The sequence below is a fragment of the Glycocaulis albus genome, from assembly GCF_014639075.1.
In the GTDB taxonomy this organism is placed as follows: domain Bacteria; phylum Pseudomonadota; class Alphaproteobacteria; order Caulobacterales; family Maricaulaceae; genus Glycocaulis; species Glycocaulis albus.
In genome coordinates this window covers 1-54693 of the sequence record NZ_BMFS01000012.1, presented here as the reverse complement: position 1 = coordinate 54693, position 54693 = coordinate 1, and the positions used below count along the sequence as shown (strand labels likewise).

Annotated in this window: 57 protein-coding genes and 2 tRNA genes (1 of these 59 only partly in view); 35 read left to right on the top strand and 24 right to left on the bottom strand. The window is 64.3% G+C overall.

The window, feature by feature from the left end:
* On the bottom strand, window positions 1-453 hold the start of the coding sequence (locus tag IEV75_RS12035; RefSeq protein ID WP_188452824.1) for an FkbM family methyltransferase. 477 nt of this gene lie to the left of the window's left edge; 453 of the gene's 930 nt are visible here — the first part of the coding sequence; its start codon is at window positions 451-453; its stop codon lies off the left edge, out of view.
* 146 nt (window positions 454-599) lie between these two features.
* On the opposite strand from IEV75_RS12035, the gene IEV75_RS12030 reads away from it, so the two are divergent.
* Window positions 600-2132 (top strand): acyl-CoA carboxylase subunit beta, encoded by a 1533-nt coding sequence (locus tag IEV75_RS12030; RefSeq protein ID WP_188452823.1) that lies wholly within the window; start codon window positions 600-602, stop codon window positions 2130-2132.
* Between the two features lie 242 nt (window positions 2133-2374).
* Here IEV75_RS12030 and IEV75_RS12025 read toward each other — a convergent pair whose 3' ends face one another.
* The 6 genes from IEV75_RS12025 to IEV75_RS12000 all read right to left on the bottom strand — a co-directional run bounded on the left by IEV75_RS12025 (window position 2375) and on the right by IEV75_RS12000 (window position 5748).
* Window positions 2375-2641, bottom strand: a complete 267-nt coding sequence (locus tag IEV75_RS12025) for a Txe/YoeB family addiction module toxin (protein WP_188452822.1) — start codon at window positions 2639-2641, stop codon at window positions 2375-2377.
* Window positions 2638-2913: a type II toxin-antitoxin system Phd/YefM family antitoxin gene (locus tag IEV75_RS12020; protein ID WP_188452821.1), complete on the bottom strand. Its 276-nt coding sequence runs from the start codon at window positions 2911-2913 to the stop codon at window positions 2638-2640. Before IEV75_RS12020 ends, IEV75_RS12025 begins: the two co-directional genes overlap by 4 nt.
* Window positions 2914-3162: 249 nt before the next feature.
* Entirely contained in the window at window positions 3163-3570 is a 408-nt protein-coding gene (locus IEV75_RS12015) for a TIGR02301 family protein (RefSeq protein WP_188452820.1), read from the bottom strand.
* Between the two features lie 32 nt (window positions 3571-3602).
* Window positions 3603-4010, bottom strand: a complete 408-nt coding sequence (locus IEV75_RS12010; protein WP_188452819.1) for an NUDIX hydrolase — start codon at window positions 4008-4010, stop codon at window positions 3603-3605.
* Complete coding sequence (aroC, locus tag IEV75_RS12005) at window positions 4007-5101, bottom strand: chorismate synthase (RefSeq protein WP_188452818.1); 1095 nt, start codon at window positions 5099-5101, stop codon at window positions 4007-4009. Before aroC ends, IEV75_RS12010 begins: the two co-directional genes overlap by 4 nt.
* A gap of 77 nt (window positions 5102-5178) precedes the next feature.
* On the bottom strand, window positions 5179-5748 hold the full coding sequence (locus IEV75_RS12000) for a J domain-containing protein (protein ID WP_188452817.1): 570 nt from the start codon (window positions 5746-5748) through the stop codon (window positions 5179-5181).
* A 101-nt stretch (window positions 5749-5849) separates the two neighbouring features.
* On the opposite strand from IEV75_RS12000, the gene pdxH reads away from it, so the two are divergent.
* Window positions 5850-6518, top strand: a complete 669-nt coding sequence (pdxH, locus tag IEV75_RS11995) for a pyridoxamine 5'-phosphate oxidase (protein WP_188452816.1) — start codon at window positions 5850-5852, stop codon at window positions 6516-6518.
* A gap of 31 nt (window positions 6519-6549) precedes the next feature.
* Entirely contained in the window at window positions 6550-7362 is an 813-nt protein-coding gene (locus IEV75_RS11990; protein ID WP_188452815.1) for a DUF1499 domain-containing protein, read from the top strand.
* On the opposite strand, the gene IEV75_RS11985 is transcribed toward IEV75_RS11990, so the two are convergent.
* Window positions 7359-8237 (bottom strand): MBL fold metallo-hydrolase, encoded by an 879-nt coding sequence (locus IEV75_RS11985; RefSeq protein WP_188452842.1) that lies wholly within the window; start codon window positions 8235-8237, stop codon window positions 7359-7361. The two genes, IEV75_RS11990 and IEV75_RS11985, sit on opposite strands and share 4 nt — an antisense overlap.
* A gap of 47 nt (window positions 8238-8284) precedes the next feature.
* The gene (locus tag IEV75_RS11980; protein WP_188452814.1) at window positions 8285-9229 is read right to left on the bottom strand and encodes an ATP-grasp domain-containing protein; all 945 of its coding nucleotides are present in this window, start codon (window positions 9227-9229) and stop codon (window positions 8285-8287) included.
* A 421-nt stretch (window positions 9230-9650) separates the two neighbouring features.
* Between IEV75_RS11980 and IEV75_RS11975 the strand changes: the two genes are divergently transcribed.
* Together IEV75_RS11975 and IEV75_RS11970 are read left to right on the top strand one after the other, a co-directional pair.
* On the top strand, window positions 9651-10583 hold the full coding sequence (locus IEV75_RS11975; protein WP_188452813.1) for an ABC transporter permease: 933 nt from the start codon (window positions 9651-9653) through the stop codon (window positions 10581-10583).
* Entirely contained in the window at window positions 10583-11488 is a 906-nt protein-coding gene (locus IEV75_RS11970; protein ID WP_188452812.1) for an ABC transporter permease subunit, read from the top strand. The genes IEV75_RS11975 and IEV75_RS11970 overlap by 1 nt, the downstream gene beginning before the upstream one ends.
* Here IEV75_RS11970 and IEV75_RS11965 read toward each other — a convergent pair.
* On the bottom strand, window positions 11485-12099 hold the full coding sequence (locus IEV75_RS11965; RefSeq protein WP_188452811.1) for a hypothetical protein: 615 nt from the start codon (window positions 12097-12099) through the stop codon (window positions 11485-11487). The genes IEV75_RS11970 and IEV75_RS11965 overlap by 4 nt on opposite strands.
* A 257-nt stretch (window positions 12100-12356) precedes the next feature.
* Here IEV75_RS11965 and IEV75_RS11960 point away from each other — a divergent pair, with 257 nt between their 5' ends.
* Entirely contained in the window at window positions 12357-13988 is a 1632-nt protein-coding gene (locus IEV75_RS11960; RefSeq protein WP_233351852.1) for a peptide ABC transporter substrate-binding protein, read from the top strand.
* 5 nt (window positions 13989-13993) lie between these two features.
* Window positions 13994-15076, top strand: coding sequence for a DUF3667 domain-containing protein (locus IEV75_RS11955; RefSeq protein ID WP_188452810.1), 1083 nt, complete (start codon window positions 13994-13996; stop codon window positions 15074-15076).
* An 81-nt stretch (window positions 15077-15157) separates the two neighbouring features.
* Here the strand turns inward: IEV75_RS11955 and sppA are convergent, their stop codons facing one another.
* Together sppA and IEV75_RS11945 are read right to left on the bottom strand one after the other, a co-directional pair.
* Entirely contained in the window at window positions 15158-16954 is a 1797-nt protein-coding gene (gene sppA / locus IEV75_RS11950; protein ID WP_188452809.1) for a signal peptide peptidase SppA, read from the bottom strand.
* 136 nt (window positions 16955-17090) lie between these two features.
* Window positions 17091-17167: transfer RNA gene (locus tag IEV75_RS11945), tRNA-Pro, on the bottom strand.
* A gap of 157 nt (window positions 17168-17324) precedes the next feature.
* Here IEV75_RS11945 and IEV75_RS11940 point away from each other — a divergent pair.
* The 8 genes from IEV75_RS11940 (at window position 17325) to IEV75_RS11905 (ending at window position 23662) form a co-directional block, all read left to right on the top strand.
* Window positions 17325-17399 (top strand) — tRNA-Gln (locus tag IEV75_RS11940).
* Between the two features lie 470 nt (window positions 17400-17869).
* A complete protein-coding gene (locus IEV75_RS11935) occupies window positions 17870-18640 on the top strand; it encodes a DUF3450 domain-containing protein (protein WP_188452808.1) in 771 nt (256 codons plus the stop codon).
* 26 nt (window positions 18641-18666) lie between these two features.
* Complete coding sequence (locus tag IEV75_RS11930) at window positions 18667-20064, top strand: MotA/TolQ/ExbB proton channel family protein (RefSeq protein WP_188452807.1); 1398 nt, start codon at window positions 18667-18669, stop codon at window positions 20062-20064.
* A gap of 14 nt (window positions 20065-20078) precedes the next feature.
* Window positions 20079-20600, top strand: a complete 522-nt coding sequence (locus IEV75_RS11925) for a MotA/TolQ/ExbB proton channel family protein (RefSeq protein WP_188452806.1) — start codon at window positions 20079-20081, stop codon at window positions 20598-20600.
* A gap of 3 nt (window positions 20601-20603) precedes the next feature.
* Complete coding sequence (locus IEV75_RS11920; protein WP_188452805.1) at window positions 20604-21017, top strand: ExbD/TolR family protein; 414 nt, start codon at window positions 20604-20606, stop codon at window positions 21015-21017.
* A 15-nt stretch (window positions 21018-21032) separates the two neighbouring features.
* Entirely contained in the window at window positions 21033-21437 is a 405-nt protein-coding gene (locus IEV75_RS11915; RefSeq protein WP_188452804.1) for an ExbD/TolR family protein, read from the top strand.
* 20 nt (window positions 21438-21457) lie between these two features.
* Complete coding sequence (locus tag IEV75_RS11910; protein WP_188452803.1) at window positions 21458-22075, top strand: energy transducer TonB; 618 nt, start codon at window positions 21458-21460, stop codon at window positions 22073-22075.
* Window positions 22076-22129: 54 nt separating this feature from the next.
* Window positions 22130-23662: a tetratricopeptide repeat protein gene (locus IEV75_RS11905; RefSeq protein ID WP_188452802.1), complete on the top strand. Its 1533-nt coding sequence runs from the start codon at window positions 22130-22132 to the stop codon at window positions 23660-23662.
* A gap of 154 nt (window positions 23663-23816) precedes the next feature.
* On the opposite strand, the gene IEV75_RS11900 is transcribed toward IEV75_RS11905, so the two are convergent.
* The 3 genes from IEV75_RS11900 to IEV75_RS11890 are packed head-to-tail and all read right to left on the bottom strand — an operon-like array spanning window position 23817 to window position 27881.
* Window positions 23817-26123, bottom strand: a complete 2307-nt coding sequence (locus tag IEV75_RS11900; protein WP_188452801.1) for a S9 family peptidase — start codon at window positions 26121-26123, stop codon at window positions 23817-23819.
* Window positions 26124-26177: 54 nt separating this feature from the next.
* Window positions 26178-26585, bottom strand: coding sequence for a peptide-methionine (R)-S-oxide reductase MsrB (gene msrB, locus IEV75_RS11895; RefSeq protein ID WP_188452800.1), 408 nt, complete (start codon window positions 26583-26585; stop codon window positions 26178-26180).
* 27 nt (window positions 26586-26612) lie between these two features.
* Window positions 26613-27881 (bottom strand): MFS transporter, encoded by a 1269-nt coding sequence (locus IEV75_RS11890; protein WP_188452799.1) that lies wholly within the window; start codon window positions 27879-27881, stop codon window positions 26613-26615.
* A gap of 139 nt (window positions 27882-28020) precedes the next feature.
* Here IEV75_RS11890 and IEV75_RS11885 point away from each other — a divergent pair, with 139 nt between their 5' ends.
* The 3 genes from IEV75_RS11885 (at window position 28021) to IEV75_RS11875 (ending at window position 30534) form a co-directional block, all read left to right on the top strand.
* A complete protein-coding gene (locus IEV75_RS11885) occupies window positions 28021-29094 on the top strand; it encodes a DUF2336 domain-containing protein (RefSeq protein WP_188452798.1) in 1074 nt (357 codons plus the stop codon).
* 247 nt (window positions 29095-29341) lie between these two features.
* A complete protein-coding gene (locus tag IEV75_RS11880) occupies window positions 29342-29761 on the top strand; it encodes a helix-turn-helix domain-containing protein (protein ID WP_188452797.1) in 420 nt (139 codons plus the stop codon).
* Window positions 29758-30534: a DUF6456 domain-containing protein gene (locus IEV75_RS11875; RefSeq protein ID WP_188452796.1), complete on the top strand. Its 777-nt coding sequence runs from the start codon at window positions 29758-29760 to the stop codon at window positions 30532-30534. The genes IEV75_RS11880 and IEV75_RS11875 overlap by 4 nt, the downstream gene beginning before the upstream one ends.
* Here the strand turns inward: IEV75_RS11875 and IEV75_RS11870 are convergent.
* The 3 genes from IEV75_RS11870 to IEV75_RS11860 all read right to left on the bottom strand — a co-directional run bounded on the left by IEV75_RS11870 (window position 30531) and on the right by IEV75_RS11860 (window position 32494).
* The gene (locus IEV75_RS11870; protein ID WP_188452795.1) at window positions 30531-30947 is read right to left on the bottom strand and encodes a SufE family protein; all 417 of its coding nucleotides are present in this window, start codon (window positions 30945-30947) and stop codon (window positions 30531-30533) included. The genes IEV75_RS11875 and IEV75_RS11870 overlap by 4 nt on opposite strands.
* Window positions 30948-30995: 48 nt before the next feature.
* Window positions 30996-31346, bottom strand: coding sequence for a hypothetical protein (locus IEV75_RS11865; protein ID WP_188452794.1), 351 nt, complete (start codon window positions 31344-31346; stop codon window positions 30996-30998).
* 149 nt (window positions 31347-31495) lie between these two features.
* Window positions 31496-32494 carry a hypothetical protein gene (locus IEV75_RS11860; protein ID WP_188452793.1) on the bottom strand — a complete coding sequence of 333 codons (999 nt, stop codon included), beginning with the start codon at window positions 32492-32494 and terminating at the stop codon, window positions 31496-31498.
* Between the two features lie 174 nt (window positions 32495-32668).
* Between IEV75_RS11860 and IEV75_RS11855 the strand changes: the two genes are divergently transcribed.
* Window positions 32669-34378 carry a sensor histidine kinase gene (locus IEV75_RS11855; RefSeq protein ID WP_188452792.1) on the top strand — a complete coding sequence of 570 codons (1710 nt, stop codon included), beginning with the start codon at window positions 32669-32671 and terminating at the stop codon, window positions 34376-34378.
* A gap of 9 nt (window positions 34379-34387) precedes the next feature.
* On the opposite strand, the gene IEV75_RS11850 is transcribed toward IEV75_RS11855, so the two are convergent.
* Entirely contained in the window at window positions 34388-35278 is an 891-nt protein-coding gene (locus IEV75_RS11850) for a hypothetical protein (RefSeq protein ID WP_188452791.1), read from the bottom strand.
* Between the two features lie 11 nt (window positions 35279-35289).
* On the bottom strand, window positions 35290-36927 hold the full coding sequence (locus tag IEV75_RS11845; RefSeq protein WP_188452790.1) for a hypothetical protein: 1638 nt from the start codon (window positions 36925-36927) through the stop codon (window positions 35290-35292).
* A 59-nt stretch (window positions 36928-36986) separates the two neighbouring features.
* Between IEV75_RS11845 and IEV75_RS11840 the strand changes: the two genes are divergently transcribed.
* The 5 genes from IEV75_RS11840 (at window position 36987) to IEV75_RS11820 (ending at window position 40925) form a co-directional block, all read left to right on the top strand.
* Window positions 36987-37322 (top strand): DUF1491 family protein, encoded by a 336-nt coding sequence (locus tag IEV75_RS11840; protein ID WP_188452789.1) that lies wholly within the window; start codon window positions 36987-36989, stop codon window positions 37320-37322.
* Window positions 37323-37503: 181 nt separating this feature from the next.
* Entirely contained in the window at window positions 37504-37911 is a 408-nt protein-coding gene (locus IEV75_RS11835) for a hypothetical protein (RefSeq protein ID WP_188452788.1), read from the top strand.
* Between the two features lie 52 nt (window positions 37912-37963).
* On the top strand, window positions 37964-39568 hold the full coding sequence (locus tag IEV75_RS11830) for a peptide chain release factor 3 (protein WP_188452787.1): 1605 nt from the start codon (window positions 37964-37966) through the stop codon (window positions 39566-39568).
* Entirely contained in the window at window positions 39565-40782 is a 1218-nt protein-coding gene (locus IEV75_RS11825; protein WP_188452786.1) for a mechanosensitive ion channel family protein, read from the top strand. The genes IEV75_RS11830 and IEV75_RS11825 overlap by 4 nt, the downstream gene beginning before the upstream one ends.
* Complete coding sequence (locus IEV75_RS11820; protein ID WP_188452785.1) at window positions 40779-40925, top strand: hypothetical protein; 147 nt, start codon at window positions 40779-40781, stop codon at window positions 40923-40925. The genes IEV75_RS11825 and IEV75_RS11820 overlap by 4 nt, the downstream gene beginning before the upstream one ends.
* Window positions 40926-41074: 149 nt before the next feature.
* On the opposite strand, the gene IEV75_RS11815 is transcribed toward IEV75_RS11820, so the two are convergent.
* Together IEV75_RS11815 and IEV75_RS11810 are read right to left on the bottom strand one after the other, a co-directional pair.
* The gene (locus IEV75_RS11815) at window positions 41075-42160 is read right to left on the bottom strand and encodes a DUF2336 domain-containing protein (RefSeq protein WP_188452784.1); all 1086 of its coding nucleotides are present in this window, start codon (window positions 42158-42160) and stop codon (window positions 41075-41077) included.
* Between the two features lie 113 nt (window positions 42161-42273).
* A complete protein-coding gene (locus IEV75_RS11810; protein WP_188452783.1) occupies window positions 42274-42687 on the bottom strand; it encodes a PAN/Apple domain-containing protein in 414 nt (137 codons plus the stop codon).
* Between IEV75_RS11810 and IEV75_RS11805 the strand changes: the two genes are divergently transcribed.
* The gene (locus tag IEV75_RS11805) at window positions 42686-42904 is read left to right on the top strand and encodes a hypothetical protein (protein WP_188452782.1); all 219 of its coding nucleotides are present in this window, start codon (window positions 42686-42688) and stop codon (window positions 42902-42904) included. The two genes, IEV75_RS11810 and IEV75_RS11805, sit on opposite strands and share 2 nt — an antisense overlap.
* A 79-nt stretch (window positions 42905-42983) precedes the next feature.
* Entirely contained in the window at window positions 42984-43859 is an 876-nt protein-coding gene (locus IEV75_RS11800) for an ion transporter (RefSeq protein WP_188452781.1), read from the top strand.
* A 5-nt stretch (window positions 43860-43864) separates the two neighbouring features.
* On the opposite strand, the gene IEV75_RS11795 is transcribed toward IEV75_RS11800, so the two are convergent.
* On the bottom strand, window positions 43865-44488 hold the full coding sequence (locus IEV75_RS11795; protein WP_188452780.1) for an FMN-dependent NADH-azoreductase: 624 nt from the start codon (window positions 44486-44488) through the stop codon (window positions 43865-43867).
* Window positions 44489-44583: 95 nt separating this feature from the next.
* Here IEV75_RS11795 and IEV75_RS11790 point away from each other — a divergent pair, with 95 nt between their 5' ends.
* Window positions 44584-45504 carry a LysR substrate-binding domain-containing protein gene (locus IEV75_RS11790; RefSeq protein ID WP_188452779.1) on the top strand — a complete coding sequence of 307 codons (921 nt, stop codon included), beginning with the start codon at window positions 44584-44586 and terminating at the stop codon, window positions 45502-45504.
* Here the strand turns inward: IEV75_RS11790 and IEV75_RS11785 are convergent.
* Entirely contained in the window at window positions 45497-47440 is a 1944-nt protein-coding gene (locus tag IEV75_RS11785; RefSeq protein WP_217979019.1) for a transglycosylase domain-containing protein, read from the bottom strand. The genes IEV75_RS11790 and IEV75_RS11785 overlap by 8 nt on opposite strands.
* A gap of 128 nt (window positions 47441-47568) precedes the next feature.
* On the opposite strand from IEV75_RS11785, the gene IEV75_RS11780 reads away from it, so the two are divergent.
* The 8 genes from IEV75_RS11780 to IEV75_RS11745 all read left to right on the top strand — a co-directional run bounded on the left by IEV75_RS11780 (window position 47569) and on the right by IEV75_RS11745 (window position 54629).
* Window positions 47569-48012: a YcgN family cysteine cluster protein gene (locus IEV75_RS11780; protein ID WP_188452778.1), complete on the top strand. Its 444-nt coding sequence runs from the start codon at window positions 47569-47571 to the stop codon at window positions 48010-48012.
* A 390-nt stretch (window positions 48013-48402) separates the two neighbouring features.
* Window positions 48403-48702, top strand: coding sequence for a GIY-YIG nuclease family protein (locus tag IEV75_RS11775; protein ID WP_188452777.1), 300 nt, complete (start codon window positions 48403-48405; stop codon window positions 48700-48702).
* Window positions 48703-49045: 343 nt separating this feature from the next.
* Window positions 49046-49492 carry a hypothetical protein gene (locus IEV75_RS11770; protein WP_188452776.1) on the top strand — a complete coding sequence of 149 codons (447 nt, stop codon included), beginning with the start codon at window positions 49046-49048 and terminating at the stop codon, window positions 49490-49492.
* Window positions 49470-50732 carry a DNA-packaging protein gene (locus IEV75_RS11765; protein WP_188452775.1) on the top strand — a complete coding sequence of 421 codons (1263 nt, stop codon included), beginning with the start codon at window positions 49470-49472 and terminating at the stop codon, window positions 50730-50732. The genes IEV75_RS11770 and IEV75_RS11765 overlap by 23 nt, the downstream gene beginning before the upstream one ends.
* Window positions 50733-51201: 469 nt before the next feature.
* Window positions 51202-52365, top strand: a complete 1164-nt coding sequence (locus IEV75_RS11760) for a phage portal protein (RefSeq protein ID WP_188452774.1) — start codon at window positions 51202-51204, stop codon at window positions 52363-52365.
* Window positions 52358-52603 (top strand): hypothetical protein, encoded by a 246-nt coding sequence (locus IEV75_RS11755; RefSeq protein WP_188452773.1) that lies wholly within the window; start codon window positions 52358-52360, stop codon window positions 52601-52603. Before IEV75_RS11760 ends, IEV75_RS11755 begins: the two co-directional genes overlap by 8 nt.
* A 280-nt stretch (window positions 52604-52883) precedes the next feature.
* On the top strand, window positions 52884-53375 hold the full coding sequence (locus IEV75_RS11750; RefSeq protein WP_188452772.1) for an HK97 family phage prohead protease: 492 nt from the start codon (window positions 52884-52886) through the stop codon (window positions 53373-53375).
* A gap of 45 nt (window positions 53376-53420) precedes the next feature.
* Complete coding sequence (locus IEV75_RS11745; protein WP_188452771.1) at window positions 53421-54629, top strand: phage major capsid protein; 1209 nt, start codon at window positions 53421-53423, stop codon at window positions 54627-54629.
* The last annotated feature ends 64 nt before the right edge of the window (window positions 54630-54693 follow it).

The following is a 54693-nucleotide window of genomic DNA, read 5'->3' as shown; positions in this document are numbered from 1 at the left end:
GATCACACGTGCGGTCCGCCCACCCGCCTTGGCGGCAACCAGGCTGTAAAGCCCGGCATTGGCGCCGATATCGATAAAGGTCTTGCCCGGCCCCATGGCGGCGCGCAGCGCCTCCAGCTCCACCACATCAAAGCATTGCGGGGTCAGGAAGGCGCGCTTTTCCGACAGATTGTCCATCGGGTGGAGGCGCAGTTTCAGGCCCAGCGCCTCAATATCCGCCACGCCGTCTTTTAGTGCGCTCATGGCCAGAGGTCTGGCGATGCCGGCGAGTTTCAGCCCGGTGCGTCCGGGCGGCAGGGCACGGCCTATCGCCATGCCAAGGCGTGAGGCGATACCGGGACGGAAACGGCCATGGGCGGCGCCGGGATCGGTCGGTGCGACCTCCCGCGAGGCGGCAGCCTCATCCATTTCCTCGAACGTTTCGGTGTGTTCTGGCGTGTTGGTCTTGTTCATGAACAGCGTTCTAGCAAGGGTTTGGCCTGCTTGTCGCGGGGCGTTTGCGCCTGCCGGAAGCGCTGCCGGGATTTGCCCTTGGGCGTCTGCGTGCTAACCAGCACGGCGAACAACACAACTCCAGTTCAGGGCGGACGGCCAAACCGATGAAACCCATTCTCGAACAGCTTGATGACAAGCGCGCTGCGGCGCGCCTTGGCGGTGGTGAAAAGCGCATCGCCGCCCAGCATGAAAAAGGCAAGCTGACTGCGCGCGAGCGCCTTGAGGTGCTGCTGGATCCGGGCTCGTTCGAAGAGACCGGCATGTTCGTCGAGCACCAGTGCACCGATTTTGGCATGGGCGAATCGAAAATCCCCGGCGACGGCGTGGTGACGGGCTCTGGCACCGTGAATGGCCGCCTCGTCTATGTGTTCGCCAAGGATTTCACCGTGTTTGGCGGTTCGCTCTCGCTGGCCCATGCGCGCAAGATCACCCGCCTGCAGGAAACCGCGCTGAAAAACGGCGCGCCCATCATCGGCCTTTTCGATGCGGGCGGTGCGCGCATCCAGGAGGGCGTCGACGCGCTGGGCGGCTATGCCGAGATTTTCCAGAACAATGTGCTGGCCAGCGGCGTGATCCCGCAGATCAGCGTGATCATGGGGCCGTGCGCGGGCGGCGATGTCTATTCGCCCGCCATGACCGACTTCATCTTCATGGTGAAGGACACCAGCTACATGTATGTGACGGGGCCGGACGTGGTCAAAACCGTCACCAACGAGATCGTCACCCATGAGGAGCTGGGCGGAGCGAGTGTCCACGCCAAGAAGTCGGGCGTCGCCGACGGCGCCTTCTCAAACGATATCGAGGCGCTGGCGCAGATGCGCCGCCTGATCGATTTCCTGCCCCTGAACAACCGCAACAAGCCGCCCGTGCGCGAGGTCTATGACGACCCGGCCCGTGTGGAGCCGAGCCTTGATACGCTCGTCCCGCCCAACCCCAACAAGCCCTATGATATCCGCGAGCTGATCGTGAAGACGGCCGATGAGGGCGATTTCTTCGAGCTCGCGCCGGACTACGCCAAGAATATCGTGGTCGGCTTTGGCCGGCTTGAAGGCCAGACGGTGGGCTTTGTCGCCAACCAGCCGCTTTCGCTTGCCGGCGTGCTCGATATCGATGCCTCGAAGAAGGCCGCGCGCTTTGTGCGTTTTTGCGATGCGTTTGAAATACCGATCATCACCTTTGTTGATGTGCCAGGCTTCCTGCCCGGCACGCGCCAGGAATATGGCGGCCTCATCAAGCACGGCGCCAAGCTGCTCTTTGCCTATGCGGAAGCCACGGTCCCCAAACTCACCGTCATCACCCGCAAGGCTTATGGCGGGGCGTATGACGTGATGGCGTCGAAACACCTTCGCGGCGATGTGAACTATGCCTGGCCGACGGCGGAAATCGCCGTGATGGGGCCCAAGGGCGCGGCCGAGATCATCTTCCGCAAGGATATGGATGATCCCGAAAAAATGGCCGGGCACGTGAAGGATTATGAGACGCGCTTTGCCAACCCGTTCGTGGCGGCCTCACGCGGCTATCTCGATGACGTGATCCAGCCGAGGAATACGCGTGTTCGCCTCATCAAGGCCCTGCGCACCCTTCGCGACAAGAAGCTCACCAACCCGTGGAAGAAGCACGACAATATTCCGTTGTAGTTCTTCGCCGCCGTTCCTGCGTTCGCCGCTCTTTTCGTCATTCCGGGCGAGCCTGCGGCGAGACCCGGAACCCAGAGTTTTTGCGTATGACGGCTGGGTTCCAGATAAGCGCTTCGCGCTTTCTGGAATGACGAGGGCTTGGGCTTCTCAAATGCGTTTCACCGGCGATAGGCCGGCGCCTAATCTCTTTCGGGGTCCCGGCTCGGGGACCGGGACCCCGGCGGGCTAGCAGGAAGCCCCCCTCAATAATGATACCGGCACTGCACGATCTGGATGCGGGCATCATCGCCCGTTCCGGTGACGCGGTAGACGAGGCGGTGTTCGCCATCAATGCGGCGCGACCACCAGCCCGACAGCGAACCCTTTAGCGGTTCAGGCTTGCCGAGGCCGTCAAATGGCGCGCGGCGAATATCCTCGATGAGTTTCAGGCAGCGTTTCAGGAGTTTGGGCTGCCGGGCGGCCAGCCAGCCAATGTCCTGAAGGGCCTGAGGCGTCAGCTCTACATTCACCGGTCCAGCAGCGCGGCAAGTTTCTCGGCGCTATGGCGCACGGCTTCGCCCTTGTCCGCAGCGGCGATGGAGGCTGCAAGGCGCGCGGCATTGGCCGGGCTTTTCAGCAGATAATTCGTCTCCTGAATGGCTTCCCATTCAGACAGCGGCACCATGACCACCGGCTCACCGCCCTGGCGGGTGATGATGGCCGGAGCCTTGTTGCCGGTGACGCGCTCCATCAGCGCTTTCAGGCTGGCGCGCGCTTGGCTGAAGGTGAGGATCGTATCCATGTCAAATTTGTACAGAGTTCTGTACAAATTTGCAAGGGCCCGGATGAGCGGGCATGACGAGGGGGGACATCTTAGATGCGTTTCACCGGCGAAAGCCGGTGCCCAGTCTGTTGTGCTGGACCCCGGCGTTCGTCGGGGAAACGCGAAGCGGGTGGGGTCCGGGAACCAGCCATTTTTTAAAACTTCTGGGTTCCGGGTCTCGCCGATGGCTCGCCCGGAATGACGATGGAAGGGAAGGGCGATAAGCCTCTAATCCGCGTAATTGCGCCTTAGCGTTTCGGACAGGGCCTGGCCCTGAAGCGCAAGGCGCTGGGCCTCCATCTCGCTTTCCGCGCCGCAGCGCGTGCGGCGCTGCTGGTGCTGGCGGAAGCCTTCATTGAAGCGGGCAATCATGCGCTGGCGCATGGCGCCGCCGGGTGCCTCCAGATTGAGCATTTCCTCCATGCGGCGGCGCCATTGCTGTGCGCCTGATCCCTGACACAGGAAGGCCAGCGCATGCAGCTCTCCCAGCACACCGGCAAGCTGTTCGAGCGGGTAGGTGGCGTCCGACTGCTGCGCGGCCTGTGTGTTCATTTGCAGGGGCGCAGCGCCCGGCTTGGGCGCAAAGGCCGCAAGGGCCGGCACGACAAGGGCGAGGAGGGCGAGGCGCGCGATCATGTGAGGTCTATTGGTCCGGAAAAGCGGCATGTTCATGGCGTGATGTAGGATTTTGAAAGCGAGATCACGTTGCGGGTCTCGTCCCAGCTCACCTTCTCAACGGCCTCGGCAAAGGGGAAGAAGGCCGCATCCAGCGCATCGTCGGCGGCCTCCGGTTCGCCTGCCACCCACTCACAGACATAGTCGATCATCACGTAATGACCGTGAGTGGCGATGGATTCAAACGCGCCGACAAGACCTTTCAGGCTCGCCTCTATCCCTGTTTCCTCGCGGATTTCGCGTAATAGGGCGGTTTCCAGCGTCTCGCCGAAATCCACCTTGCCGCCGGGAATGGACCACTGGCCTTTCCACGGCTCCTTGCCCCGGCGTATCAGCAGCACCTCGCCGCCGCGCCAGACGACACCGCCTACGGCAAGCTTTGGCCCCGGCTGAGCGCTCATCGGCCGGTCTGCGCGCGATGGCGCAGCATATGGTCGGCGAGCACAATGGCCATCATCGCTTCGGCGACCGGCACCGCGCGGATGCCGACGCACGGATCATGGCGGCCCCGGGTAACGACTTCCACCGGCTCCAGATCGCGATTGAGGCTCTGGCGGGGAATGCGGATGGAGGAGGTGGGCTTGATCGCCATGCGCACCACCACATCCTGCCCGGTCGAGATGCCGCCGAGCACGCCGCCATTATGGTTGGCGCGAAACGCCGGCTGGCCGTTTTCATCAAGATACATCTCGTCAGCGGCGCCCTCGCCGCGAAGCGAAGCGGCTTCCCGCCCCGCGCCGATCTCGACGGATTTGGCGGCATTAATGCTCATCATCGCGCTTGCCAGATCGGCATCAAGCTTTCCGTAGACGGGCGCGCCCCAGCCTGCCGGTACGCCGGAGGCCACAATTTCCACCAGAGCGCCGACAGACGAACCCGCCTTGCGGACAGCGTCCATATCCGCCTCCCACAGCTTTGCGGTCCCGGCGTCCGGGCAGAAGAAATCATTACGGCTGACCTCGTCCCAGTCCCAGCGTGAGCGGTCGATGGCGCGCGGGCCGATCTGGATGAGGGCGGCGCGGATGGTGATGCCGGGCCCCAGCACTTTGCGGGCAATGGCGCCAGCAGCGACCCGCGCCGCGGTCTCGCGCGCGCTGGAGCGCCCGCCGCCGCGATAGTCGCGCACGCCATACTTGACGTCATAGGTATAGTCGGCATGGCCGGGCCGCCAGCTATCGCGGATATCGCTGTAATCTTTTGAACGCTGGTCGATATTCTCGATCATCAGGCTGATCGGCGCGCCCGTGGTCACTTGCCCGCCCGTGCGCTCGTCTTCAAATACGCCTGACAGAATGCGCACGGCATCATCCTCGCGGCGCTGCGTGACATGGCGCGACTGGCCGGGCTTGCGCCGGTCGAGAAAGGGCTGGATGTCAGCCTCGATGAGTGCGATGCCCGGCGGGCAGCCATCGACCACGCAGCCAAGCGCGGGTCCGTGGCTTTCGCCCCATGTGGTGAAGCGGAACAGATGGCCGAAACTGTTATGGGACATGAGGTAAGCCGCCGGACGCGATGGGAGTGAATCGCGATCCTAGGGCGCCTTCCCGGTCACGTCATCTCCACAGTGGATCACGCCGCGCTTTTACGCACCCAGCGGGCAAAGCGCGCAGCCGGGGAGGACTTTACAAAGCGTTCATAGAAGGCGCTCAGCAGGCCTGCATTCTCCTCCGCCTGGCGTCTGGCATCTGCCTCGGCAAGCTGCCGGGCCTTCTCTTCGCGCGCGGCGCGCTCGGCCGGGCCTTCATCGGCGCCGCAATCGGCCATGGGGTCGCGTACCAGTATGCGCACCCGCCAGACCGGTTCGCCGATCGGGACGACAATCGCGCCAGTCTTCGTCACCGGAGGTACCCGCATCATGGCGCTGCGGCCATCCAGCTCGACCGTGCGCAGCCCGCCCACGCGCGCCTCGTCCGGCGTCAGCACCAGATCGAGCTGGCGCGGCGCGCAGACTTTCAGGATTTCGTGGGCCTTGAGCAATATCTGCAGGCGTGACAGCGTGTCGGCGGTCGCCTCCACATGGTCGGGATGGACCGCTTTGACCTTCGCCCGGAAGGCGGATTTCACCGATGCGTAATCGCTGTCGGGTTCCAGCCCCAACACGCGGTACGCCGCACAAATGGCTTCGCTCGCACTGCTCATCGGCGCAAACTAGCCGCATGCCGGTTGGCGAAAGGTTGACGATATGGCGCGCTGCGTCATTTCTGCGCCCATGACTGTCATTTTGTTAAGGAGCCTTCCCCATGGCCTCACGCGATATCATTCCGCCGAGCCCCAGCGAGGCCGACTACCAGCGTGAAGCCGGCCAGGGCGATGTGCCCCTCACACATGGCAATGACCCGTTTGCGCTGTTTGCCGAATGGCTGGCGCAGGCGAGGGAAAAAGAGCCCAATGACCCCAATGCGATGGCGCTGGCGACCGTCGATGCGGACGGGCTTCCCGATGTGCGCATGGTGCTCCTGAAGGATGCCGATGCGCGCGGCTTCGTCTTCTACACGAATCTGGAAAGCGCCAAGGGCAACCAGCTGGCGGCCGTCTCCAAAGCTGCCCTCTGCTTCCACTGGAAATCATTGCGCCGTCAGATCCGGGTGCGGGGCATTGTCGAGCCGGTGAGCGATGCGGAGGCCGATGCCTATTTTGCGAGCCGGGCGCGCGACAGCCGGATCGGTGCCTGGGCATCATCCCAGTCGCGCCCGCTGGAAAGCCGCCATGCACTGGAAAAGAATGTCGCGAAATTTGCCGCGAAGTTTGGCCTCGGCGAGATTCCGCGCCCTGAATTCTGGAGCGGATACCGGGTAAGGCCGTTGCGCATCGAGTTCTGGCGTGACCGCCCGTTCCGCCTGCACGACCGGCTGGTTTTCGAACGGGGCGATTTGGACTCGCCCTTTACGCAGACAAGGCTCTATCCTTAGGCGGCATGAAGAAGCGGGGCGGGGAAGCGTTATGGGCATTTTGCTGACCATCAGGGCAATCATCATCTGGCTGGCGGGCCTGGCAGCGGTGATCGCGCCGGTATGGTTCGCGGCAGCCGGGCTGGGATCGCGTTTCGGCCTCTGGGACTGGCGCTTCGGTCTTGGCACGATGACGCGCGAGATCGGCCCCAACCTGCTGTTTGCGGCGCTGGGGCTTGGCGCGCTTGCGCTTGTCCTGCTTATCGCCACCGCGATTTTCATCAAGGGCCGCCGGGCCGGTGCGGGGTCATGGGTTGCGGCTGTTGCGGCGATTGCCATCGGGGCGGGCGGCCTGTGGTATGCGGCGTCGGTTGCCGCGCGCGCGGGCGAGATTCCGCCCATTCACGACATTTCGACCGATACCGCCAACCCGCCGCAATTCACCGCTTCGCTGGTCGCGCGGCGCGGCGAGGATGCCAATAGCGTGGATTACGAGAGTAAGACCGATCCGCGTTCGGGCCGCCCCTTGCCCGAGGTACAGGCTGAGGCCTATCCAGACATCCAGCCGGTTTCTGTCTCTGCGGAGCCTCTTGCAGCGTACAGGGCTGCGCTCGCGGTTGCCCGTGAGCTCGGGTGGACGGTGTCGACGGAATCAGAACGTGAGCTGATGTTCGAGGCGACCGCCACGACGTTCTGGTACGGCTTCCGTGACGATATCGTGGTGCGTGTCACCGCCCTCACTGATGGCGGTGCGGTGGTGGACGCCCGCTCGGTCTCGCGGGTGGGAGTCTCAGACCTGGGTGCCAATGCTGCGCGCCTGCGCGCCTTTACGGAGCGCCTGCGCGACCGGCTGGGCGAGGACTAGCGCACTAGCGCGTAAGTGCTGTCCAGCGCCGCTTCGCCGCTCGCCGTCACGCGGCCGCGCCGGTGCAGATCGACCATGTGGGACCAGACCGACATGGCTGCGGCCGGGTAAAGCCGCTCGTCCAGTCCGGCATACATGACCGGCAGAAGGTCGGTAATGTGCGCCGGTCCGGCCTCCAGCGCGTAAAGAATTTGCGCCTCGCGATAGTGACGGTGGGCGATATAGGCGGTGATGAAGGGTTCAGGATCGGTCACGGGCGGGCCGTGGCTTGGCCAGAGCGTTGAAAAGCCGCGCCGGCGCACGCGTTCCAGCTGCTGCAGATAGTCGCCCATATCCCCGTCCGGCGGCAGGACCACGGAGGTCGCCCAGCCCATGATGTGATCCCCGCACAGAAGGGCGTTTTCCTCCATCAGCGCGAGGCAGATATGGTTTGCCGTGTGGCCGGGCGTGTGCAGGACTTCAAGCGTCCAGCCCGGCCCGGCAATGGCATCGCCATCTTCCAGCGTGTGATCGGGCGCAAAACTGAAGTCCGCGCCTTCCTCCATGACAGGTGCATCGGGGTCCATGGGGCGTCCGCCAGCGGCCGAGCGGCCATAGATTTTCGCGCCGTGATGATCGGCAAAGCGGCGGGCAAGGGCGGAATGGTCGAGATGGTGGTGGGTGACGATGACATGGCTCACGGTTTCGCCATCAAGAGCCGCGTTCAGGGCGTCAAAATGCGCGTCTTCAGCAGGGCCGGGGTCGATGACGGCAACCTTGCCGCGCCCGACCAGATAGGTGCCGGTTCCGGTATAGGTAAAGGCCCCAGAGTTTCCCGCCACAACGCGTCTGATTGCCGGAGAAACCTGATCAGCGCGTCCCGGCTCGAAGTTCATCTCGCGGACGAAGGGTATGGGCGGCGGGGGTGTGGGGGCTTGCCGGGTCACGCGGCAATCGCGGACTGGTCCTGACGCAGGCGCGCCTCCAGATAGCTATCAAGCCGCGTGGCCAGTCTTCGCACGGCAGTGATCTTGTCCTTCAGCCCGAGCGCTATGGTCGGTCCCATATCTGTCTTGTTCACGTCAACGATCCACAATTCGCCGGTATCGCGGTCACGCAAGACGTCTATTCCGCCCCAGTCAAGTGCCATCGCCGAACAGAAACGGGCAATCATGGCGCGCTCCACGGCGGTGAAGACCGCGGAAGGGTCTGCAAGTGTCACACCCGTATTGCAGTTGGCAAACCGGCGCGCCACCGGCCGGCGCTTGAGATAGACCTGCACGATTTCTCCGCCAATGGTGGAGCACCGCAGGTCCAGCACATTGCCGTCATTGTCCAGATTGTTGATGAGCCGCTGGTAGGTGTAGCCATCGCGCGGCGCCTGAGGCTCGTGCAGGACGCGGCCGTCATGTGCTGCGTTCTGCTCGGACTTCTCCACATAGGGGCCGCCCGGTTTCATCGGATCACACAGAAGCGCGCGGCCGGTAACCTGCTCGAACACCTCGGCCACATGTGTCTTCGATATGTCTGTGCAGCGGCCGTTCACGGCCGGGATATGCGCTGGCAGAGGCCGTTCGGGCACCCAGGTGGAATCGTCGAATGTGAAAATCAGGTCGGCTTCGCCGGCGTGCCGGGCAAACCGCGCGCGGCTGAGCGCCATCACCGGCCATATCAGATACCATGGACGCGGCTGGTCAGGCGCAAACCAGATGCGCGGACCGTCGGAGACCACGCTGTGACGGGCGCACTCGACCCAGCCGTGGAACACGCACCAGTTCAGAAAGTCCCGCACGATGGCCGGTTCGATAGGCACCGCCGCGCCGGTCTTCTTCACATGCATCGTCCCTTTGGCGTAGCGGAAATCATTCCACCATGCAGAAGAGGCCATCAGGCAAGGCTCCCAGACAGGTTTCGGGCGCACTTTAGCGCCTCGGTGAGGCTTGGCAACGCAAATGCTGTGCTTTGCACACTAGGCTGTCCGGCCTGCTTTTTGCTGCGCTGGGGACGACCGGAAAAGCTGAAGCAGGTTGGCACAGGGTGATGAATCTGGCGAGGAAATTGCTGGCAGGACTATCAGCGCGGATTCGTGTTGTTTTGATGGCAATGATGGCCGTCGCAGCCATCAAGCTGGGCAGCCATGCGGCCATGCCTTCCGGCAATGAGGAGTCTGCACCGGGCGGCAGCGCGCGGATCGCACTGGAACAGCCGGGCCTGTAACGTAACGCAGATATGACTGCGGGGCTGGCTTGATCGCGCGCGGCTAACCGGCCAAGACTTCGCGCCCTCGATTAGTCAATGCGCAAGGCTTCATGCTCAGTTATCTCGCCCGGCGCCTGCTCGTCGCTATCCCGACGATACTGGTGATCATCACTGTTGCCTTCTTCATGATGCGCGCCGCTCCCGGCGGGCCGTTCGACCTTGAGCGCCCGATGCCCGAAGAGATCCGCCAGAATGTCATGGCGGCCTACGGCATGGATCAGCCGATCTGGAAGCAGTATGTCGACTACATGGCGGGCATTGCCCGGTTCGATCTCGGCCCGTCCCTGAAATTCCGCGACAAGACGGTTGCCGACATCATCGCCGAAGGCTTTCCCGTTTCCGCCACGATTGGCGCGCTGTCGATATCGCTGGCGGTATTTGTGGGCACGATAATGGGGTCCATAGCCGCGCTAAGGCAAAACAGCGCGGCGGACTACACGGTCGTGGGGATATCGACGATCGGGATTGTCATTCCGCCCTTTGTGATGGGGCCGATTCTGGCCCTTCTTGTCGGCTTGCACTGGGGTTTGCTGCCAACCGGCGGCCTTGATCCCCGGTACGGCATGACGGTGGAGCGGCTGATCCTGCCCGTAATCACGCTGGCCCTGCCGCAGATCGCGATCATCTCGCGTCTGATGCGCGCGTCCATGATCGAGGTCCTGCGCTCCAACTATGTACGCACCGCGAAGGCCAAGGGCCTGCCTGCCGCCAGCGTGATTGTACGCCACGCCCTGCGCAGCGCCGTCCTGCCCCTGGTCAGCTATCTCGGACCGGCTGCCGCAGCCCTGCTGACCGGCTCCATCGTGATTGAACAGGTCTTCCAGCTGCCGGGCATCGGACGTCAGTTCGTGCAGGCGGCGCTGCAGCGCGACTACACGGTCGTGATGGGCGTCGTCATCCTCTATGCCAGCCTTATCATCATTCTGAACCTGATCGCGGATCTGCTCTATGCGGCACTCAATCCGAAAGTGAAGTACGACTGATGGCGTTTACATCTCCTCCGGCAGAAAAGACCGAAATGATGGAACGCGCAGCGGTGCGCGGCCGGTCCTTGTGGGACGATGCACGCGCGCGCCTTCTGCGTAACCGTGCAGCCGTCGCCAGCCTTGTGCTGCTGGGCATTCTGACTTTCCTGGCCTTTATCGGGCCTCTGCTGTGGGTGCACGATTCCAGCTTCATCTATCGCGACCGGGTGCAGATTCCGCCGGGGCTGGAGAACTGGCATCTGTTCGGCACCGACGCGCAGGGCCGGGACCTGCTGGCGCGCACGCTGGTCGGTCTTCGCATGTCGCTTATGGTTGGCGTGGTTGCAACCGCCGTGTCGCTGGTTATCGGCGTGATCTGGGGCGCGACCGCCGGCTTTATCGGCGGACGCGTGGACCAGTTGATGATGCGCATCGTGGATGTGCTCTATTCGCTGCCCTTCATCTTCTTCGTCATCATCCTGATGGTCGTGTTCGGGCGCAATATTATCCTGATCTTTGTGGCCATCGGTGCGGTGGAGTGGCTGACGATGGCGCGCATCGTGCGCGGGCAGACCATCGCCCTGAAAGGCATGGAATTCGTCGAGGCGGCGAGAGCGGCGGGCGTCAGCCAGTTCTCCATTATCCGCCGGCATATCGTGCCGAACGTGCTCGGTCCGGTCGTAGTCTATGTCACGCTGACCATTCCGGCGGTCATTCTGGCGGAGAGCTTCCTGAGCTTCCTCGGCCTCGGTGTGCAGGAACCGCTCACCTCGCTCGGCAATCTGATCTCCAATGGCGCGCGCGACATGGAAGTCGCGCCATGGACGCTGATCGTGCCCGCGCTCACGATGATGCTGACCCTGTTCTGCTTCAACTTCATCGGGGATGGCCTGCGAGACGCTATCGATCCGAAGGATCGCTAGTCGCGAGCTGCGCGGAATCGTGTCGGGTGAGAGCTCAGCCGCATGAAGAACGACGTTAACGCGCCACGTTCAATTTCTACGGTGAGCCCTTCGGTGTCGCGTGGGACAGCAATCCGCCGCGAATCTGTCTGACGCCATACCTGGCCGTCGGCGAGCGTGATCACGAGTTTCCCGAACGGATCGGCCCGAATGGCGCGCACGGGAACGCCTCGCAGCGCCTGTATGTCACCGTCTTCTGTCCGCTCGGCTATTGCACCATCCTCATAGGCGTGCTCGACGGAAAGTTCGGTGCCGCCACTGCTGAATAGCGAGCCGAAAATCCGGCCGGTGCCGGCAACAGCCCTGCCGAAAGTGTTGCGTTCGGCGGCCACAGCCCGCTGGCGCTCGACTACTGTCAGCTCCCCTGCGCTTATGGCGCTATCGAGCGCTGATGCCGCCTGGTCCATACAGGCCAGGCGCTCGCTATCGGAGGCAAGGGCGCGGCAGGCGAGCAATTCATCCATCAGCGGGGAGCCTTGCAGCTCCTGCGCCGACACGCTGGTTCCCGCCAGGGCGAGCGCGCTGACAGCGAGGGCGAGGCGTGAGGCGGTGCGGATAGGGGTGCGAGACATGACGGCTTCCTCCAGACACTCGGTTTTGCCAGATTGAGGCCCTGTGCGCCGGGGTGTGTCAATGCGGGCGTGACATGTGTGCCCGGATATGGCCCGGCCCGGTGCAATTGCCTGCAGCAAACAGATGAAAAGCTGGCGCTTGCTGCCATAGTCTCGCCAAGCGATAACGGATATGGTCTGGTCCAAACCACAAACCGGAAGGCTTGCGTGGCGGCGAGGGGAAACGCGCCGCGCTATCAACAACAAGGAGACAATCCATGGGGATAATGAGACAGGCGGGCGGTCTTGCGCTGGCCGGTATTGCCGCTCTGGCGCTGAATGCATGCGGCCGCAGCAATGTCGACAGTGACTCGGTCGTGCTTCACCGGGGCAATATGGCAGAGCCCCTGACGCTGGATCCCCACAAGGCTTCGGGAACCTGGGAAAACAATATTATCGGGGACATGTTCATCGGCCTGTTCACCGAGGACGCAGCCGGAGAGACCGTGCCGGGCATGGCCGAAAGCTGGGAAATGTCGGAGGACGGCTTGAGCTGGACCTTCATCCTGCGTGAAGCGCAATGGAGCGATGGCGAGCCGGTTACCGCCTATGATTTCGAGTATGCGCTTCGCCGTATCCTGACGCCGGAGACGCTGGCGAACTACGCCTCCGTTCTCTATCCCATCCGCAATGCGCGCCCGGTGAATGTCGGGGACATGGCGCCGGAGGAACTCGGCGTCCGTGCGGTGGATGAGCGCACTCTGGTCATCGAGCTGGAGTTTCCGGCACCCTACCTGCCGGGCCTTCTGACGCACTACACGACGTTCCCTGTTCCCCGCCACGTCGTGGAGCGTTATGGCGATGCCTGGGTGCAACCGCAGAACATTCAGACGAATGGCCCCTACAGGCTGGTCGACTGGCGGGCCAGCAATTTCGTGCACGTGACCCGCAACGAGCTGTTCTGGGATAACGAAAATGTCTGCATTGACGAGGTGTTCTACTACCCGACCGTGGACAATGCGGCGGCCGAGCGCCGCGTGCGCAATGGCGAGCTGGACCTGATCACCGATTTTGCCGGCCAGAGCCTGCCCTTCCTGCGCCAGCAGGTGCCCGACTATGTACGGGTGCATCCCTATCTCGGGATTGTGTACTTCTCGTTCAACACGACCCTGGAACAGTTCGCCGATCCGCGCGTGCGTAACGCGCTGGGCATGGCGATCGACCGGGACTTCATCGCGGAGAATATCCTGCGCGCCGGCCAGATTCCGGCCTACTCGTTCATTCCGCCGGGCGTAGACAACTATCCCGGCACGGCCCGGATCGGCTGGTTTGATGCTCCGGTGGAAGAGCGCCGCCGCCTCGCGCGTGAACTTCTGGAGGAAGCCGGCTACGGGCCAAACAATCCCTTGCGTTTCACCTACACATTCCGTGCCACGGGCGACAATCCGCGCATAGCGCCTGTCGTCCAGCAGGACTGGCAGCTGATCGCCGACTGGGTGCAGGTGGATATCCAGGTCGTCGAGACGCAAATCCACTATTCCAACATGCGTTCGGCCGACTACGAGCTGGGCGATGGCGGCTGGATTGGCGATTACAACGACGCCTACAACTTCCTGTTCCTGGCCGAGACCGAGTCCGTGCCGATGAACTATACGCGCTGGTCAAACGAGGCGTATGACACCCTGGTGGCACAGGCCAACCGCACGATCGATGCCGAGGAGCGCGGCCGCATGCTGGCCGAGGCCGAGCAGATCATGCTCGACGAGATGCCCTACATCCCGATTGTCTACTATGTGAACAAATCACTCGTGAACCCGCGGGTGACCGGGTGGGAGGACAATATCGTCCACATTCACCGCACCCGCTGGATGTGTTTCTCCGATCTTGAGGACGGTTCGGCTGAAGGCTGAGGCTATTGAACGACCCGCTGGGAGATGCCGCAGATACGGTTGTCGAGCACGTCCAGGCAGATGCGCTGGGCGGGCTCGGCTCCGGCCGCGGTGATGGCGCCAGCGATGGCATGTGCCGCAATTGCGGCGCCGAACTGGCTGGCGAGTACTGCCATCAGTGCGGGCAGAGCGCCCGCAGCCTGCGGCGCCCCTTCTGGACGCTGGTAAAGGAAAGCGTCGAGACCCTGTTTGTGATGGACGGGCGCATCGCGCAAACCCTGCCGGCACTGATGCTGTATCCGGGCCGCGTATCGCGAGACTATCTCGATGGCCGCCGGGCCCGGTTCATTCCACCCTTCCGCCTCTACGTTTTTGCATCCCTCATCTTTTTCGTTCTGCTGCCGCTGACGCTGGGGCAGGGGATCGGCTTCGATCCGTCCATGGGCGGGATCGATACCGCCCGTGAACAGCTGGAGCAGGCGCGCGACAGCGGAGAGATGACCGAGGAGGAATACCGGGACGCGCTCGAAGGCCTCGGGCTGGCAGACAGCATCTTGCGCGGACGCGATCCGGAAACGCCGCAGGATGTGCCGGACCGTACCGGCAGCCCGCCTCCGGCAGCCGGCATGCCGCCCGAGGCCCTTGAAGCCTTGCAGGAGGCGGGCCGGACGGGCGATCTGGACGCGACAGGGCTGGCCTTTGTGCGCGACAACGCGTCCCGTCTGTGGGCCGAGACCCGCCGTTGGGTGCCGCGTATCATGTTCGTCCTTCTGCCCGTTTACGCGGCCCTGCTGGCCCTGGTGTATCTTTGGCGGCGGCGCTTTCTCTATTTCGATCACCTGATCGTATCGCTGCATTTCCATGCCGCGCTGTTCCTGGCGATGACCGTGACCGTGCTGGCATCGATGGTGATCGGCTGGGGCTGGGCGACGCTGGGCCTCTTGATCTACGCCAACGCCTATCTCTACCGGATAAACCGCGTCGTCTATGAGCGGGGCCGGTTCAGTTCGGTGGTGCGCACGCTGGTGCTGGACGGCCTGTATTTCTTCTTCCTGATGACGGGTCTGCTCATGGCCGTCATCTTCGGTGCCATGTCGCTGGCCAGTTGATTGAGGCGCGGCGCATCAAAAAAGCCCGCCGGAGCATCCCGGCGGGCTTTTTTTTTATTGTCGGCACTGACTGGAAAGCTGTCAGCGCGGGACGCGCTCATCCGTGCGCATCTGCACGCCGCGAACGCCCGCAAGCTCACGCGCCTCAAGCGCTGCGCGGACTTCGGGCAATTCCAGCAGGGCCTGCAGGCGTGATGCCGACTGGGCGCCTTCGGCGGTCAGGCCGAAGAGCTGCTGGAGTGCTTCCATCGGCGTGGGCTGGCGCGGATAGCGGCGAATGCGCAGCGTCTCGTCCGCATCGATACCGGCGAGTTCGCGTGCCGCTTCCAGGGCCTCGTGCAGCCCGCCGATACGGTCAACCAGCCCCAGTTCGAGAGCCTGTGCGCCCGTCCAGACCCGTCCGCGCGCGATCTCGCGCACGCGGGTAATGGGCAGGTCGCGCCCCTCGGCGACCCGGCCGGTGAAATCGTCGTAGATTTCCGAGGCCATGGCCTCGATGGCTGCGCGCTGGCTTTCGCTGAACGGGGTCTGGGCAGAGTAGGCGGTGGCGAACTCGCCGCCGACCGATACCGGCTCGATATTGACCCCGATACGGTCCAGCGCGCCTTCGACAACCACCTTGCCGAAGACAACGCCGATAGAGCCGGTCAGCGTGGTGGCGTTGGCGATGATCATGTCCGCCGGAGCGGCCAGATAGTAGCCGCCCGATGCTGCGAGAGACGCCATCGACACGATGACAGGCTTGCCGGCTTCACGGGCCCTGACAACGGCGTCCCATATCTGGTCGGACGCAATCGCCGAGCCGCCGCCACTATCGACGCGCACGATAATGGCCCGCACATCCTCTGCTGCCGCGGCGGCATCAATCGCGTCTGCCATTGCGTCACCGCCTATGACGTTACCGCCGCCAAATCCGGTCTCGCCCGATCCGGTGATGATCGAACCTTGTCCGCTGACCATGGCGATTACCGGACCGCGCGTTGCAGGCGGTGTTGCCGCGAGATTGCGGGCATAGGTTTCAATATCCTGGACAGTTGCATTCCCGCCAGCCCGCTCCAGGGCCGCTTCGCGCGCAGCCGCCGGATGACCGAGCTGGTCAACAAGGCCGGCCTGCAGTGCGGCCTCGGCACTGTGCGGGCCGGATACGATGCGCTGGCGGAAGGTGGAAGCATCCATGCCGCGATCCTCAGAGGAGGCTGTCATAGCGGAATTCAAAATGGCATTGAGGAAGGAGGTGGTGGCCTCCAGATGGGCTTCGGTAAACCCGTCCTCGGTGAAGGTGTTGGCCGCGTTCTTGTACTCGTGGAACTGAAGGAATTCGGCCTGGGCACCGAACTGCTCGAACAGGCCGCCGAGGAAGAGCGATTCGCTGGCAAGGCCGACAGCGGAGAATGCCGATGTGTCCTGCATCCAGATCTCGTCGGCGCCGCTGACTGCGAAATAATTGGTAATTCCGGTGCCTTCAAAGCCTTGCGCGTGCGCGATTACAAAGCGGCCGCTGCCGGAGAAGCGGGCGAGGGCGCTGCGGATCTCCTCGGCCTGTGCGGGCGACATGCCGAACTCGTTTGCGCGGATGAAGACGCCGCGAACCCTGTCATCCGACTGAGCGCGCTGAAGCGTGGTCACGATGTCGACCACCGACAGCGGCTCTGAAAACGCGAACGGTGATCGCGAGGGCTGGTCAAGCCGGTCACGGCGAAGATCGAGCTGGAGGACAAGGTCCCCGCCCGAGGCGCGCGCACTGCGGCCTTCGCTCGCCTGTTGCGCGGCAGACGCGATCAGTGCCGCCAGCATGAAGCCAAGCAGAAGCATGGTCAGCAACGCACCGGCGATGACGCCGGCTACCGACCCGAAAAAGGTTATCCAGAACTGGCGCATCGCAGCACTCCCGATCATCCGCAGACTTGGCCGCAATACGGGCCCCTCCCGGAGGAGGATATAGAGCGCGGCGCGCACGGTCGAGGCCGCCGCTTGTGTATTATCCGCAATGTTTGATGAGGGGGCGGGATGGAACTGGTCGGAGTAGCAAGATTCGAACTTGCGACCCCCGCCTCCCGAAGACGGTGCTCTACCAGGCTGAGCTATACTCCGAACCGAGGCGGGCTGTATATCCAGTCACCGGCGGCATGGCAATCACGCTCGGCTGGCTTTTGTGCAGAAGATTGTGTCAGACAGTTGCAGGAGGGCGTTGCATCGCGTTCCGGTGCGGGCTATCTAGCCTCTCCGCAAACACCTCCGGGTGTTCTGCTGGGGTGTGGCCAAGCGGTAAGGCAGCGGTTTTTGGTACCGCCATTCCCAGGTTCGAATCCTGGCACCCCAGCCATTTTCCCGTCATCTCTTCGCCCATTTCGGCTGGCATTCTTTCCACTCCCATATCCGGTGTTGCAGCCGGGACTGGCGGGGCGTGCCGCAGCGCAACAATGCGGTTTCTGTCGCAATTTCGAAACCGTTTCGCACTAGGAAGCGTTAACTGCGAGCGGCACAGCTTTTGCAGCGCTTGCACGGTTGATTGCTGACGGTTTGAGCGCTAGCGTCAACGTTATGGAGTGGAATGCATGGCATCTGCTCATTCAAAAAGACGGCGGGAAACGCCGCGTTTGAAAGGGGATAATTGATTACACGGTTATTCCCTGCAGACGATTCGCGGGCCCTGATGGGCTCTGGCGCAAGGTTCTTGCGCCAATAGGTTGTCGGGGGCGTCAGGTTGAGGCTTTTGGCCTGGCGGGTTTTTTTTAGAGGGTATCCGGACGAGCAACATTCCCTGTTTGCTGGCCGGCTTCTGTGAGGCGAGACATGTCACAATTGAAAACACGTCTCCGCACGGCAATTGCCGTCGGATTGGGTTCCATGCTGGTTGCGGGCGCAGCCCATGCCCAGCTCGATCAAGCGCTTCAGGTGGCCCGTCAGTCCACCCAGGAGGGCGCCCGGGCTCAGCAAGAGATCAATGACGTCGCGGACCGCGCCGGCGATCTCGAGCGTGAGTATCTGGCTCTGCGTCAGCAGATCGAGGATCAGCGCGTCTATGTGGAGCAGCAGGAGGTCTTCCTGCGTTCGCAAGCCAACGAGCTTGAGGCGCTCCAGTTTCAGCTCGAGCGGGTCGGCACGATCGAGCGCGATCTGACGCCGATGCTTCTTGAGATGTATGTGGCGCTTGAAGAGTTTGTGACCGGCGATCTGCCGTTCCAGACCGATGTGCGCCGCGCCCGTCTCGACAATATCGAGCAACTGCTCGGCGATGCGGCTGTCCCGCCGGCCGAGAAATACCGTGTCATCCTGAACGCCTACGAGATCGAGGCGGCCTACGGGCGCAGCCTTCGCACGTACAGCGAGGAAGTGGCCATTGATGGCGTGCCCAACGAGGTGAATGTCCTCCAGTTCGGCCGTGTCGCGATGGTGCGTATCTTCCAGAACGGCTCGATGGAAATCATGACCCAGTCGAACCCTGAATGGCGTCAGCTGTCCGGGTCCCATGCCAACAACGTCCAGCGTGCTCTGCGGATTGCGCAGGAAGTGACCACGCCTGACGTGTTCGTCGCGCCCCTCCCGGGCCCGGCTACCCGCTAGCGCTGTAGAGACGGAGAAACAAGGCGATGAAAACGCTTTTTAAAATTGCCGCGGCTGTCTCGCTTAGCGCCAGCCTTCTTGCCGGCACCGCGATGGCCCAGGAAAGCCAGCGCCAGCCGGTGACTTCCATTTCGCAACTGCTTGACCGCGTTCGCGCAGATGCCCGTGACGCGGCTGCTGAAAACCAGCGCCGCCTGCAGGAATTCCGTGCCAACCGTGACCGTCAGGCGGCCCTGGTTGCCCAGGCCCGCGGCCAGCTCAACGCACTGGAAGCGACTGGCGCTGCCAATCAGGCCCAGTTCGAAGCCAACCAGGCGCAGATCCAGGAGCTGGATGCCCAGCTCCGCCGTGAACAGGGCGCGTTCGGCGAGCTGTTCGGTGCCGCCCGCCAGAAGTCTGGCGAGTTCGCTTCGACGATCGAGGCGTCGATCGCCTCGGCTCAGGCCCCGGGCCGTCACCAGCCGCTGCGCGAGCTTTCGCAGAGCCGCACCCTGCCGGACCGCGCTGAGCTCGACCGTATCTGGCAGGCCATGATCTCCGAAATGGAGCTTCAGGGCGATGTCGTCACGTTTGATGCCCGTGTTTCGGGTGTTAACGATGGCCAGCCGGTTTCCGTGACCCGTGTCGGCGTGTTCAACGCCTTCATCACGCAGGGCGGCACGCGCTACGTGCTGTGGCAGACCGAAGAGTCCAACCCGGCCGCCGGCTATCGCTTGGTGCCGCTGGAGCGTCAGCCCCCGGGCCGTCTGCTTGATGCGGCCAGCACGCTTGCGCGCGCTTCCGAGGGCGAGATCGTCTCCGGTCCGATCGACCCGTCGCGTGGCCAGCTGCTGAACATCTACAAGGATGTTCCCAACACGGTCGAGCGCTTCAACCAGGGTGGTATCGTTGCGCAGATCATTCTCGGCCTGCTGATCTTCTCGGCTGCCTTCGGTCTGTTCCGCCTGTTCTCGCTGTTCACCACGAACTCCGCGATCAATGGCCAGAAGCGCCGCTCCACGGCGTCCAAGGGCAACCCGCTCGGCCGCATCATGCTGGCCTATGAAGAGGTCAAGGACCGTCCGATCGAGACCATCGAGCTCAAGCTGGACGAAGCCATTCTGCGTGAAACGCCGAAGCTGGAGTTCGGCTTGAACTTCCTGAAGCTCGCTGCCGCCGTCGCGCCGCTGCTGGGTCTTCTGGGTACGGTTACGGGTATGATCCGCACCTTTACGCAGATCACGCTGTTCGGCACCGGCGACCCCCGCATCATGGCGGGTGGTATCTCCGAGGCCCTCGTGACCACGGTTATGGGCCTTATCGCCGCCATTCCGCTGCTCTTCATCCACTCGTTTGCCGCCAGCTTCGCGCGCGGGGCTCAGCAAACGCTGGAAGAGCAGGCCGCTGGCATCGTCGCACGTCACGCTGAAGAGCGTGCTGGCTAGAAGGACCGGCAATCATGGATTTCCAAGGTGCCTTTTCCGGCCTGCAGGAATTCCTGGAGCGCGGTGGCCCGATCCTGACCTGGATCATGGCTCTGACCTTCGTGATGTGGGCGTTCATCCTTGAGCGGCTGGCCTATTTCGGGCTAGCCCACAAGGGAGTGGCCGGCCGGGCGATCCGGGAGTGGGGCGCGCGCAGCGACCACAGCTCCTGGCACGCCCATGCCATCCGCGACCAGCTCATTTCCGAGGTCAAGCTGAAGGCCGACCAGAATGTGGAGTTGATCAAGACCCTCGTGGCTCTTGCGCCTCTCTTCGGTCTTCTGGGTACGGTGACCGGCATGGTGGCGGTGTTCGATGTGATGGCCATTTCTGGCTCATCGGACGCCCGTGCGATGTCTGCGGGTGTTGCCCGCGCCACCATCCCCACGATGGCTGGCATGGTCTCCGCGCTTTCGGGGCTTATTTTCTCCAGCCAGATCGAACGCATGGCCAAGCGCCGTGTGCACGAGCTGGCCGACGAACTGGAAGTGGGGTAGCCCATGCGCAGACGTAAGAACCGCGCGAACGACTCAGCTGACGTCAACATGACGCCCATGCTGGATATCGTGTTCATCCTGCTGATCTTCTTCATCGTGACGGCGACCTTCCTCCAGGAAGAGGGCATCGACATGCGCCCGCCGCCTCCGTCGGAGACGCCGCCTGAGGACTCAAACCCCGTCATTCTGGTCCAGATTACCGATCAGAACCGGGTGTTTGTGAACCAGGACCAGACATCGGCCGACAGGGTGATGGCTGCGGTGTCGCGCCTTCGGGCCGAAGCGCCGAACTCGGCAGTGCTGATCCAGCCTGACGACGAAGCCTTCCACGGCATCACGGTGCAGATCTGGGACGAGATGATGGCGAACGGCATTCCGGTGTCGATTAACCGAGACCGTTCCGGCGGTCAGTCGTAGCGAGGAGTATTCAACATGGCGCGCCGACAAAGCCGGGTGATGACCGAGGAAGAAGATACCGAGCTGAACATGACCCCGATGCTGGACGTCGTGTTCATCCTGCTGATCTTCTTCATCGTGACGGCGGTATTCGTCAAAGAGCCGGGTGTGGACGTGCAGCGTCCGCTTACCGAGACTGAAGAGCGTGTTCGTCCGACCATTCTCGTCGCCGTTACGGCGGATGACGAAATATGGGTGAACCGTCAGGTTTATCAGATGAACCAGCTCAGAAACGTTCTGGAGCAGCTCCTGCAGGAAAACCCCCGTGCAGAAGCGATGATCCAGGGAGATGCTGATGCGCCGGTGGGGACGGTTCTGGATGTCCAGGAGCTGCTCCAGCAGCTGGACGTTCCGGTGACCATTTCCACGCGTCCGCGCTAGGGCAGGAAGGATAATTAACGATGGCCAGTATTGTCCGTCTTCTGGTAGGTGCGCCGCTCGCGGCAATTGTCACCTTCCTCCTTTTCACCCTGATGCAAATCCTCATTTTCGAGGATGGTACGCCTCTGGAAGAAGCCGGTGACGATGTCCGGATCTCGATTGCCGAGGCGCCGGAGGAAATCCAGGCTCGCGTGCGTGACGCCAATATCGACCAGGTCGAGGATGTGACGCCTCCGCCGCCACCACCGGCGATCGAACGGGCGCGGGCGGACCAGCCGACCGAGAGCATGTCGACCATCGTGGGCGGACTTCCCGAATTTGACCGGCCTTCGCTGGCAGGCGGGGATATCAGCTTTGACGTATCGGACCGCGACGCGCAGCCGCTGGTGCGTATCCCGCCGCAATACCCCCCGCGTGCTAACGAGCGAGGCATTGAGGGACGTTGCTCGGTCGAGTTCGACGTGACGCCAGAGGGCAGCCCGACGAATGTGCGTATCCTCAGCTGCACCAACTCGGTGTTCGAGCGGGAGACCATCCGGGCGGTTGAACGCTGGCGCTACGAGCCGCGTGTGCAGGACGGCACGCCTCAGTGGCGGCGCGGTGTGCAGACGCAATTCGACTTCACCCTCGACGACTAACAGACCGATGCGCGTCGACACGCCGCTCACAAGGCGTTCTACAGGAGTGACAAGATGATCCGCGAGAGCCAGAGCATGACCGGAATTGGGCGTGTCCTTGCAGCAGTGCTGGTAGCTGGCAGCATTGGCATGACTACCATTGGCACGAATGCCGAGGCTCAGCGCCGCGACCGGGAGCAGGAGCGGGAGCAGAATAACGAGAACCGCACGTTCTCGACCCAGATTGGTACGCTGGTGCTTCAGGCTCAGGAGCAGATCGAAGCCGAGCAGTATCAGGCTGCGCTCGATACCTTTACCCGGGGTCTCGGGATGAGCCCGAGTGCCTATGAGTCGAGCGTCATGTATGCCCAGCGCGCCCGCGTGCACTTCATGCTCGATAATATGAGCCAGACGGTGTCCGACTTCCGGGCGGCAATCAATGCGGGCGGTCTGAACGCCGCCGAGGTGCGTGATATTCGCGTCAATCTCGGCCAGATTCTGATCAGCATGGAGCAGGTTGATGCCGGCATCCGTGAGCTTGAGGCCGCAATCGCGGCCGGCGCGACGGTCAATGCTGGCCTCGCGCGTCTGCTGGCGATCGCATACGCTCAAGGCGAACGTTACAGCGACGGGCTTCGCTATGCCGAGCAATGGTACGAAGCGACACCGAACAAATCGCTCAACGAGTATCCGATCATGCTGGTCTATTACCAGCAGCTCAACCGCCCGATGGACGAGCTTCGGGTGGTGCGCGAGCAGGTCAACCGGTTCCCGCAGGAACGCACCGCCTGGCAGAACCTGGTTAGTCTCCTTGCCCGCACCGAGCAGGAAGAGCAGGCGTTCGAAGCCAACAAGCTGATGTATCTGAACGGGCTGTTCACTGAGGGCGAGGAGCTGCTCCGGCTGGTCCAGTATTACAGCTTTTATGACAATCCCTACCGCGGTGCGACGATACTCGAGCGGGAAATGAACGCCGGGCGCATCGAGCGCAATGCGCGGAATGTGGAATTGCTGGCCAATATGTGGCGGCAGGCAGCCGAGTTCGAACGGGCATTGCCGGTTCTGCGTCAGCTGTCAGAGATGAACCAGGACGGCCAGACGGCACTCGTGCTGGCTGAGGCGCACTACCAGCTGAATCAGTGGGAACCGGCTGCGCAGGCATTCCAGACGGCGCTTAACCGGGGCGGTTTGCGCCAGCCGGGCGAGGCTTGGGTGCTGCTGGGGACGGCGCGGTTCAATCTTGATGACAATCAGGGCGCTCTGGCCGCGTTCCGCGAGGGTGCACGCTTTGCATCGTCGCGCAGCCAAGCCAATGGCTGGATCCAGTTCGTCAACGGCCAGATTGAAGGCGTGGCGCGCCGCGCCCGCCAGCGCGAACAGGTCCAGATTGACGAGTGCCGCCTGACGGTCGAAGCCGAACGCCGTATCGCCACCGTTATCGGCGAGGCGGACGAGGATGGCCGCGTGCGGATCGATATCCCGCAGCGCTGCCAGGCCTATTTCAACCAGTATGGCGAGCAGTTCCGTGAAGTCGGCATGAATGACGAGCAGGCGGCGGAACGCCGCGAAGCTCTCGAACGTGCTGCACGCGAAGCGGCTGCCGGCTAGTCCATAGCCAGCCTGACGGTTCTGATCGATCAAGGCCCCGGATTTGTCCGGGGCCTTTTTCGTTGCCGCCAACAGCTTCAGGCGGCGATGACCGGCAAGAAAAAAGCCGGGCAGCGAACTGCCCGGCCCAATTCCACTTCAGTTCCCTGGACGCCTATTCGGCGGCATCCTCTGCGGGCGCGTCTTGCGTGTCCACGCTGGCTTCGCTGTCGGCGAGGCCGGAGACCATCAGGGCAAACGCCCAGTCCTGTGCCCGCTCCCGCAGGCTGTCGAAGCGGCCTGACGCTCCGCCATGGCCTGCGCCCATATTGGTGCGCAGCAGCGTCAGCCCGTTATCGGTGCGCATCTCGCGTACGCGCGCGACCCATTTGGCCGGTTCCCAGTAGGTGACGCGCGGGTCGGTAAGACCGGCTGTCGCCAGTAGGTGCGGGTAGTCCTGGGCACTGACCTGGTCGTACGGGCTGTAGGACAGCATGTAGTCATAGGCGGCTTCATCCGTGATCGGATTGCCCCACTCATTCCACTCCGGCGGGGTCAGCGGCAGGGTGGGATCAGAGATCGTGTTGATCACGTCAACAAACGGCACGGCGCCGATAACGCCGGAGAAGAGCTCAGGTGCCTGGTTCATGGCCGCGCCGACCAGCAGGCCGCCGGCCGAGCCGCCGAAGGCGACGATATTGCCTTCGCTGGTATACCCCTCGGCAGCGAGTGCACGGCCCGCATCAACAAAGTCGTTGAATGTGTTCATCTTCCGGTCGAGCTTGCCGTCCAGATACCATTGATATCCGTTGTCGGTGCCGCCGCGGATGTGGGCGATGGCGTAGACCATGCCGCGGTCGACCAGCGACAGATTGCTGATCGAGAAGCTGGCCGGCATCGAATAGCCGTAAGACCCGTACCCGTAGAGCAGGAGCGGGGCCGAGCCATCTATCGGCGTGTCGGCCCGGTGAAGGATCGTAACAGGCACGGGCGTGCCATCGCGCGCCGTGATGTTGATGCGCCGGACGGTATAGTCTTCCGGGTTGTGGCCGGACGGGATTTCCTGCTCCTTGCGCAGCGTTCGCTCGCGCGTGGCCATGTTGAAGTCCCAGGTCTGGCGCGGCGTCGACGGGCTTTCATAGGTGAAGCGCATCTCGTCTGTGGCAAATTCATAGCCGCCGCTCATACCCAGCGAGAAAGCCTCTTCCTCGAAGGCAATGGCAAACTCCTCGCCGCTCTCGACATTGCGCACGACGATGCGCGGCAGGGCATTTTCGCGCTCCGAGCGGACCAGCCAGTTCTCAAAGCCCATCAGCCCGTTCACATAGGTGCCGGAACGATGCTCGATGAACGGTTCCCAGTTCTCGCGGCGGGGATTATCGACCGGCGCACGCATGATCTGGAAGTCCACCGCGCCGTCCTGGTTGGTGCGGATGAACATGCCGTTGCCGGTCTCGGTGAGCGAATATTCCACGCCCTCTTCGCGTTCAGAGACCAGAAGAGCCTCTGCGGCAGGGTCGTTGGCGTCGTAGAGACGGATTTCGCTGGTGGTGTGATCGCCGGTATAGATGCTGATCCAGCTGTTACCGTCGGTGCGGCTCACACCGATGAAGTAGCCGTCATCGGTCTCCTCATAGACCAGCTCGCGCTCGGTTGAGTCGATAGCCTGCCGGTAGACGCGCTTGGGACGGGCGTTCTCGTCGCGCCAGACCCAGTAGATGGTGCGCGAGTCATTGGCCCATTCCAGCGATCCGTAGCCCTCATCGGTCAGGGTGGCGATATCTTCGCCCGTTTCGAGGTCGCGAATGCGGATTTCGTAGTATTCCGAACCGTTGGTATCGACTGCCCACGCGACATAGCGCTGGTCGGGGCTGTGCTCGAGCGCGCCCAGCGAGAAGTACTCAACGCCTTCGGCTTCGGCATCGCCATCCAGGATGACCTGTTCCTCGCCGGAAATCTCGCCGTTTTCGTCGGCGGGGCGGCGGGCAAAGACCGGATACTGCCCGCCTTCGCGGTAGCGCGAATAGTAGAACCACTCGCCGTCGCGGCTGGGGACCGAGCTGTCATCCTCACGGATGCGGCCGCGCATCTCCTGATAGATTGTCTCCTGAAGCTCGGAGAGCGGGCTCATCACCTCTTCGTAATAGGCGTTTTCCGCCTCCAGAAAGGCGCGGATCTCCGGTTTGAGGACCGACGGGTCACGCATGACCTGCTGCCAGTTCTCGTCGCGCAGCCAGGCATAGTTGTCCGTCCGGGTCCGGCCGAGCTGCTCGATGGTTACGGGGCGGGCTTCCACGCTGGGGGGCGTGAAGGCAAGCGCCCGGTCGATCAGGGCAGATTGCGGTGCATTCTCGTTCATTTCAGACTGGCTCGTGGCACTGGAATTGTCAGAGGAAGGGGCGGGCTCGCATGCCGTCAGGCCAACAAGGGCCAGACCGGCGACGCCAGCGAGCAGGCTCGCGCGTAAGCGGAAAGCGGACATCAATAAAGCTCCGGACGGTGAATGGGCATACCGCAGCGCGGTGTGTGATGCACTCTAGCCCTCATTCGCGTCCGGACGGAAGTCCAGCACTTCGCCATTAGCACACCAGCGCTGGCCGGTCGGCGGTGGGCCGTCATTGAAGACGTGTCCGCCATGGGCACCGCAATTGGCGCAGTGGAACTCGGTACGCGGCATCAGGAGCTTGAAATCAGACCGTGTTCCGACCGCATCGGCACTGACGGGCTCGAAGAAGCTCGGCCAGCCGGAGCGGGACTCATACTTGGCCGCTGAGGAAAACAACGCCTCGCCGCATACCACGCAGTGATAGGTTCCAGCGCGCTTTTCTGCGTTCAGAAGCGAGCAGCCGGGCGGTTCGGTGCCTTCATGGAAGGCGATCCGGTCCTGCTCGGGTGTGAGTTTTGTCCGAAGCTTGCGGATTTCGTCGTCTGACAGGCGCGGCATGGGCAATCTCCGGAAGCGGTGCGCCGTTTATGAAGGATCAGCGCGTCTGACAGACAAGATGGGTGTTGTCAGCACGATGACAATGAGAACAGCCAGTATGCCGCCAGCCGGGATCAGCGCGGCATCGCGCGGGCCCATCCATTCAACGACATAGCCCATGATGACCGCGCCAGCGGGCATGCCGCCAAAAAGGCCGAGCTGATAGACGCTCATCACCCGGGCGATCTGGCGTCTGGGCGCGTTCTCCTGCACCAGCGCGCGCGACAGCGACATCGCCACACCGCCCGCCAGGCCCCAGACGAAAATCGTCAGGAAGAGGACGGGCAGCGGCAAGGGCAGCGCGATGCAGCCCAGCGCGAGGGCTGCTGCGGCCTGCACGACCATCAATGTTCTGCCCGGACGCTCGATGAGCGGCAGACGGGCCAGAATGATATTGGAAAACAGCGCGCCGACCCAGAAGGTCACCATCATCCCGGCCAGCACGTCATAGCCGGCCAGATAGATGTCACGCACCAGGACCGGGATGATCACGAAGAACCCGCCGCCGACAACCAGAGCGCCAACGGCGATCATGATGAGGGTCATCGGCCAGATGACGGGGGAGCTGATAACGGTGCGCAATCCGGTCAGAAGGGCGGTCAGCACCGGCTCGGCATGTTCGCGCGGGCGCGGCAGGCGGGGCATGGACAGGGCCATGGCGCCGCCAGCGATCAGGATGAGGGCCTGAACGGCGAACAGGGGCGCCGGGCCGGTATAGCTGGCGAGGAAGCCTGCGCCCATGCCGGTTATCTGCGCGCCGAACTGGACCAGAGAGGCAAAGACGATGGCGCGCTGCAGGCTGAGCGGATTACCCAGCCGCTGGGTTACGCGGGTTACCCCGTTAATGGCGGAATCGCGCGCAGGCATGACGAAGGCGCCCGCCGAGCCCACGACCAGAGCGTAGACGACCAGAGCCTCATAGCTGAGCATGCCGGCAAACAGCAGGGCGGACATGACCCCGGCCGAGCACCCCGCCACACAGTGGAAGACGAGAAGAAGCGTGCGCCGGTCTGCGCGTTCGGCCAGCACGCCGGTAAGTGGCAGCAGGAACAGCATCGGCGCGGTGAGGGCGGCTTGCGCGATGCCGAGCCGCGCGGGGCTTTCAGCGAGGGTGAAGTTGATGACGCCGGGAAACAGGGTGGTTTGCAGGCCGAAGCTGGCAAACCAGGCCGCCACCACCGCCATATAGGCCCAGAAAGGGCCGGGCCGGAATGCGCGCCGCTCCACAGCGGGAAGATCGGGGCGGGGCTCGGGCATGGCGGTGTCTTCGCAGGTCCTCAGGTGCGGTCAGTATTCAGGCTAATAAGCCGATTGAACAGGTTTCGCCACGTTTCCTTAACAGGCTGGCGGCAAGCTTGGCAGCGTGATGATCCACCCTTGAGGGAAGCCAGCCGCGATGGACCGCGCCGATCCTGCTACTGCGCCGAGCGTAACGGCCCGCTCGCGGCTGACGCGCAGGCTGGCCGATATCGTCTGTCTGCCGTCCAGTCAGGTCAGTCCGCAGGAGCGCTGGGTCGTTGCCGATGTACTGGAAGAGATCATGCGGCATGCGGCGCCGGAATTGCGTGCCCGCATTGCCCGGCGGTTGGCCGAACAGGCAGAGGCTCCGCCCGGCCTGCTGCGGCGCCTGGCGCTGGACACCTATGAGGTTGCCGAACCCATTTTGCAGTCGGCGCGCGCGCTGACCGATTTCGACCTGATGGAAATTGCCTCCAAGGGCGAGCCCCGGCACCGTACTGCCATCGCCAGGCGCGAGCATGTCAGCGAAGTGGTGTCGGCGGCTCTGGTTTCCGCCGGTGATCCGTCCGAAATACTGGCGCTGCTGGCCAATCCGGGCGCCCGGCTGGCCAGTCAGACGGTCGACCGGCTATTGCAGATGGCGGCGGACGAACTTGCGCTCACCCATAGCCTCATCAAGCGTCCCGAACTGCGTCCGGCGCAGGCCATGGCCCTGTTCTGGGAGTGCGGCCATGCGCAGCGGCGTACCCTGCTGGAACGTTTCGCCGTTGGCCGGACGATATTGCAGGATGCTGCCGAGGATGTGTTTCCGCTGGCGGCAAGCGAAACGCCTCGCGACGAGCTGATCGGGCGCGCGCTGAGCTATATCGAGCGCCGCCAGCGCAACCGGGCTGCCGCAGACCAGTCCCGTTACGGATCTCTGGAAGGGGCGATTGAGGAAGCGGCCCGGACGGGGCTCGGCCCCGAGCTCGTTGACGAGATGGCAAGGCTGGCCAATGTGCAGCGTTCGCTGCTGGACCGGATGCTGGCTGATTTCGGGGGTGAGCCACTGGCCGTCCTGACCAAGGCGACGGGCCTTTCGCGTGGCCACCTCATGACACTCTTGCAGGCTGCTGGCCGGGCTGAGCCGGCTCCCGAACAGGCGCGCTATGTGTTCGATACGCTGTCGGTCGACAAGGCCCAGACAGTCCTGCGCTACTGGAACTGGTCGCTCACCCGCCCGGTGGCGTAGGGGCGGCGCCCCTTATCCCCCACTCTGTCCCCAGCCACCCCTCCACAGGGCAGGACGGGTTGTCCCGCGCCTTAAATTCAATCATTAGTTGATTTCAATGATCTGGGAAGGCGTTGATAAGGTTTATCCTCGTGCGATTTTGTGAGTAGAGAGGGGGTTTTACAATCGAAGTAGGAAAATTATCCTCGCTTCCTGCGTGTGTGCCTACGATAGGGGCCGACACGTTCAAGAGCAGGGAGTTGAGGAGATGGATATCAAGCACGCACGCGGCGTACAGGACCGTGATGCGCAAGACCGGGCCAGAGAGGACCGGGCACGCGCCCAGCTCGCCCGGCAGGCCGCCGCGTTCAGCCTGGGTGTGCCCGTCGAGGCTGTGCAGGCTTCAGGGCGTGGCACGGCCGAGGCTGCCCAGGCGCGGCAGGTGGCGATGTATCTGGCGCATGTCGCGTTCGAGATGTCGCTGGCACGCGTGGCGCTGGCGTTCGGGCGGGACCGCAGCACGGTGGCCTATGCCTGCCACAAGATTGAGGACATGCGCGATGATGCCGCGTTCGATGCGCGGCTGGACGATCTGGAAACCTCGCTGCGGGCGATGCCGTCGCCGGGGCACCCGGTTCTGGCCCCGTTGAGTGCGGGCAGCCGGCGCGGTGCGGAGCTGTGCTGGTGAGCGCGCCCTCCTGGCTGATCCGCCTGGCACGCCCCGGCAGGCGCATCGCGCTGCTGCCCGGCGGACGCGGCTATGGGGTGTTTGCGGGGACCGACCGCCGCCGGCGCCCTCTCGCAGTGCTGAACGCGCGGGAACTCTCGCAGGCGGTGAGTGACGGCACGCTGACAGCCCGTGATGACGGGGTGAGCTGGGCCGTTACGCAGGCAGGGCTGGCCCGGCTGAGGCGGGAACACGCCGCTGCCGGAAACGAGGATGACCGGTTTGCGGCCCAGCACCGCAGGCTTCAGCCCAGGCCCGTCATGCAGGCTGATGGCCGGATTGCGCTGGCGCTGGCCAATGCCGATATCTCGCCGGTGGCGCGGTATGCTGTGGACCGTCCCGGACGGCCAGCCTTGCTGAGCCGTGTCCATGTCACGGCGGCGGACCGGCTGCGCGCTGATTATGATGCCTCGACGCTGCGCTCGCGCGTGACGTCTGACTGGTCTGGCGTGCCGCGTTCGGGCTTGCGCGGCGGGCACGACCCTGCCGATGCACCTGCACGTGCGCTGGATGCGCGCGAACGTGTGATGAACGCGCTGGAGGCGGCCGGGCCGGGGCTCGACCGGTTGCTCGTCAATATCGTGATCCGGGAAACGGGGATGGAGCGGGCGTTACGTGATCTGGACTGGCCGGACAAGGCCGGCGCGACCGCGTTGCACCTCGCCCTTGACCGCCTGGCCATCCACTACGGTTTGAAGCGGGCGGCGCGAACCGCCGATCCGTTCGCTGACTAGCCTTCGCCGGCCCAGGACCGAATACGTGCCACCATGGAGGCAAGCCCGTTGGAGCGTTGCGGCGAGAGATGCTCGCCCAGCCCGATACGGGCCAGCACTTCGCGGGCATCTATGGCGGTGGCCTCGGCTGGTGACCGGCCCGCATAGAGCCGGATCAGAAGCGCTACCAGGCCCTTGACGATATGGGCGTCGGAATCGCCGCGAATGAGCAGCTTTCCCTCACCATCCTTGCCAAGGACCAGCCAGACCTGGCTGACACAGCCCTGGACCTTGTTGGCATCGCAGTGTTCGTCGGGCTTGAGCGGCTCGAGCGCGCGGCCCATCTCGATGAGATAGCGGTAGCGCTCTTCCCAGTCGCCCAGAAAGTCGAACTCATCCACGAGGGATTCAATGACGGGATCGCCGGTCTGCATGCGCCTGACCTAGGCGCAGAAGCGGCGAAGGGCAAGGCGGGCTTGTGTCTAGCGTGTCTGTGCGGCGGGCTTTGCGCTGCCGGTTTCACGCGACGCTTCAATCATGGCATCGGCCTGTGACAGGGCCACGGTGCCGACATAGCCGCCAAACCCGGTCACGTGATCCCAGATGTCGCAAAGCTCGCCGTATTCGGCGCAAATGCCGGTTGCATGGCTGGTCATTTGTGCGCCAGGGGCCGGTTGCGGCTGTTGCTGCAGGGATTGCGCCGCCCGCGCCGCCGGTTCGGCCAGCAGGCGCTCCATATCGCTGGCAAACAGGCCTCCGGCTGCGGAGAAGCCTGGCGGCACGAAAGCCGCGACTACCGCAATCCAGAACGCAGCGCGCAATATGAACATCATCGGCTCGCCTCAGCCTCTGCTTCACGGGAAATTCTCTCCCGCACTTTGAAGGCTAGGCGAGGCTGACGGCCATTTCCAGCTAAAGCCGGGGCTGGGGTAAATGCCCTGTTAACGCCAGTTAGTAATAGTTATCAGGGCGTTAACGCCGCCTATTCCGCTACCGGCTCGCGCGTGGTTGTCAGGCAGACCGCCACTTCCTCCAGCGCGTGTTCCGCGATGCAGAAAGCGTCTTCATACTTGAAGTGGCCGGCGGCGACGCACTGGGCGAGGTTCAGCCGCGCCGAGACAATGCAGCGGCCCACGGCGGGATCGGCCAGCAGGGCATCCATGGCCCGCATGTCTCCGGACTCGATCGACTGGAGGGCAGCTACGGCAAGGATACGGCCGACGCGGCGCTCATCGGGCTGAAGCTGGGTCTCGCCCACGGTCAGGGCGAGGCCGGGTGTGGGGGCTTCCGGGCGCGGCGCATTGGCCGAGGCGCCGAAGAGGTCAGAGGCTGCGCCAAGGCGCCGGCCATTGTCCGGCTCGGCCATGCGGAAGGGTGTCTGCAGGCGCACCGAGCCGCTTTCAATCTGCTCCAGCCGGGTGCGCCTGTCATTGGCGCGTGTGCGGGCCCAGGTCTGGCTCTGCAGATCGTAGGCTGCCTCGCGGTAGCGGTCCGCGACGGTGTTCATCGTGCGTGTGTCGGTCGTCAGCGCGCCAACCACATTGTCAGAGGCCGTGTCCGCGCCCATGAAGCCGGTGACAAAAACCGGATCGTTCATCAGGCTGGCTGCCGTCACGCCGGCCCCGTAATAGTCAGAAATGGCGCGCACGGAGTCGATAAATTCGGGGTGCTGCGCGGCGACGAGGGCGGCATAGGCAATCTGCGCGTCCACGAGGCGGTCGTCGGTATAGTAGGCCGCCAGGGAGTCCATCGTCGCGTCGAGTGCCGATACCGAGGTCAGCTCGCGGCTGCCCGCTTCATTCACATCGGAGTGATAGGCGGCATAGGTATCGGCATGAAGGCGGAGGGTGGAGGTTTCCGGGGCTGGCTCGAGCACCAGCACGGGCTCGGAAGTTCCGCTTTCATCTGCGTTTTCAGCCGCCTCCTGAACGCCGGTGTGCAGCAGGGACACAGACAGTATGGCCAGCAAAGGTGTGATCATGGCCGGTAACGCTCCAGACAGCTTGAATTGCCCTACATTGCCGTGAAATTTGCCGATGTCCAAGCCTGCGCGCAGCGATTGGAAAGCCTCCGGGCGCGATTCAATAATTGTTAACGCCGCAGGCAGAGCTTGCAGTCATAGGCAATGTTAGTGAGTCGGAACCTCAAAGGCCGCATGATCACCCTGGCAACAAGGCTTGGCAGCTGGATAGCCCGCACCCGGGCCCGCTGGATTCACGCGCTCTGGGCGGTGCTCTGGCTGGGTGCCGGCGTGATGGCTCTGGTACTTGGGACCGCCCTGGCAGACGTTGCGCTGATGATGGCCGCAGCCCTCCCTGGGCTGGTTGGCCTGCGCCTGGCGCGCGCGGAAGGCTGGAGTGACACTGCCCGCGCCTTCATTGTTGTCAGCTGGGCCGTGCCGGTGCTGACGCTGGCGGCCCTGCCGGGCGCGCTGGCGGGCCTGACGGTGTTCGTGGCGCTCGCCGGTGGCGCGGCCCTGTGTGCCAGCCGGCAATATGGGGCGGCACTGGTCAGCCTCATGGTCAATACGGCCGCCCTTTCCATCATGATTTACGCCGGCGCGGCGCAGCTGGCTGCTTTCGGTCTGGCTTTTCCCGTTGCGCTTGCCGTGGCGGCCTATCTGGCGCTGACGGGGCTTGTGGCGCTTGCCGGGCTGTTGCCGCGGCTAGCTGACATCAGGGGCGAGAACGCGGTCCTTCAGCCGCTGGCAGATGGGTTTGCACATGCCCCGTCCGCGCTGATCGTGTGCGATTCCGATGGCCGGATGCAGGCAATGTCGCTGGCGGCGCGGTGCATGCTGCCGGGCCTGCCGCGTGACGTGGCCGGGCTGCCAGTCTCCCATCTCGCCTATGAAGACGAGGGCCGTGACATGCTGGAGCGCCAGCTGCGCAAGGCCAGCGGGTCTATCGTCACACAGATGCGCGGAGCCGGGGGGCGCCCGGTATCGCTCGAAGCGCGCGCGCACCGGGCCGGGGATGGCTTCGTTGTGGCCCTGTCCGTGCCGCGGCGCGAGGACAAGGTGCTGGACAGGCTGGCGCGCGAGCGTGACGAGGCGGTTGCGGCCAGCAAGGCCAAGTCGGAGTTTCTCGCAGCCATCAGCCATGAGCTGCGCACGCCGCTCAATGCCATTATCGGTTTTTCAGACCTGATGAAGCAGCGCCTGTTCGGCCCCATGCCGGCGCGTTATGCGGAATATGCCGACCTCATCCATGAAAGCGGCGTGCATCTGCTCGATCTGATCGGGGATGTTCTGGACATGTCGAAGATCGAGGCTGACCGCTATGAGCTGGTGCGCGAGACGTTCGATGCAGGCGAGGTGGTTGAGACCTGTGTGCGCATGATGCGCCTGCGGGCCGAGGACAAGAATATCCGCCTGAGCTGTGATCTGCGCGAGCGTGCGATGACGGTGCACGCCGACCGCAAGGCCCTGCGGCAGATCGTGCTGAACCTCCTGTCCAATGCCATCAAGTTCACCCCTGATGGCGGGGCGGTAGTGGTGATGCTGCGTGCCAGCGGCGCTGAGCTGGTGCTCGCGGTCGGCGATAGCGGGCCCGGCATGAGCGAGGCCGAGGTCAGCCGGCTGGGCAAGGCTTATGCGCAAGCGGCAAACGCGCATCAGAGCGATGAACGCGGGTCCGGCCTCGGCCTGGCGCTGGTGCATGCGCTGGCTGGCCTGCATGGCGGTACGATGAGCCTGCAAAGCCGGCAGGGTGAGGGCACTACGGTCACGGTATCACTGCCGGTGGTCAGGGCCGGGAATGACGGTGTTCTGAAAAGCGAACCGGAAATGCCAGCCGTCCACGAACAGATCCGCCTGGCGCAGGCTGCCGGGGAAGCGATCGTCCAGCAGGCGGCGGCGAGCTAGAGTGGCTTCCTAGTCCTGACGGACTGCGTTGGCGGCCAGCGCGTAATCGCGGGCCTGACGCAAGGCGCCGGTCTCTATCCAGATACGCCCCATGCGCGCACCCGACGCATCATAGAGGTCCACACGTGCCGCTTCGGCCGTTTCCAGTGCCATCATCTGTTCCAGCGTGCCGTCGGGGAAGGTGAAGCTCGCGGTTACACCGTTGCCATCGGGAGCGAAGCGTCCGCCATCGCGCAGAACGCCGCTGGTCCATATCCGCTGCTGACCGGAGGCCAGGGCCCCCAGAGCGGCCAGCGGTTCGCCGCCCGGCGGCTGACGGCGTCCGCCGGACGTGAAGTCGACAGGGCGCGGGGCCAGCTCCACATCACGCAGGACGAGAACGGCACTTGCCGGCTGACGCGGCGCGCGCAGAGACAGCAGGACGACCGCGTCCTCCCCGATGATGACCGAGCCGAAGCGGGCGGAAATGCCGCCATGGACCGCGTCCTGGGCCAGGGACCACTGGCTGTGCTCGTCTCCGGCGGCACGCGCCGTCCAGCTGCGCTGATGCCCCTCGAAATTGCGCTCGCCGCCCATCAGCCAGCCATTCAGGGCCTGCCGGTAGCGCAGGACGGTCTGCTGTGTGCCCGGTGCGTTGCAATCAGGGCTGGCCCAGCGGCGCCGGATGCGCTCCGAGCCGGACGACCAGGTGGCCGATGACATGCCGCCGGCCTCGGCATGGTGACGCGCGGTGGCGATTTCCCGTTCAAGAATGGCGCGCTCTCCGGCGGGCAGAATGGCGCAGGCCTCGTCAATGGCCGCCACCTCGACCAGCCGGGCCAGGCGCGCAGCCGTTTCAACGCGCGTGTCATCATGCGAAGCGGTCAGGGCAAGGCCGGAGGCGAGGGCGAGAACGATCATGGGAGCGGAGATTACACGCTCCGGGTTGATCTCCGGTTTACGGCGTTGCCTGCGAACAGCAAAAGCACAGCCAGCGCAAACGCGATCAGGGCCAGCAGCCGGTCGTGACGGCGGAACAGGTCCATGAGCTGTTCGTTCAAGGCGTAGTCGGTGCGTGCGGTTGGTCCGAACCCGGTTACGCTGCCCGCGTCCCAGAGCACCGCACGGCCGTGCAATTCCCGCCACAGATCGGAATGGGCGAGCCGGCGCGCAGCGCGGGAGAAATCGGCTCCTTCGGGCGCCGTGAGCAGCACGATGGTGCGCCCGCCCGCGTCCCGGTACAGCGCGGCTATCCCGGTGACGGCGCCTGAAACGGGGCTGCCTTCGTCTGCGAAGGCGGTCGAGCCGTAGGAACGGCGCTCGCGCGGTACCCGCCGGCTGGCCGCTTCGGTGGCGGCGCGCACTTCGGCGGGCGCAGCGCTGACCAGGCGCGGGTCCAGGGCGCCGATCGGCCCCATCAGGAACAGGTCATGATCGGCAGGCGCCAGGCCGGCGTCATTGCCATACCAGGCATAAAGCCAGGCCGATCCGGAGACCAGGGACGCACGCGACAGCAGGCTGAGCGCGCCGAGGCGTTCGGCGGTGCTGGCGCCCACGAGGACGATCGCGGCGCGTCCGCCGTTTTCCCGCGCGAAGGGCACGCCGGATTCAGCGAGCGCCTGCAGATTGTCCACCCTGGAGGCGCTGTCGGAAGAGGTGTGTGCAAGGCGCGGCGCGGATAGCGCGTCAGCCGGCGTCATGCGGGTCTGTGTGCCGGCAAAGCTGCGCGCGGCAAACAGGCGCGCCGCGGCGGCCACCGTGGTGGTCTCTGCGCCCGCGAGCCGGATGGTGTAAGGGTCGGCCAGGGCAATGGATGCGTTTGGCGAAAGCGGGTCCATGGCAGCGCGCACAACCAGCTCCGCCGCGTCTGGCCGCTCGACCAGGACCGGCGCCTGGCCCATGCGCAGGGCCAGGCCCTGCGCTATGAGGGCTTCAACCGCCAGCTGCTCGCGGCCCGAGCCATCGGCCTGGATGAAGACACGGCGCGGCGCGGCAAAATGGGCTGACAGCGCGGTTTCCAGTGCTTCCAGCGTTTCGTAGCCGGCCGATGGCAGAGCTGTGACCCGTAGCCGGCTGGCGCGCAGGTCGATGCGCCAGCCATCGGCGCTACCGGCATCAAGGCGCACGATGAGCGTGTTTTCGCCGGCCCGCAAATTGTCGGAATAGAGCGAAAAGCGCGCTTCGAAACTGTCTGGCTGGGGGGTGAAGGCGATGGTGCGTGACCCGGCCAGCATCGCCTCTATGCGCCCGCCGGAGCGCGGCGAGGCGGGGCGGGCCGACAGGACGAGCTCCACACCTTCAGGAACGGAGCCGGGCGCCAGTGTAAAGGGAATGCGAAGTTCGCGGGTGCTGGCGTCGAGCCTGTGAGTGGACCGGTTGTCCCGTGTCAGGCTGGCAAGGGTTCGCTCCTCGGAGCGGGCAATTCTGCCAGGCGTGGCCGGAGCACTGGAGGCGGCGCTGGCCCCGGCATCCGGAATCGCCGCAGCAGACGGGCTGAACTTACAAGGCATAGCCACCGCTATCGCGACGGCCATACACATGACACTCCACCAGCGTGCCTGTATCGTCATGAAACGCTCCCCTCGATTTACACATTATTAAGCAATTGTCCGGCCAGCAAGGGCGAATCATGCCTGAACTCAGCACATGGATCTGGGTGGATGCCCTCAAATGGCGCGCGGAACGCGAGGGCGCGTCCTTTTACGTCCTGCACAAGGGGGACGCCGACGCCGGCGTGGTTCTGGTCAAGCTGGTCGGTGCCGACAGGCTGGCAAGGCTGTTTGTGCCGGTGCGCGACATGGAGGGGGAGCGTGTCTGGTCACAGCCTCTGGGCAGTTTGCCGATGGAGGAGGCGCGCGCTGATGCCTATATCGCCCGCCGCCGCGAGGATGACCCGGACATCTGGGCGGTTGAGATCATGGACCGCGACGGACGCCACTTCCTTATGGAGCGGGTTGAGGAGTAGGCGTTAATCTTCCGGTAACACTGCTGATTTCCCAACGCGCCGGTGACGCAGTTTTAACGCGGGACGGCCACACTGCGCCCATCGAGGATTTTCACACGGGCTGCCGGCCAGTGCGGGCGCTGCATCAGACAGCGCAGCCGGGTGGCGCTGGCATACCGTGTCTGCAGTGGGGTCAGGTCGCGTGTTGTTCCTGTTCAATGATGTGGTCTTTTCTCTGGGTGATCCTGAACGTGCCGCGTTGTCGTCGGGTTGCCCGATACCTGAACGCGAGCTGCGCGCGATGACGCTCGGCAAGGCGGTCAAGCTGGTGCGCGAGGCGATCCATACCGATCCGCATCTGGCGCGCAATCATCCCGAAAGGGCGCGTTTTCTGGCAGCGCTGGTCGGCTGGAAAAGCGATGAGGCCAATGCCCTGCTGGCGGTCAGGCCGAACGCCTCGCGCGGGCCGGAGGATGTGCAGGTGCGTGTCGCCTCTGTCGGCCTGGTGGTCCTGACGCAGCTGAAAGGCTTGCAGGAGATGGACATGCTCAGCGCCCGCGCGGCCAATGATGCAGTGTGGCTGCACGCGCCCCAGCGCTTGCGCGCATGATGAGCGATTGCTAGGTCCGGGCACGACACTGTTTCGTTAGCCAGGACCGGCCATGACCTCCCCCACAAGTGCGCTGCCCGAATGGGCGCGCCGGCGCACCTTTGCCATCATCTCCCACCCCGACGCCGGCAAGACCACGCTGACGGAAAACATCCTGCTCTCCGCCGGCGCGATCCGGCTGGCCGGGCAGGTGAAGGCGCGCGGGGAGAACCGCCGGACCCAGTCTGACTGGATGAAGATCGAGCGCGAGCGCGGGATTTCAGTCTCGGCCTCGGTGATGACGTATGAATATGGCGGGCTTCTCTTCAACCTGCTTGATACGCCGGGCCACGAGGACTTCTCCGAGGACACCTACCGCACGCTCACCGCCGCCGACAGCGCGATCATGGTTCTGGACGCCGCCAAGGGCGTGGAGCCGCGCACGCTCAAACTGGTCGAGGTGTGCCGGCTGCGTGACATCCCCATCCTCACCTTCATCAACAAGATGGACCGTGAGGCGATGGACCCGTCCGAGCTGCTCGATGACATACAGGACAAGCTGGCTCTGGACGCCGCGCCCATGCAATGGCCGTCCGGCTCCGGCACGCGCTTCAAGGGCGTGGCCGATCTGGAACGCGATGAGTTTGTGGTCTATCGCCGCCCGTCAGCAGACGATGCCGACCCCGTCAGGAGCCAGCGCGTCTCCCTTTCCGGCAACGAGATCAGCTCGATCCTCAGCACGGAGGAGCTGGCCGAGCTGCGCGAGGGTGCGGAGCTGGCGCGCGAGGTCTGCCCTGCCTTCAATCCGCAAAGCTATCGCGAAGGGCATATGACGCCTGTCTATTTCGGCTCGGCCCTGCGCCAGTTCGGCGTGTTCGAGCTCCTGGAGGCGCTCAAGCAGGTCGCACCGGGCCCCGAGGCCCAGCCCGCTACGGGCGGTCCGGCGCCGGAGCTGACACCCGATGGCAAGGAGGTCGCCGGCTTTGTGTTCAAGGTGCAGGCCAATATGGACCCGAACCATCGCGACCGGGTGGCCTTCATGCGCCTGTGCTCGGGCACGTTCAAACGCGGCATGAAGCTGAAGACCGATAGCGGCAAGCTGCTGACCGTTTCCAGCCCGATCATGTTCTTTGCCCAGGACCGGGAACTGGCTGACGAGGCCTATGCCGGTGACGTGATCGGCGTGCCGAACCATGGCGCGCTGCGCGTCGGCGACACGCTCTCTGAAAGCGGCAAATGGCGCGTGGCGGGCATTCCCAACTTTGCGCCTGAACTGCTGCGCCGGGCGCGCCTGAAAGATCCGCTGAAAGCCAAGCACCTGAAAAAGGCTCTCGAAAGCCTCGCCGAGGAAGGCGTTACCCAGCTTTTCCGCCTGCAGGTGGGCGGGGATTTCGTGGTCGGCGCGGTGGGCGCGCTGCAGATCGATGTGATGGCCGAGCGTGTGGCGGCCGAATACAATCTGGAAGTCACCTTCGAACCCAGCCCTTACGAAACCGCCCGCTGGATAACCGGACCGCGAGACAAGCTGGAAGCCCTGATCGACCGGCACAAATCCGCCATTGCCGAGGACATTGATGGCGCGCTGGTCTTCATGGCCAAGAACGCCTGGGAAGTGTCCTACACGCAGGAGAAATGGCCCGATATCGAGTTCCACCGGGCAAAGGAGCGCCGCGCATGATGGAAACCATGACCGATCTGTGGGCCATTGTGGTCGATGTCTGGAATACCAGCTTTCTGGGCCTGAATGTCGGCCAGGCGCTGGTCGGCCTTATCGTCGTCGCGCTGGCATTTGCGGTGCGCGGCCTTGTCGGCTGGATGATCACGAAATTCCTGATGGCCTATGCCAGCAAGACCACGACCCAGCTGGATGACAAGATCGTCAGGGCGCTGTCCGGCCCGATCCGTCTGATCCCGGTAATCATCGGGGTCTATATCGCTGTGCTTATTGTCGGGCTGGACCAGCCCGATGGCGAAGGCCCGGGTATCAATGTGGTCCGCACGCTGATCGTGATCGCGATCTTCTGGGCGCTACACAATGTCGTGACGCCGGTCTCCTACCTGCTCCGCCCCTTGCAGCGCGCGCTGGGACCGGTGCTGGTGGACTGGCTGGCCAAGACGCTGCGCATCCTTTTCATCATTGTCGGTGTGGGCGCCGTGCTGCAGCTCTGGGGTATTCCGGTCGCGCCGATCGTAGCCGGGCTCGGCCTGTTCGGTGTGGCCGTGGGCCTTGGCGCGCAGGATCTGTTCAAGAACCTCATTTCGGGCCTGCTCGTGCTGACCGAAAAGCGCTTCCTGCCGGGCGAGTGGATCCATGTCGACGGCGTGGTCGAGGGCACGGTGGAGCAGATCAATTTCCGCTCCACGCTGGTGCGGCGCTTCGACAAGAGCCCGGTTTATGTGCCGAACTCCTATCTCTCCGATGAAGCGGTCACGAACTTCTCGCGCATGACCCATCGCCGTATCCGCTGGATGATCGGCGTGGAGTACAAGACGACCAAGGAGCAGCTTCAGTACATCCGCGACAAGACGCTGGAATGGCTGGACAATCATCCCGGCTTCGCCAAGCCGCCAGAGGTCGCGACCTTCATGCGGGTGGATAGTTTCGGGCCGTCCTCGATCGACTACCTGCTCTACTGCTTCACCCACACCACGAACTGGGGCGAGTGGCTGGAGCTCAAGGAAGAGCTGGCGCTGGCCCTGAAGGATATTGTCGAGGGCGCAGGCACCGCCTTCGCCTTCCCGTCGACCAGCGTGTACATGGATGACGGGGTGGAGGTGTTCGTGCCACCCAGGGTGGCCGCTCACGGACGCAAGGTGGACCCTGATGCCAACCCCGAGGCCGAAGAGATGCCCGAGCGGGTCGCGCGCGGAGAGGAAGGCGATAGCGATTGAGCCTGAAGGCGCGCACATCGAAGCCCAACCCGGTCGCACGCGGCCTTGCGCGGCGCGCGCGAAAGGCGGGTGCCATGCCCACGAAGAAGGGCAAGGGCTCGATCTACAAACGCCATCCAAAGCACCGGGACGATGAGGAGTAGAGGTAGTCTTCTCCGCTGTCATGGCCCGGCTTGTCCGGGCCACCCATGCCTGAGAGGTGAGAGCTAGCGGGATCGTTGCAGGCATGGGTCACCCGCATGAAGCGGGTGATGACATTAGTTAGAGGTCTCGAAGCATCAACAGGAGAATTCTAGGCCGCCTGCATGTCCTTGCGCATGCGCCAGAAGCGCATGGCGCGCTCGGCGTCTTCGCGCGACAGGCTGGTGTAGAGCGCGCCGAGGCCTTGCGCGTCGGCCGACAGGTTCGATGTCGTCCTGCCCCGCAATATGGCCAGCGTGACGAATAATGCCTTGTCGAACCCAGCCGCCTTGCAGATGAGTGCCAGCCCGTCTGGGGTCCGGTGGTCGAGCGCGCGCTGGGCCGCGCTGTGATCCACACCGGCGAGCTCGGCCAGCGCCACGCAGCACTTGATACGCTCGCCCTCGCGCAGCAGGCGCACCAGCAGCGAGCCGTCCAGCTCCTTGCGCATGCGCCGTGTGGTCACGAATTTGCGGGCCTCGGCAATGGCCTTGTCACTGGCAATGCGCGCTTCCAGCCGCGCATGTGAGGCGGCCAGGGCCGCCTCGGCAATCGCCGGGTCCAGTGTCTCGAAGCGTTTCATGATCCGCTCGCGCAGCGAGGTTTCCACCACGCTCATCAGATCGCCCAGAAGGTCGGCGGGCGTGTCGGCCCGGTTGACGATGGGCGCCTGCAGGACCGGGCTGGTTTCGGCGCGGCGGGTAACGGTCTCGAAGGCGCCGCGCGAGAGGCGCGCGCCGTCATTGGCGACCAGCCGGGCCAGCGTTTCGTCATCACCATTGGCCACGATCGCGTCGCTGAGGCGTTCGGGAACCGTCTCGCGTGCCGCCATGGCCCGGCGGTGTTCCTCACCAGCTTCCGCGGCGATGGCGACAAGATCGTCCTCGGTCAGCACGCCGGACTGTGTGAGAATGGGGGCGGCCACCTCGATCGCGTCGCGGGCCAGCTGCATGACAAGGCCGCGCGGGGCCATGGGTGCGTCCGCAAAGCGGCGCGCCAGTTCCGCGCGCGCATCCTGCGCCGTCTGCGCAGCGAGCGTGGACAGCACGGCATCGAACTGTTTTTGAACGCCCGAACCGTCCTTCGGTGTTTCCTCGAAGAAAAGATCTGTGACCTCACGCAGAAGCGTGCGGCGGCGCTCGGAGGATTTTTCCCGCGCCAGTCCGGTGAGGTGGTGAAGCTTGCTTTCGATATCCATGGGTTTCCCGCCACCCCCGATCAGGTTCACCCGGCAGGCTAGGGCTTGAGGGTAAACACCCGGTTCCTATGCCGCTTTTTGCATCGCGGGAGATGGTTAATCGGCGATCAGGCTTAACGTTCCGGAAAAAGCTGGTCCTGTGCGGTCTCGGAGAGCGCGCGCGAGAATGTTGGCTGCGCGGGCGCATGGCCTTGAAGCGCCTCGCGCTCGCGCGCACTCGGCGGTCTTTCGCTGGAGCGTTCAATTCGCGCCGCAAGCGAAGGCGAGAGGCCTGTTACCGCGCCGGGAAAGGGGCGCGGGGTGAGCGGCGCTGCATGCAGTGTGCAGCGGTTCTGATACGCACTGTGCGTCCAGGCCTGACAGGCTTCATGATAACCGCACGCCGCTGCGCAGGCCTGCCAGCTCAGGGCAGGCGCGCCCTCAAGGCGCACCAGCACCGCGCCGCGCCTTTCCTCGCCATGCAGGATGGCGCCCGCGGGCAATCCATGGGGCAGGGACAGGCTGGCGATAAGGAGCGCGAGCATCATGGCGCTGATCTGGCACGACAGCGATGAAGGAAGGGTTTCTGTGGTGCTTTGCGAAACCTTGCCGGCGGCCAACGGCCGCCGCAAGCGCGAACGCGCGCCCGCGACTTTTCGCGGAACATGGCAACGCGGCCTGCCCCCGGCTACGACCGGGGGATGCGTTGCGGAACCAGAAAAGTTCTGGGTTCCGGCTTTCGCCGGAATGACGCGTGTCAGGTAAGCCAACACCACCCCCATTGCACAGATGCCCCGCTACCGGCTAACCAGACAGCCTGCCAGGCATGAAGGGAGCGCGCGCGATGAGTGGCGAAAAGGCCGGTCTGCAATCACGGCTGGAGAGCTTTGTCGAGAGCGCCTTGTTCCGTAACGGCATTACCGCGCTGATCCTGGTGAATGCGGTTCTGCTGGGGCTGGAGACCTATGCCCTGCCGGCCGAGCTGGCCGGAGCGTTTCTGATCGCCGACAAGGTTATCGTTTACACCTTCGCCGCCGAGATACTGCTCAAGCTGTTCGTCTATCGACTCAGCTTCTTCCGCTCGGGCTGGAACTGGTTCGATCTCATCGTGGTGACGATCTCGCTCATCCCGGCGGCCGGGCCGTTCGCGGTCTTGCGCGCGCTGCGGGTCTTGCGGCTGTTCCGCCTGTTCTCGGTCGTGCCGGAGATGCGCCGCGTCGTCGTAGCGCTGGGCAAGGCGATACCCGGCATGGGCTCCATCATGATGGTGCTGGGGCTGATCTTCTATGTGGGCGCGGTGATGAGCTCAAAGCTCTTCGGCGGCACCCATCCGCAATTTTTCGGTGATCTGGGGGCGGCGGCCTTCACCCTGTTCCAGGTGATGACGCTGGAGAGCTGGTCGATGGGTGTGGCGCGGCCGGTGATTGCCGACCATCCGCTCGCCTGGGCCTTCTTCGTGCCCTTCATCGTGCTGACGAGCTTTGCGGTGCTGAACATGTTCATCGCCGTCATCGTGGATTCGCTGCAGGCCAAACATTTCGACGAGGAGACCGAGCGTCAGGCCAAGGCGACTGATGAACGCGCTCTGCTGCGCGAGGAAGTGACCGCCCTGCGCGGCGAGATCGCCGAGCTCAAGACATTGATGATGTCCGGGCAGGCACAGCCCGCCCGGACATCGCCCGGCAAGGATAGGGACATGCCCCAGGGGAGCGCCGGGTAGACTGGCTACGCGGCCTTGCGCCCGCCGATTTTCACGATCTCGCTGGCAGCGGCTGCCAAGCCTTCGGTACGGGCCGTCTCGCCCATGGCAAGGCCTTCGGCCCGGACGATGCGCACATCTGTGATGCCAAAAAAGCCCAGCATGGTTTTCAGGTAGGATTCCTGATGGTCCATCGCGGTTTCGGCCGCGCTGCCGGCCAGCTTCCCGCCGCGCGAGGAGACGATATAGACCGTCTTGCCGCCGGCCAGCCCTTCCGGTCCGGCTTCAGTATACCGGAACGTCTTGCCCGGAACCGCCAGCCGGTCGAGCCAGGCCTTAAGCTGGGTCGGGATCGAGAAATTGTACATGGGTGCGCCGATGACCACGATGTCAGCGGCGAGGAATTCATCGACCAGCGTGTCGTTATATGTGCGCTCGGCGCGCTGGGTGTCATTCAGCTGGGTGATGTCGCTGCGGACGGCCTGCAGCACCGCGCCGTCGAGATGGGCGGGCGGAGCGCTGGCCAGATCACGGTAGACGGTGTCCAGGCCGGGGTTCACGCGTGCAAGCGCGGCCACGAGATCGGCGCCGATCCGGCGCGACGCCGATGCCTCGCCCAGGATGGAAGAGTCGATGCGAAGAAGTGTCATGTCTGCCTCCGTCTGGCCGGATGATCCGGCGTTGACAGAAACCTAGGCATGGAACGCTATTGCCAGTAGGGCTGAATACCGCCACTCTCCGTTCCATGAGTGGAACAATAAACCTGCCCGATCTCAACGAGCTCTACCTGTTCGCGCAGGTGGTGGAGCATGGCGGGTTTGCCGCTGCGGGCCGGGCCATTGCGGTGCCGAAATCGCGCCTCAGCCGCAAGCTCGCGCAGCTGGAGGAGCGCCTTGGCGTCACGCTGATCCACCGCTCGACGCGCCATTTCTCGGTGACCGATGCCGGCCAGCTCTTCTATCGCCATTGCGCGGCGATGATTGCGCAGGCGCAGGCGGCCGAGGAGGCGATGGCCGCGACCCGGTCAGAACCGCAGGGCACGATCCGGGTTAGCTGCCCGGTCCTGGTGGTGGAGAAGGTGCTGGCGCCGATGATAGCGGATTTCATGACGCGCTACCCCAAGGTGCGGGTGCGTCTGGAATCCACTAATCGGCGGGTGGATGTCATTGAGGAGGGGTTTGACATGGCGATCCGGGTGCGCCCGCCGCCTCTGGAGGATTCCGGCCTGATCCTGCGCCAGCTGGGTACCCATCGCGGCGCGCTGGTGGCGAGCCCGGACCTGATCGCGCGGTTTGGCCGGCCGGAAACACCCGAAGACCTGTCGCGCTTTGAAAGCTTGAGCCAGACCAGCCGGACCGGCGAGCATGTCATCACGCTGACCGGCCCGGACGGGCAGGTGCACCGGATCAGCCACGACCCGCGCCTTGTCACCGACGATCTGGAGGCCCTGCGTCAGGCAGTCATCGCGGGCGGCGGGGTGGCGGCGCTGCCGCGGCTTCTGGTCTGTGATGATATCGAGGCCGGACGGCTGGTTCCGCTATTGCCGGACTATGAGCCGCCGGGCGGGCTGGCCCATGTGGTCTTTCCCTCGCGGAGGGGGCTTATCCCGGCGGTGCGCCTGTTCATCGACGCGCTGCCAGGCGCATTCCGCGATCACGTCAATTGAAGCGCCCGCCAGACAGCACACGGTCAAACTCGGCAGACAGGCCCGAATAGAAGGCGACGAGGCGTTCCTCGCGTTCGGAACGCACGCGCGGTGCGGGGGCGTTCAGGGCTTCAGCGGGCAGGCCGTCATGGGCAGCCACCATGATCTCGCGCCAGATATCGGCCGGCAGGCCGCCCCCCGTTACATTGGCCATCGCGCTGTCATCATCATTGCCGGTCCAGACGGCCGTTGCGAACTGGGCCGAGTAGCCGACAAACCAGGCATCGCGGCTGTTCTGGCTGGTGCCGGTCTTGCCGGCAACGCGGTGGCCGGGCACGGCGGCGCGCCGTCCGGTACCGTCCAGCACCACGCCCTGCAGCATGGTGGACATGGCCCGCGCATGGCCGCGCGCGATGACCTGCTGGGTGCGGGTTTCCTCTTCGCGCTCGTAGAGAACGTCGCCGCGCGTAGTGCGGATATCACTGATGAAATACGGGTCGAGCCGGCGCCCGTCATTGGCGATGACGAGGTAGCTTGCCGCCATGTCGATCACGCGTACCTCGCTGGAGCCGAGCGAGAGCGAGGGCACCTCGTTCAGCGGCGTAGTGATGCCCAGCCGCCTTGCCATCTCGGCAACTTCGGAAATCCCGACCAGCATGCCGATCTGCGCCGCGATCGTGTTGACCGAGCGTTTGAGCGAATCCTCCATCGTCATGCGGCCGCGATGGCCGCCGCCGAAATTCACCGGCGACCAGTTACCGTAGGAAACGGGCGTGTCGTTGAACACGCTCGACGGCGCATAATCCGCTTCCAGAGCCGCCAGATAGACGAAGGGCTTGAAGGCAGAGCCCGGCTGGCGCTGGGCCTGGACGGCGCGGTTGAACTGGCTGGATACATAATCACGCCCGCCAATCATGGCGCGCACAGCGCCATCGCTGGCCAGGACCACCGCAGCCGCTTCGCCCGCGCGTACCGCCTCGCCATCGGCTTCCAGCCGGCGGGTCACCACTTCCTGCGCGGCGTTCTGCAGCGCCGTGTCCAGCGTGGTGGCGATAACGAGGTCCGGCACCTCATTGTCCGGGCCGAGCAGGCGCCGGGCCTCGGTGACGGCATAGTCGAACAGATGGCCGTATTGCTGCATGCCGCCGGGGCGGAAGGCGCTCTCCACTGGCTCGGCCTGGGTGGCGTTGGCGACGATGTAGTCCATCGGGCTCAGGAAGCCCGCCTCGCGCATGGCGGCGAGCACGTTGGTGGCGCGCGCCTGGGCTTCCGCCAGATTGTCGGTCGGCGCAAGGCGGGTCGGCGCCGCGGGCAGCGCGGCCAGAAGCGCGGCCTCCTGCACGGTCAGCTCACTGGCCGATTTGTTGAAATAGCGCCGGGCGGCGGCCTCGATGCCGTAGGCCTGCTCACCGAAATAGATGCGGTTCAGATAGAGCTCGAGTATTTCCTCCTTGGAGAGTACCCGCTCCAGCGCCATGGCCAGGCGCATTTCCTGCACCTTGCGCCGGATTGTCCGTTCCGGCGTGAGGATGAGGTTCTTCACCAGCTGCATGGTGATGGTGGAGCCGCCCTGCACGGTGCGCCCGGCGCGGATATTGGCCAGCACGGCGCGGATCGTGCCGCGCCAGTCCACCCCGTCATGTTCGTAATAGCGCCGGTCCTCGATGGAGAGGAAGGCCTGCGCCACGTGCGGCGGCAGATCCTCAAGCCTGGCGGGCATGCCGTATAGCGGTCCGCGAATGGCCAGCACCGCGCCTTCAGAGTCCAGCAGCGTGACCGTCGGCTCCATGCGTACCCGCCAGAGGTCCTCGGCGCTTTCCGGCACGGGCGGCAGATCGTGGAAAGCCCATTCCCAGGCCGCGTGGGCGACAATCGCTCCGGCAGCCAGGAACAGCGAGGCGACACCCGCCAGCACCATCAGCTTGCGCGTGCGCAGCCACCCATTGAACGCGGCCACGCGTTCCTTGAAACTTGTCGGCTGGTCGGCGCGGAAGGTGATGGCGGGCCTCCATCGGGCGGTGCACAGGGGCAGATACTGGGCAGGAGCGTTCTCAAAGCCTGATGAACACGGCTAAATTATGGGCGATGGATGGCCAAGCCCCTTTTTACAAGACCAAACGCCTTGATCAGATGAGCGAGGCGGAGTGGGAGTCGCTGTGCGACGGGTGCGGCCAGTGCTGCACGGTCTCGCTGATTGATGAGGATGACCCCGATGGCGCGGTGCTGCGCACCTGTATCGGCTGCGAACTGCTCGATCTTGAGACCGTGCGCTGCACCGACTACGCGAGCCGCCATGAGCGCGTGCCGTCTTGCGTGAAACTCACCCCAGGCAATGTGAGCGAGCTTGGCTGGATGCCGCAAACCTGCGCCTACCGGCTGATCGCGGAAGGCAAGCCGCTGTTTGACTGGCACCCGCTGATCTCGGGCCGCGCGGACAGCGTGGTGGAGGCGGGTGTGTCGCTCAAAGGAACGCTGGTCTCTGAACGCGATGTCGATGAGGCGGATTTCGAGGATTATGTGAGGGGGTGAGGGGATTCTTTGGCGTTAAGAAGTCTGTCATGCGCCCTCCAAATCGTCATTCCAGAAGCGGCGTGAGCCGCTATCTGGAACCCAGTTTGTATTTTTTTAAAAAAACGCTGGGTTCCGGGTGTCGCTGCGCTCCCCCGGAATGACGAGGTAAGAGGCGCGTCCCTTTCCCCTCGTCATTCCAGAAGCGGCGCAGCCGCTATCTGGAACCCAGTTTTTTTTGATGCTCCGCACATCCGTGCGTCGCTGCGGGCAAAAGTGCCAGGCGCGCGTTCGCGCTTTTCGGCGCTGCGCGCCAGAGGGGTCCGGCACCCTCCACCCTCGTCATTCCGGGATGAGCCGTAAGCCAGAAATGTCTTCCCTTGCGTCCGCCTGCACGGCAAAATTGGAAGCATGCGGGACCGGCTCTTCCAGCCTGCCGTCTACATTCTGGCGAGCCAGCGCAATGGCACGCTCTATACCGGCGTGACCAGCGATCTGGTGCGGCGGGTGTATGAGCACCGCGAAGGGCTGGTGCCCGGCTTCACCCGGAAATACGGCGTGAAGCGGCTCGTCTGGTTCGAGATGCATGCCACGATGGAGCACGCCATTATCCGTGAAACACGCCTCAAGAGCTGGAAGCGGGCGTGGAAGCTGGAGCTGATCGAAGCGGCCAATCCCGACTGGCGCGATCTGTATGAGACCCTGCTGTGAGCGGAATGCCGCTTCTGTTAAAAAAATCTGGGTTCCAGATAAGCGCTGACGCGCTTTCTGGAATGACGAAGTGAGGGGGCGTTTCTCTGTTCTCGTCATTCCGGCCAAGCGTGGCGCGAGCCGGGACCTTGTGCAGGAGAAGCGGAGCAAGGCCCCGGATACCGCTTCGCGGTTCCGGGGTTTCAGCGTTTCAAAAATGATGCGCCCTTCCAAGTGAACAAAAGCGGGGACAGTTCCCCCCCAATCCCCAACCCTCCGAAATAATTCCCCATCCCCCTCAAACCCTTGCCGGAAACCCTCGCCAATCACTCCGGCAGGGCCGGTTGTGAGGCATACTTCAGGCATGGTCGAGACATGTGAGAAACGAGCCCCGCCGCCCCGGCGCGACTGGCTGGCGATCCGCGAGGCGCACCGGGCAGGGATGAGCCTTGAAGGGTTGGCCCTGCGTGAAGGCATCACCCTGCAATATCTCAAGGACGGGCTGGGGTGGGTGGAACGGGTTTCGCCGGCCAGCAAGACGGCGAGCCTCAAAGTGCGCCTGGAAGCGCATCTGGAAGCGGCCGAGGCCGCTCTGGCACGCGGCGAGACGGCGGACGCGGAAAAGCGGGCAAGGGCGGTCAGCGCCCTCCTCAAAGCCGCAATGAGCGTGGATGACTGGGCGCGGCTCGCCGAGATCGCCCGCAAAACCGAGACAAGCGAGGCGCAGGCACATGCACACACCCGTGAGGCTCTGCTTGAAGAGCTTCGCCGGCGGCTTTCGCGCCTTGATGCGCGCACGCGCCGGGACTGAACGGCTGATCGACTCGATCGACGCGAATGAGGCCGAACGCATTCTCGATGACTGGCAAAGCTGGGCGCACCCCGCCCAGCTCCCGCCGCAAGGAGACTGGCAGGCCTGGCTGTTTCTGGGCGGGCGCGGTGCGGGCAAGACCCGCGCCGGCGCCGAATGGATACGCGCGCGCATCGCGGGCGGGGCCGGGCGCATTGCGCTGGTCGGCCCGACGCATGGCGATGTGCGCGAGGTGATGATTGCCGGGCCGTCGGGCCTGCGCAGCCTTGGGCCTCGGGGCCAACGCCCGGTCTGGGAAGCGACCCGCCGCCGCCTCGTCTGGCCCTCCGGCGCGGTCGCCTACACGTTTTCGGGCGAAGACCCGGATGCGTTGAGAGGTCCGCAGTTTGATACCGCCTGGGCCGATGAATTTGCCGCCTGGCGCTATCCGCAGGGCGTGCTGGACATGCTGCGCTTTGGCTTGCGCCTCGGAGATGATCCGCGCCTGATGGTGACGACGACGCCCCGGCCTTTACCTGCGCTCAAACGCCTGATTGCGGCGCAAGGCACGGTGGTGACCCATGCCACCAGCGAGGAGAATGCCGCCCATCTGGCACCGGGCTTCATCACGGCGCTGCGCGAGCATTATGGCGTTTCGCGCCTGGCCCTGCAGGAGCTGGAGGGCCGGGTTGTCGATGACCCTGAGGGCGCGCTGTGGACGCGCGAGATGATCGATGCCGCGCTCGCGCGGCAGGCCGTGGAAGCTGAAAGAATTGTGGTGGCGGTTGATCCGCCCGCCGGGTCCACCGGCGATGAATGCGGGATCATTGTCGCCGGGGCTGCGGGACAGGGCGCGGCCCAGATTTTCACTGTGCTAGCCGATTACAGCTTGCGTGCCCGGCCTGAAGGCTGGGCCAAACAGGTCGCCAAAGCCTTCACCGCGCATGAGGCCGACAGCGTGGTCGCCGAGAGCAATCAGGGCGGGGAGATGGTGCGTGCGGTGCTGGCCGCGGCGCTGCCGGGCCTGCCCGTCCGTCTCGTTCATGCCAGCCGGGCAAAGCGCGCGCGGGCCGAGCCGGTTGCCGCGCTCTATGCGGCGGGCCGGGTGGCGCACGGGGCAAGAATGCCGGGGCTGGAAGACCAGATGTGCGCCTTTGGCGCGCCGGGCTTTACCGGCTCCCCCGACCGCGTGGACGCCCTCGTCTGGGCGATTGCCGCGCTGAAAGGGGGCGGCGCAGAGCCGAGGCTGAGATGGATTTGAGTTTTGTCCCTCGTCCTTCGAGACGGCCTTCGGCCTCCTCAGGATGAGGGACAAGAGCGTCCTTCGCCCCTCATCCTGAGGGTGAGCGTAGCGAACGTCTCGAAGGACGAGGAGCGTATACAGCCGACCAGCTTGTCATCCCCCACTTCATGCGGGGGATGATCCCTCACTATCGTCATTCCAGAAGCGGCGTCAGCCGCTATCTGGAACCCAGTGATCTTTAAAAAAGGTCTGGGTTCCGGCTTTCGCCGGAATGACGAGGTGTTGACCGATACCCATTCCTGAAATCCCGGCCGAGCGATAGCGAGAGCCGGGACTTCTGGCAGAACTGACATCAGGCCCCGGATCGCTTCGCGTCCGGGGTTTCAACAGTTGGGATGACGTCCAGACGGTCCGGTTTCCTCCCCCCGCCTGCGCGGGGGCGACGAGACTGATGTGTTCCAAGCACGAACCAAAAAAGAGAAAACCCATGCTACGACAATGGTTTGGACTGCAGCGCAAGAGCGCGGGCAGGCTGGTGGCGCTGTCGCTCTCTCCCCGTCCTGCGTGGAGCCCGCGTGACTATGCGGGCCTGGCGCGTGAGGGCTATGGCCGCAACGCCGTGGCCAATCGCTGTGTGCGTCTGATCGCGGAGGCTGCCGCCGCTGTGCCCTTGCGCATCGAAGGCAAGGGCCGGGCGGCCGATGCGGTGAGAACGCTGCTGACCCAGCCCAACCCGGACCAGACCGGGGTTGAGCTGATGGAGACCTTCCACGGTCATCTGCAGGTGGCGGGTAATGCCTATCTGGAGATCGCCGAAGGTTATGATGGCCCGTCTGCCCTCTTCGTGCTGCGCCCGGACCGGGTGCGCGTGATGCCGGGGCCGAAGGGCTGGGCCGATGCTTTCGAATACCGCAATGGCTCTGACCGCCGCATGATCGAGCGCGACCGGGCCAGCGGCAAAAGCCCGGTCCTGCACCTGAAACTCTTTCACCCGTCCGACGATCATTACGGCCTGCCCCCGCTGGAGGCGGCGGCGCGGGCGGTCGATGTCCACAATGCCGGCGGGGCGTGGGCGAAAGCCTTGCTGGACAATGCGGCGCGCCCCTCCGGCGCGCTGGTGGTGACTTCGAAAGACGGCTCTGAGGCGCGCCTGACAGACCAGCAATACCAGCGCCTGAAAGACGAGCTGGAGACGCTGCATTCCGGTCCGGCCAATGCCGGGCGGCCCTTATTGCTGGAAGGCGGGCTGGACTGGAAGCCGATGGGGCATTCGCCAGCCGAGATGGACTTCATCGCCGCACGGCGCGAGGCCGCGCGCGAGATCGCGCTGGCCTTCGGTGTGCCGCCCATGATGCTGGGTCTGCCGGGCGATAACACTTACGCCAATTACCGCGAGGCGAACCTCGCCTTTTACCGCCAGACGGTTCTGCCGCTGGCGAGGAAGACGTGCGCGTCTCTCAATGGCTGGCTGGCGCCCTGGCTGGGCGAGGGATTTCACATCCGGCCCGACGAGGACGCGCTGCCGGCCCTTTCCGAAGAACGTCTGGCCCGCTGGCAGCGCATTGGCGGGGCGGACTTCCTGAGTGACGCTGAAAAGCGCGCTTTGCTGGGCCTGAAACCTGCCACCGAGACGGAGGATGATGATGACTGAACGCCCTTCCCACTGGCGCGTGGACCGGCAGATAACCCTCGGTGTTCTTGTCACGCTCGCCCTGCAGACCGCAGGCGGGCTGATCTGGGCGGGCGCGACCTCTGAACGCATCCGCCATCTGGAATTGCGCGTGGAGGCGACCGCTCCGGTCTATGAGCGCATCGCCCGGCTGGAAGAAAACTCCGCCTATACCCGCCTCGCGCTGGAGCGCATCGAAAGGCGGCTGGCGGGGGAATAGTTTCCCTTTTCTTTGTGCTCCGGGGCCTACGCCCCATCGCTCCTCGCATTAGCTCGGGCGCGCGTTCGCGCTTTTCGGCGCTGCGCGCCGGAGAGCCAGCCCGGCCAGCAATAATCAACACGTGTCATCCTCCGGCCGCGTAGCGGTCCGGGGGACCCATGCCTGAAAGCTCAGATCAGGCGGAAACTCTCCGGCATGGGTGGCCCGGACAAGCCGGGCCATGACAGCGATTTTCCGCTTTCCAGCTCACCACACCCAACAACAAGAAGGAGGCTGTCAGATGACAGCAGATGACGGCTCGGGCGAAAGGCTCGAGATCGCCGGCTATGCCAGCGTGTTCGATATCGAGGACTATTCCGGCGACATCATCCGCCGCGGCGCGTTCGCCGACAGCCTGGCCACGCGCGGGGCGGGCGGCATCCGCATGCTGTTCCAGCACGATGCGGAGGAACCCGTCGGCGTGTGGGACGAGATTTACGAGGATGAGCGCGGGCTTTACGTGCGCGGCCATCTGACCGGCACCACCCCGCGCAGCGCAGCAACAGCGGCCCTGATCCGTGAAGGGGCGGTCGATGGCCTGTCCATCGGTTTCAGGGCTGTGTCGGAAACCGTCCGCCCATCGGGTGGCGGCCGCATCCTGACGGAAGTGGACCTCTGGGAAATCTCCATCGTCACCTTCCCGATGGCCGAAGGCGCGCGTCTCGACATCGTGCCGGGTGCCGCGCCCGTGCCTGAGACTGTCGAGGCCTTTCTCGACACGGTTCTGGCCTGATCCCCACCCCTTTTTCACATCCCTGACCGACACGAAGGAAACCCCATGTCCCGTGAAACCAAGATGAGTGCGCCCAATGCGCAGACCCGCGCCGCGCTGCACGATTTTCTCTCCGCCTTCGAGCGCTTCAAGAGCGCCAATGACCAGCGCCTTTCCGAGATTGAAAAGCGCCGAAACGCGGATGTGCTGCTGGAGGAGAAAGTGGCGCGCATTGATGCGGCCCTGACCCGCCAGAAGGCGGCGCTGGACCGTATGAGCGTTGACGCCACGCGGCCCTCTATCGGGCGCAAATCCGCCGCCCATCCCGGCTGGAACGCCTATGTACGCCGGGGTGATGCCTCTGCCCTGATCGAGGCCAAGGCCCTCTCCGCCGGCTCGCCGGGCGATGGCGGCTATGTCGCCCCGCCCGAAACCGAGGCGATGATCAACCGGTTGCTCGCCAGCGTCTCGCCGATCCGCGCGATTTCATCCGTGCGCCAGACCACCAGCCACACGTTCCGCAAGCCGGTCAGCCTTGGCGGCGCGGTGGCGGGCTGGTCTGCCGAGACCGGTGCACGCAATGAGACGGCGACGCCCGACATCACGCTGGTCGAGTTCCCCACCGCCGAGCTCTACGCCATGCCGGCTGCAACACCGGTCATCCTCGATGATGCGCTGGCCGATGTGGACCAGTGGCTGGCTGAAGAGGTGCGCGATGTGTTCGCCGCCGAAGAGGGCAAGGCCTTCGTTTCCGGCTCTGGCAATAACCAGCCGCGCGGCTTCCTCTCCTACGACAAGGAGCCGGAAGGCACGCAAGGCTGGGGCGAGATCGGCTATGTCGCCACCGGCGCGGCAGGCGATTTCGATGAGGACCCGGTCGACGCGCTGATCGATCTGATCTACGCGCCCGCCACCGGCTACCGCGCGAATGCGCGCTTTGTGATGAACCGGCAGAGCGTGTCGCGCCTGCGCAAGCTCAAAGACCAGGACGGCCATTATATCTGGCAGCCGGGCCTGAATGCCGGTCAGGAGGCGAGCCTGATGGGTTATCCGCTGACCGAGGCCGAGGACATGCCGGACATTGGCGCCAATGCCTTCGCGATTGCCTTTGGTGATTTTGAGCGGGGCTATCTGGTTGTCGACCGTCAGGGTATCGAAGTGCTGCGCGATCCCTATTCGGCCAAGCCCTATGTGCTCTTCTACACCACCAAGCGCGTCGGCGGCGGCGTGCAGGATTTCAACGCCATCAAGCTGTTGAAGTTCGCGGAGAGCTAGGTCATAAACTCATAAACGGGATTCCGTTTTTGGCCGAAGCCTGATTCAACCTTCGCGAGGAGGA

What these genes read in the sequence shown, in the direction of transcription:
- IEV75_RS12030 (WP_188452823.1), top strand. Translation starts at nt 600, where the DNA reads ATGAAACCCATTCTCGAACAGCTTGATGACAAGCGCGCTGCGGCGCGC.
- IEV75_RS12020 (WP_188452821.1), bottom strand. Translation starts at nt 2,913, where the DNA reads ATGGATACGATCCTCACCTTCAGCCAAGCGCGCGCCAGCCTGAAAGCG.
- IEV75_RS12015 (WP_188452820.1), bottom strand. Translation starts at nt 3,570, where the DNA reads ATGATCGCGCGCCTCGCCCTCCTCGCCCTTGTCGTGCCGGCCCTTGCG.
- IEV75_RS12010 (WP_188452819.1), bottom strand. Translation starts at nt 4,010, where the DNA reads ATGAGCGCTCAGCCGGGGCCAAAGCTTGCCGTAGGCGGTGTCGTCTGG.
- aroC (WP_188452818.1), bottom strand. Translation starts at nt 5,101, where the DNA reads ATGTCCCATAACAGTTTCGGCCATCTGTTCCGCTTCACCACATGGGGC.
- IEV75_RS12000 (WP_188452817.1), bottom strand. Translation starts at nt 5,748, where the DNA reads ATGAGCAGTGCGAGCGAAGCCATTTGTGCGGCGTACCGCGTGTTGGGG.
- pdxH (WP_188452816.1), top strand. Translation starts at nt 5,850, where the DNA reads ATGGCCTCACGCGATATCATTCCGCCGAGCCCCAGCGAGGCCGACTAC.
- IEV75_RS11990 (WP_188452815.1), top strand. Translation starts at nt 6,550, where the DNA reads ATGGGCATTTTGCTGACCATCAGGGCAATCATCATCTGGCTGGCGGGC.
- IEV75_RS11985 (WP_188452842.1), bottom strand. Translation starts at nt 8,237, where the DNA reads ATGAACTTCGAGCCGGGACGCGCTGATCAGGTTTCTCCGGCAATCAGA.
- IEV75_RS11980 (WP_188452814.1), bottom strand. Translation starts at nt 9,229, where the DNA reads ATGGCCTCTTCTGCATGGTGGAATGATTTCCGCTACGCCAAAGGGACG.
- IEV75_RS11975 (WP_188452813.1), top strand. Translation starts at nt 9,651, where the DNA reads ATGCTCAGTTATCTCGCCCGGCGCCTGCTCGTCGCTATCCCGACGATA.
- IEV75_RS11970 (WP_188452812.1), top strand. Translation starts at nt 10,583, where the DNA reads ATGGCGTTTACATCTCCTCCGGCAGAAAAGACCGAAATGATGGAACGC.
- IEV75_RS11965 (WP_188452811.1), bottom strand. Translation starts at nt 12,099, where the DNA reads ATGTCTCGCACCCCTATCCGCACCGCCTCACGCCTCGCCCTCGCTGTC.
- IEV75_RS11960 (WP_233351852.1), top strand. Translation starts at nt 12,357, where the DNA reads ATGGGGATAATGAGACAGGCGGGCGGTCTTGCGCTGGCCGGTATTGCC.
- sppA (WP_188452809.1), bottom strand. Translation starts at nt 16,954, where the DNA reads ATGCGCCAGTTCTGGATAACCTTTTTCGGGTCGGTAGCCGGCGTCATC.
- IEV75_RS11935 (WP_188452808.1), top strand. Translation starts at nt 17,870, where the DNA reads ATGTCACAATTGAAAACACGTCTCCGCACGGCAATTGCCGTCGGATTG.
- IEV75_RS11930 (WP_188452807.1), top strand. Translation starts at nt 18,667, where the DNA reads ATGAAAACGCTTTTTAAAATTGCCGCGGCTGTCTCGCTTAGCGCCAGC.
- IEV75_RS11925 (WP_188452806.1), top strand. Translation starts at nt 20,079, where the DNA reads ATGGATTTCCAAGGTGCCTTTTCCGGCCTGCAGGAATTCCTGGAGCGC.
- IEV75_RS11920 (WP_188452805.1), top strand. Translation starts at nt 20,604, where the DNA reads ATGCGCAGACGTAAGAACCGCGCGAACGACTCAGCTGACGTCAACATG.
- IEV75_RS11915 (WP_188452804.1), top strand. Translation starts at nt 21,033, where the DNA reads ATGGCGCGCCGACAAAGCCGGGTGATGACCGAGGAAGAAGATACCGAG.
- IEV75_RS11910 (WP_188452803.1), top strand. Translation starts at nt 21,458, where the DNA reads ATGGCCAGTATTGTCCGTCTTCTGGTAGGTGCGCCGCTCGCGGCAATT.
- IEV75_RS11905 (WP_188452802.1), top strand. Translation starts at nt 22,130, where the DNA reads ATGATCCGCGAGAGCCAGAGCATGACCGGAATTGGGCGTGTCCTTGCA.
- IEV75_RS11900 (WP_188452801.1), bottom strand. Translation starts at nt 26,123, where the DNA reads ATGTCCGCTTTCCGCTTACGCGCGAGCCTGCTCGCTGGCGTCGCCGGT.
- msrB (WP_188452800.1), bottom strand. Translation starts at nt 26,585, where the DNA reads ATGCCGCGCCTGTCAGACGACGAAATCCGCAAGCTTCGGACAAAACTC.
- IEV75_RS11890 (WP_188452799.1), bottom strand. Translation starts at nt 27,881, where the DNA reads ATGCCCGAGCCCCGCCCCGATCTTCCCGCTGTGGAGCGGCGCGCATTC.
- IEV75_RS11885 (WP_188452798.1), top strand. Translation starts at nt 28,021, where the DNA reads ATGGACCGCGCCGATCCTGCTACTGCGCCGAGCGTAACGGCCCGCTCG.
- IEV75_RS11880 (WP_188452797.1), top strand. Translation starts at nt 29,342, where the DNA reads ATGGATATCAAGCACGCACGCGGCGTACAGGACCGTGATGCGCAAGAC.
- IEV75_RS11870 (WP_188452795.1), bottom strand. Translation starts at nt 30,947, where the DNA reads ATGCAGACCGGCGATCCCGTCATTGAATCCCTCGTGGATGAGTTCGAC.
- IEV75_RS11865 (WP_188452794.1), bottom strand. Translation starts at nt 31,346, where the DNA reads ATGATGTTCATATTGCGCGCTGCGTTCTGGATTGCGGTAGTCGCGGCT.
- IEV75_RS11860 (WP_188452793.1), bottom strand. Translation starts at nt 32,494, where the DNA reads ATGATCACACCTTTGCTGGCCATACTGTCTGTGTCCCTGCTGCACACC.
- IEV75_RS11855 (WP_188452792.1), top strand. Translation starts at nt 32,669, where the DNA reads ATGATCACCCTGGCAACAAGGCTTGGCAGCTGGATAGCCCGCACCCGG.
- IEV75_RS11850 (WP_188452791.1), bottom strand. Translation starts at nt 35,278, where the DNA reads ATGATCGTTCTCGCCCTCGCCTCCGGCCTTGCCCTGACCGCTTCGCAT.
- IEV75_RS11845 (WP_188452790.1), bottom strand. Translation starts at nt 36,927, where the DNA reads ATGACGATACAGGCACGCTGGTGGAGTGTCATGTGTATGGCCGTCGCG.
- IEV75_RS11840 (WP_188452789.1), top strand. Translation starts at nt 36,987, where the DNA reads ATGCCTGAACTCAGCACATGGATCTGGGTGGATGCCCTCAAATGGCGC.
- IEV75_RS11830 (WP_188452787.1), top strand. Translation starts at nt 37,964, where the DNA reads ATGACCTCCCCCACAAGTGCGCTGCCCGAATGGGCGCGCCGGCGCACC.
- IEV75_RS11825 (WP_188452786.1), top strand. Translation starts at nt 39,565, where the DNA reads ATGATGGAAACCATGACCGATCTGTGGGCCATTGTGGTCGATGTCTGG.
- IEV75_RS11815 (WP_188452784.1), bottom strand. Translation starts at nt 42,160, where the DNA reads ATGGATATCGAAAGCAAGCTTCACCACCTCACCGGACTGGCGCGGGAA.
- IEV75_RS11805 (WP_188452782.1), top strand. Translation starts at nt 42,686, where the DNA reads ATGGCGCTGATCTGGCACGACAGCGATGAAGGAAGGGTTTCTGTGGTG.
- IEV75_RS11810 (WP_188452783.1), bottom strand. Translation starts at nt 42,687, where the DNA reads ATGATGCTCGCGCTCCTTATCGCCAGCCTGTCCCTGCCCCATGGATTG.
- IEV75_RS11800 (WP_188452781.1), top strand. Translation starts at nt 42,984, where the DNA reads ATGAGTGGCGAAAAGGCCGGTCTGCAATCACGGCTGGAGAGCTTTGTC.
- IEV75_RS11795 (WP_188452780.1), bottom strand. Translation starts at nt 44,488, where the DNA reads ATGACACTTCTTCGCATCGACTCTTCCATCCTGGGCGAGGCATCGGCG.
- IEV75_RS11790 (WP_188452779.1), top strand. Translation starts at nt 44,584, where the DNA reads ATGAGTGGAACAATAAACCTGCCCGATCTCAACGAGCTCTACCTGTTC.
- IEV75_RS11780 (WP_188452778.1), top strand. Translation starts at nt 47,569, where the DNA reads ATGGATGGCCAAGCCCCTTTTTACAAGACCAAACGCCTTGATCAGATG.
- IEV75_RS11775 (WP_188452777.1), top strand. Translation starts at nt 48,403, where the DNA reads ATGCGGGACCGGCTCTTCCAGCCTGCCGTCTACATTCTGGCGAGCCAG.
- IEV75_RS11770 (WP_188452776.1), top strand. Translation starts at nt 49,046, where the DNA reads ATGGTCGAGACATGTGAGAAACGAGCCCCGCCGCCCCGGCGCGACTGG.
- IEV75_RS11765 (WP_188452775.1), top strand. Translation starts at nt 49,470, where the DNA reads ATGCGCGCACGCGCCGGGACTGAACGGCTGATCGACTCGATCGACGCG.
- IEV75_RS11760 (WP_188452774.1), top strand. Translation starts at nt 51,202, where the DNA reads ATGCTACGACAATGGTTTGGACTGCAGCGCAAGAGCGCGGGCAGGCTG.
- IEV75_RS11755 (WP_188452773.1), top strand. Translation starts at nt 52,358, where the DNA reads ATGACTGAACGCCCTTCCCACTGGCGCGTGGACCGGCAGATAACCCTC.
- IEV75_RS11750 (WP_188452772.1), top strand. Translation starts at nt 52,884, where the DNA reads ATGACAGCAGATGACGGCTCGGGCGAAAGGCTCGAGATCGCCGGCTAT.
- IEV75_RS11745 (WP_188452771.1), top strand. Translation starts at nt 53,421, where the DNA reads ATGTCCCGTGAAACCAAGATGAGTGCGCCCAATGCGCAGACCCGCGCC.